Source organism: Pantoea sp. Taur (assembly GCF_009830025.1).
In the GTDB taxonomy this organism is placed as follows: Bacteria; Pseudomonadota; Gammaproteobacteria; order Enterobacterales; family Enterobacteriaceae; genus Pantoea; species Pantoea communis.
Window position 1 is genome coordinate 1 of record NZ_SZZZ01000027.1, and the last position, 44924, is coordinate 44924.

The 44924-nt window shown below is 52.3% G+C and carries 24 protein-coding genes and 6 pseudogenes; 16 read left to right on the forward strand and 14 right to left on the reverse strand.

All coding sequences use genetic code 11. The annotated features are described in order from the left end of the window. Positions 1–1174: 1174 nt before the first annotated feature. Positions 1175–1804, reverse strand: coding sequence for a hypothetical protein (locus FD744_RS23200; protein ID WP_160869642.1), 630 nt, complete (start codon positions 1802–1804; stop codon positions 1175–1177). A 927-nt stretch (positions 1805–2731) separates the two neighbouring features. Here FD744_RS23200 and FD744_RS23205 point away from each other — a divergent pair. The 5 genes and pseudogenes from FD744_RS23205 to FD744_RS23225 form a co-directional block, all read left to right on the forward strand. Further along, positions 2732–3628, forward strand: a complete 897-nt coding sequence (locus FD744_RS23205) for an integrase domain-containing protein (protein WP_160869644.1) — start codon at positions 2732–2734, stop codon at positions 3626–3628. A 305-nt stretch (positions 3629–3933) separates the two neighbouring features. Continuing rightward, on the forward strand, positions 3934–4281 hold the full coding sequence (locus FD744_RS23210) for a hypothetical protein (RefSeq protein ID WP_160869646.1): 348 nt from the start codon (positions 3934–3936) through the stop codon (positions 4279–4281). A 98-nt stretch (positions 4282–4379) separates the two neighbouring features. Then, complete coding sequence (locus tag FD744_RS23215) at positions 4380–4721, forward strand: hypothetical protein (protein ID WP_160869648.1); 342 nt, start codon at positions 4380–4382, stop codon at positions 4719–4721. Between the two features lie 13 nt (positions 4722–4734). Further along, on the forward strand, positions 4735–5079 hold the full coding sequence (locus tag FD744_RS23220) for a hypothetical protein (protein WP_160869650.1): 345 nt from the start codon (positions 4735–4737) through the stop codon (positions 5077–5079). A gap of 458 nt (positions 5080–5537) precedes the next feature. Continuing rightward, positions 5538–6308: pseudogene (locus tag FD744_RS23225) on the forward strand (conjugal transfer protein TraG N-terminal domain-containing protein); the annotation flags it as partial. 27 nt (positions 6309–6335) lie between these two features. Here the strand turns inward: FD744_RS23225 and FD744_RS23230 are convergent. The 3 genes from FD744_RS23230 to FD744_RS23240 form a co-directional block, all read right to left on the reverse strand. Then, on the reverse strand, positions 6336–6743 hold the full coding sequence (locus FD744_RS23230) for a DUF3742 family protein (RefSeq protein ID WP_160869652.1): 408 nt from the start codon (positions 6741–6743) through the stop codon (positions 6336–6338). Positions 6744–7319: 576 nt separating this feature from the next. Further along, the gene (locus FD744_RS23235; protein ID WP_160869654.1) at positions 7320–8132 is read right to left on the reverse strand and encodes a nucleotidyl transferase AbiEii/AbiGii toxin family protein; all 813 of its coding nucleotides are present in this window, start codon (positions 8130–8132) and stop codon (positions 7320–7322) included. Next, positions 8086–9081, reverse strand: coding sequence for a type IV toxin-antitoxin system AbiEi family antitoxin (locus FD744_RS23240; RefSeq protein WP_160869656.1), 996 nt, complete (start codon positions 9079–9081; stop codon positions 8086–8088). The genes FD744_RS23235 and FD744_RS23240 overlap by 47 nt, the downstream gene beginning before the upstream one ends. Before the next feature lie 306 nt (positions 9082–9387). Here FD744_RS23240 and FD744_RS23245 point away from each other — a divergent pair, with 306 nt between their 5' ends. Further along, positions 9388–9978 carry a DUF2913 family protein gene (locus tag FD744_RS23245; RefSeq protein WP_160869658.1) on the forward strand — a complete coding sequence of 197 codons (591 nt, stop codon included), beginning with the start codon at positions 9388–9390 and terminating at the stop codon, positions 9976–9978. Between the two features lie 11 nt (positions 9979–9989). Here FD744_RS23245 and FD744_RS23250 read toward each other — a convergent pair whose 3' ends face one another. After that, positions 9990–11015, reverse strand: a complete 1026-nt coding sequence (locus FD744_RS23250) for a tyrosine-type recombinase/integrase (RefSeq protein WP_160869660.1) — start codon at positions 11013–11015, stop codon at positions 9990–9992. A gap of 580 nt (positions 11016–11595) precedes the next feature. On the opposite strand from FD744_RS23250, the gene FD744_RS23255 reads away from it, so the two are divergent. The 9 genes from FD744_RS23255 (at position 11596) to FD744_RS23295 (ending at position 35056) form a co-directional block, all read left to right on the forward strand. After that, entirely contained in the window at positions 11596–13125 is a 1530-nt protein-coding gene (locus FD744_RS23255; protein WP_373424450.1) for a recombinase family protein, read from the forward strand. Positions 13126–13915: 790 nt separating this feature from the next. Next, a complete protein-coding gene (locus FD744_RS23260; RefSeq protein ID WP_160869664.1) occupies positions 13916–15580 on the forward strand; it encodes a ShlB/FhaC/HecB family hemolysin secretion/activation protein in 1665 nt (554 codons plus the stop codon). Between the two features lie 12 nt (positions 15581–15592). Next, the gene (locus FD744_RS23265) at positions 15593–28375 is read left to right on the forward strand and encodes a hemagglutinin repeat-containing protein (RefSeq protein ID WP_160869666.1); all 12783 of its coding nucleotides are present in this window, start codon (positions 15593–15595) and stop codon (positions 28373–28375) included. Continuing rightward, positions 28359–28961, forward strand: coding sequence for a hypothetical protein (locus FD744_RS23270; RefSeq protein WP_160869668.1), 603 nt, complete (start codon positions 28359–28361; stop codon positions 28959–28961). Before FD744_RS23265 ends, FD744_RS23270 begins: the two co-directional genes overlap by 17 nt. A gap of 85 nt (positions 28962–29046) precedes the next feature. Continuing rightward, positions 29047–29514, forward strand: coding sequence for a hypothetical protein (locus tag FD744_RS23275; protein WP_160869680.1), 468 nt, complete (start codon positions 29047–29049; stop codon positions 29512–29514). 373 nt (positions 29515–29887) lie between these two features. Then, positions 29888–31234, forward strand: coding sequence for an ISNCY family transposase (locus FD744_RS23280; protein WP_160869682.1), 1347 nt, complete (start codon positions 29888–29890; stop codon positions 31232–31234). Positions 31235–31303: 69 nt separating this feature from the next. Then, a complete protein-coding gene (locus tag FD744_RS23285; protein ID WP_160869670.1) occupies positions 31304–31675 on the forward strand; it encodes a helix-turn-helix domain-containing protein in 372 nt (123 codons plus the stop codon). A gap of 158 nt (positions 31676–31833) precedes the next feature. Next, complete coding sequence (locus FD744_RS23290) at positions 31834–33240, forward strand: ISNCY family transposase (protein ID WP_160869672.1); 1407 nt, start codon at positions 31834–31836, stop codon at positions 33238–33240. Between the two features lie 475 nt (positions 33241–33715). After that, positions 33716–35056 carry an ISNCY family transposase gene (locus FD744_RS23295; protein ID WP_160869684.1) on the forward strand — a complete coding sequence of 447 codons (1341 nt, stop codon included), beginning with the start codon at positions 33716–33718 and terminating at the stop codon, positions 35054–35056. 321 nt (positions 35057–35377) lie between these two features. On the opposite strand, the pseudogene FD744_RS23300 reads toward FD744_RS23295, so the two are convergent. Next, positions 35378–36706, reverse strand: a pseudogene (locus tag FD744_RS23300) (autotransporter outer membrane beta-barrel domain-containing protein); the annotation flags it as partial. Positions 36707–36829: 123 nt separating this feature from the next. Between FD744_RS23300 and FD744_RS23305 the strand changes: the two are divergent. Continuing rightward, the gene (locus FD744_RS23305) at positions 36830–38356 is read left to right on the forward strand and encodes an IS3 family transposase (RefSeq protein WP_160869676.1); all 1527 of its coding nucleotides are present in this window, start codon (positions 36830–36832) and stop codon (positions 38354–38356) included. Between the two features lie 63 nt (positions 38357–38419). On the opposite strand, the pseudogene istB reads toward FD744_RS23305, so the two are convergent. The 8 genes and pseudogenes from istB to FD744_RS25710 all read right to left on the reverse strand — a co-directional run. After that, positions 38420–39212: pseudogene (gene istB / locus FD744_RS23310) on the reverse strand (IS21-like element helper ATPase IstB). Beyond that, a pseudogene (gene istA, locus FD744_RS23315) lies at positions 39212–40354 on the reverse strand (IS21 family transposase). Before istA ends, istB begins: the two co-directional pseudogenes overlap by 1 nt. Positions 40355–41682: 1328 nt before the next feature. Then, entirely contained in the window at positions 41683–41883 is a 201-nt protein-coding gene (locus FD744_RS23320; RefSeq protein WP_034830605.1) for a hypothetical protein, read from the reverse strand. Between the two features lie 530 nt (positions 41884–42413). Beyond that, positions 42414–42631, reverse strand: a pseudogene (locus tag FD744_RS26005) (DUF4113 domain-containing protein); the annotation flags it as partial. A 536-nt stretch (positions 42632–43167) separates the two neighbouring features. Further along, the gene (locus FD744_RS25870; protein ID WP_255463839.1) at positions 43168–43299 is read right to left on the reverse strand and encodes a hypothetical protein; all 132 of its coding nucleotides are present in this window, start codon (positions 43297–43299) and stop codon (positions 43168–43170) included. A 358-nt stretch (positions 43300–43657) separates the two neighbouring features. Next, complete coding sequence (locus FD744_RS23335; protein ID WP_160869678.1) at positions 43658–44122, reverse strand: tail fiber assembly protein; 465 nt, start codon at positions 44120–44122, stop codon at positions 43658–43660. 130 nt (positions 44123–44252) lie between these two features. Continuing rightward, positions 44253–44519: a class II holin family protein gene (locus FD744_RS23340; protein WP_080748214.1), complete on the reverse strand. Its 267-nt coding sequence runs from the start codon at positions 44517–44519 to the stop codon at positions 44253–44255. 134 nt (positions 44520–44653) lie between these two features. Next, a pseudogene (locus FD744_RS25710) lies at positions 44654–44924 on the reverse strand (IS4 family transposase); the annotation flags it as partial.

A 44924-nucleotide genomic window follows, 5' to 3' on the forward strand; every position in this document is an offset into this window, starting at 1 on the left:
CGGCGGCCGGAATGGTGGACCTCGCGGCGCTGATGTCCGAGCTGGAGGAGGCCGAACAGGACGTGGAGCGATATGAAAAACAGTAAGCATCACAGAGGACCGGGCTAAAGTTTTTCAGCGGATAGCCAATAGCATGAAGGTGGTTAATCCGATGGCCACACTCCACGACACGAGTAAGTCCGTTTATCTCATTGATGTTTTCAGGGGCTGACCGCCCCCGTTTTTTTAACGTCTGAATTCCCACGTTCGGGTGCACAAAGCATTTACGCGCCGCTAAATCAGGGGTATCGCACCCAGCTTTCCTGCGAGCACTCACATATGTAGGGCTAGTTCCCATATTCAGGCATGCAGCTGTCCCGCGCATTACCTCCTCTCCGAAAATAGGGGTGATTCCCACTCCAAACCGTCTAGTACGGTCATGTAGGACGGAGTATAAGTAGGGCCAATTCCCATATTTCGTACTCAACTACATCCTGTGCTGGTTCTTCTGCGAAAGTAGGGCTAATTCCCACTCCGTGCGCGATCGTGCACGACTGCTTAAAAGTAGGGCAAGTTTCCACATCTCTGTTTGCAGATTACCCCCTGTGTTGCTCTCTCTGAGAAAGTAGGGGTGATTTCCACTCCACACGCGGTCGTGCACGATTGCATATATGTAGGGCTCATTCCCACATTACGTTATGAAGATGCACCCTTGTGTTGGCTTCTCTGAGGAAGTAGGGCTGATTCCCACTCTGCTCCGTTCTGAACACGCTCGGGCATGTCGGCTTAAAACTAGGGCTGATTCCCACTTTTCGCCGTTCCGCACACGGTCGGGCACGATGGCTTATAACAAGGGCTGAGTCCCGTATTTCGGTGAGTAGATGACACCCAGTGTTACTTCCTCAGAGAAAGTAGGGCTGATTCCCATATTCAGATGAACAGCTTACTTCCAGGCCGTTTACTTCTAAAATGGTATATTTCAACTTCCCACTTTTAGCGCGAGCATGGAAAGATCTTCTCACCTAAATTAATTTAATTAGATTTTTTTATTTCTAAGCTCATAGGTGATATTAAAGCGTGAGTGTTGTTATTAATTTAAATTTTAGTTTCGAGAGTGAGGTGCTATTTTTACCCCAACTCTTTTGAGTGGGGTATTCTTTTTGAAAATCCTGAGATTGTTTTTTTAAATTGCCTTCTAATTAGTAGGGGTCTTGAATTCTTTTAACTGTGAAATAAATTTTTCATGCGAACTGTATCCCCATAGTGCGGGATAAGAACGTATTGTAATGAACATTGTTATTGATAATGCTAATGACATTATTAATTGAATGGTACCCCAGAAATATTCTTCTCTAACGAGCGAAGAATTCCCAGCTATGTAGAATGCTATGAATCCAAGAAAAAACGCAATAATAAATGCTACTCCTTCTCGCGCCCTTTTCTTATAAAGATGTTTTTCTAAATAAAATTCTGAAACTCTATAGTTATCTTGAATTGAGGTTTCCATTTCACTGATGCAGTGAACTAATTTCTTTAACCTTTTTCTCTTGAGTTCTTCAAGTTCTGAGTTGCAGCTGAGGATTTTAATTAGCCTTCTTGCAAGCGTAATCTCATATAGGCCAGTAGTCTCACGTAGAATTAATTTTTTTAACTCATCATCAATTGCTTTTATCTCGTAATCCTCCATTTTAAGTTCTGAAGATAAATTTTTCATATCTTTGTAAACTGATATCCTCTCATTGTTAAATCCTTTAAGTCTAGCATTGATACTAAAAACCAATGCGATTGAGGGGATGATTAAGCTTAATATTTTTAACCAGTCCATGATTTCATTTACTCCTTATTAAGAGGTTTCGGGTATTTATCGTTGACAGTTCTACAGTCTGATTGTTATCTTTTCAACTGTAACAAGTCGTCAGATGACGGCCACCAATGGTCCGGTAGCTTGAGAGGATCGCCTTCGGGTAGCTGCAAAAACTCTCCTGTAGCCTGAAAGGGAGAGCACATCAGTGTGGTACATCTGCTCGCTCCTGGAAGCAGATATCGTCAAAACAAGCGCACCTACGACGCGACGATCGGGGTACATTAATCACACCAAAGCTTGGCTTTAACATACGCCTACGCCCTCAGACAAGGCATCCTCAATGATGCTTTTCTTCACTTACGTTATGAGATTTGTCAGGGATACGCCCTGAGCTACATACGACTTTTGCTATGACGCATAAGCCCATTTGGAACATTTGGGCGCTTGCGGAAGACGCATCAGGAGCATGAAGCTGCGAGGCGTCACTTTGGTTCAAGTGAAACGAGAACAAAGTGACGCGCGCAGCGCATAACGACTAAACCCACGTACTGTGCGGTTTTCAGCATGCCGGTACAATCTGACGTGTACGTATTACGTGTTTTCAGATACTCAACTGGCTAATTATCAACCATGACGCGACGTTAACGAACAACCCGTTAAGGGCGTTTTATTAGAAGGAGAATGATCGACTCGGTATCGATGGCGACATCAGGAAACTGGTGTACGGAGGCAGACTGACTAATGTCAGCACGGCGCAAGCCGCAAACAGGTCAGAGACCTGGGGAGCCTCGTAAGAACTCAACATTTCGCCGCCCCGATGCACAGATACCAGTCGAGACGCAGGAAGCGCAAAAGCAACCGTGTCATCGGGGAAGAGATGAACAGATTCAGAGTCATACAGCTGTGGGTTTATGGGCTTACAGCTGTAGGTTCTGAAGGAGATAAAAATTGTCTGGTAAATTAGGTAAGCAGCTCGTCACGCTCGCACGTCAGGGTGGAGGAAGTTTTAAAACGGTTTCTGATCGTTCAAAGATTGCCAGTCGCTTTTCGGAGCGACTGGCAACCCTTAATATTCAGATTCGGGACGTTAGCCATATTAAAACCAAGCATCTCGAAAATTATATTCGTAGTCGTCAGGATGAAAATATCTCCTCACGCACCCTGCAAAATGAAATGGCCGCTTTACGTTCAATCCTGTCACAGGGCGGGCGTAACGTTCTGGCTAATCCTGCACATGAGAAATTAAGTAATAAGGCGCTGAATATTTCCGGGGCCAGCCGAGAAGGCACTAAAGTTGCTATTTCTGACGAACATCTTAAAGAAATTGTCCTGACGGTTTCAGAGAAAGACAGGGGGATTGCGTTAGGTGTTCAGCTCGCCAGATATATCGGGCTGCGTGCAGAGGAAACGGTTCAGTCGGCAAAGTCATTTAAGACCTGGCGAAAAAACTTAGAAGCCGGAAATAATAATGTGCGTGTTGTGTTTGGCTCTAAAGGAGGGCGTCCACGTGACGCCACCGTTTTTAATAAAGAGAAGGTTATTAACCTTTTAAATGAAGCTATTCGTTACATAGAGCAAAATAACGGTAAGTTAATCGATAAGCCAACGCTTCATCAGGCGCTTGATCGTTATCATAACGTATTACGTGAAAGTGGAATGACCGGGATTCATGCGCCTCACAGTCTCAGGTATGCTTATTCAAAGGATGCCGTAAATCATCATTTAGAAAATGGAATGAGTCGCAAAGAGTCTGAGGCTTTAGTTTCTATGGATCTTGGGCACGGTGATGGACGTGGTGCTTACGTTGCCCGGGTTTATAACCGGACAGATGAGTCAGATGAATAAAAGCCTCTTGTAATTTGCCTTAAGCAAACGCTATTATTAAAACGCTTCTTACGTTGTCTTCGGACAACCACCAATGGTCTGTAGCTTGAGATGACCGCCTTCGGGTAGCTGCAAACAACACTCCTGTAGCCTGAAAGGGAGAACACATCAGTGTGGTACATCTGCCCGCCTTTGGAAGCAGATATCGTCAATCACGGCTCCTACTGCCTGGCGATGAAGGTACATTCAACCATCCGTCTCCGGCCTTCGTCCTTCGGGGAAACATTCCCGGCAGGGCAAATGTTTCTCTGTTTTCTGGAGAAACTATGTCCATAACCCGCACGTTTCTGAATGAGTTGCGTACGCCATTCGATCTGGTCCTTTCCGTTGCAACCCGCGTTGCATCTGAATGTCCTGACCTTAAGGCTGCACTCAGGGGAACATCGTGGCTTGCTTCACCTTCTGGTCATTATGAATTTCGTTCCCGCGTCTGGTTTGACGTTCAACGTTATCACGCCATCGTTATGGCAAGAACGTTGATTGCAGGCCAGCCAGGCGATGAATTCATTTTCAGCCGGCACGGTGAGCATTTTACACACAAAGCTGCAGCGAAAGCCGCTCAGCATGCCGCGTCTGATGCTGCGACTTTGAGGGTGTTCACCGCTCAGAAATAACAGCGCAGTCGTCTGAACCATACATTCGCTATGCGAATGCCTCCCGGGAAACATCTTCCCGACAGGGCAGGTGTTTCCCGCTCAACAGGAGAAACACCATGCATACCCTTTTATTACCAACCTCCTTTTCCATTAAAGGCATCTTTTCAGCAGCCTCTGTTGCAGCGTCATCCCTGTGGGATCGCGCCGCTGCTGGTAAAAGAAAAGAAGAGTGGATAACGAACCGGGCTGGCTCACTCAGCTTTAAGGTTCAGGTTCATCAGTTACCTTCAGGAAAATGGACGGCCGGCATACTTACCCGTTCCGGCACGTTTTACGGTAATCACCGGTTTGGTTTTCTGAAAAAGCCGGATGAGGTATTCCGCTCTTACCGTCAGGCTCGCCGTTTTGCACTGAAGCTGGCTAATCAGATGGCAAACCTGCGTTATGCATATCAGTAAGGGAAAATGGAATATGACTATTTCAGCAAACCTGGCAGATATGCTGCAGTTAGCTAAATACGAGGGCGACATGCTTACGGCATTAGCTTATCAGCGATTTGGTCTGGACGATCTTGACGAGCAGGTGCACCTCTACGGTGAACTGCCCGTCACTATGTCCGTTCAGATCAACGTTATTTACAATCTTGAGTTCGGTATTGTTCAGGACCGCTTTCTCAGTCCTGGCTGTGCTGACCTGGTTGACTCCATCCGTGCAATGAGCATCAGGCTCGACCGCACTTTGCATGAACAGATTTCTTCAGATGGTCATAATGATGGTCTGGGAGATCTGGAAATTGCCAGATTAGAATCTCTCTAATCTGACGTAACCCTGTGGGGATTTATTCCCCATCAGGGGGATAAATCCCCTTTTTTTGAGGATTTATCATGACACCTATCTCCGTACCGCCCCAACACGTCACTTATGACGTTAAGCAGACCGGATGGATCTCTCCGAGCGACTGGCACAGTTTTACCCTGGCAGTCACAGAAGCATTCTGGCTGTTACCGGTACATCTCCGTCCGTGCTCGCCAACTGACGGTACACGTCTGGAACGCGCGTCCATGATGTTTACTCACCCCGGGGCTTTTGAATTCGGTGGAAAAGACGAAGGGAATTACATATCCAGAAGCGTGATGTTTACCCTGGATATAAGCCCTGATTTGCGTATTGAAACGGAAGGTCAGCCCATCGACTTCTTCACGCGGATTACGCTGCTAATGCTGTATCACCATTGCTCAGGCTGCTTTGAGATAACGTCATCAGCCGGCGGCGTCACCGGCCGGGGTGGCTACCCAACCTGCAGCGAGTGGTGGAATAAAGCTGATAGCGGACTACAGGCTCGTGTTGTTGATCAGGCTGACCCTGGGTTGTGGACCCGTCTGTCGGCCGCCATGACCATGATCGGTGGTAATGCCGCTGACTATAAGGAGGCCATTATCCGCCGCTTGGTCAGCCCTGAAAGTCTGACCGTATCGCAGGGGGGACACGTCTATGCCGGCTATGGAGGAAACGCCGATTTTACACTCGATAACTCTGTTTCGCGCGTAGCTGCGATCGGCGGCACCGCGTTAGGCAGTTTGGCAGCGTTCCCGGCATTCGATGCCATGCGCCAGGCGCTACCGATGGTGCAGGCTGTGTTACTCATGGCAGTAGTGGTGATTCTGCCGCTTATCCTGGCGTTCTCAGCCTATGAAATTAAGACCGTCATTACACTCACGTTTGTGCTTTTTGCACTGAACTTCCTGACATTCTGGTGGGAGCTGGCACGATGGCTCGACAGCTGGCTGCTAACAGCGCTGTACAGTTCTGACACACACAGCAGCTTTAACATGGCCGGATTTCAGAACAGTTCGGATGACCTGATCATGAATTTTGTTGTGGCCACGATGTTTTTGGTGCTGCCTGCAGTTTGGATGGGGGCTCTGTCATGGGCGGGCATTAGAATAGGTAGCACTTTAGACGGTGCATTCAAAAGTGGAACCTCTCAGGTTCAAAAGAGTGGGGGAGAAGCCGTTGAGAAGGCAAAAGGGGCAGTGAAAATCTAATCAAACCGACGATTAGTTTAGCATCGGCTAATCGTCGTCTTCTCTGTCTAACCTCGAAGCAGTTACCGTAATGTCGTCAGGACCGCTGTAGAATCCATCTCCGTCATTCCCGCTTCTGAATTGCCCACCTGCATCACCGGAACTGTCAGATGACGTAGTATACAAATCATTTAATGCACTTAGCTGAATGTGGCGAACCATATAAACGAAAGCAGCAACAATGATGATTACGGTGCCGAGTGCAAATCCCGCAACTATAACCAGAGTCAGGAGTATAAGAACGGAAAAGGGCACAACAGATTTTGCTATCGATTCAGGTATCTTTTCCCTGTCTGCCCAAGCGGCAAAGCGATTATCCGCATCATAGTAGACTCGAGATAAGCGCTTCCAGACAGACGCAGCTTTTGTTCCGCGAGCATATGCGGTTGAACTCATACGCACCTCAGTTGAATTTGCATTAACCTGACGATACCTAAAGTTCACCAGAATTGCACATTGAGTTAAAACACCAGTCTTGTAGTTACAACACACATTAATTCAACTGTTAACACCAACACCAAGCCGAACCTGAAACCCCGCGCCCCTCTCAATTCAGACCCGCGCCGTACCTGAACCCCGGTTGCCCCCGCTGACCAGCCGCCGCCGTCCGGCCCGGAGGGCCGGGTCAGTGGAGGCTGATAAATGGATGCTGTAACTACTGGGTTCTTCTTTGCTGTGAGTGTTGCCGCGAGGTTCTTTCTTTCGTCTACGACCGTCTGACTTCAGTGCGTCTGAAAGGCCGCTGCTTAAACAGCGGTCGGGCAGGTCATGGTTTGATTGGCGAAAATATCTTTCCCAGGGGGGAGCTAACAGGTTTGATAAGCTTTAAATATGAAAAATGATGTTTGCACCGTCTGAAATCTAGACGCAGCAGAGTGAAGCACAGGCGTTGTTAAGGGCTTTCAACTCTTCTGCCAGTGCAACCTGTGCAACCAATTCTTTTATTTCATAAAATTGACTCATTGAAGTAAGCTATTCAGAATGCTGAATAGCTGCCCAGAAATCTTTGAGCACTCTTTCGATATCCTCCGGGCTCTCGCTCCGGCTTTGTCTGACCACTGCATCCGTTAACTTCTCAATGTCCAGAGTAAGCAGTTCTTTCATGGAAACAGCACTTGCGATCACCGCTATATCGCTGCCTAACAGATATGCCCCCATTCTCAGAGTATTCCACGCCAGTTCCTCACCATTGACCGGCGACTCATAGATACGGTCATCTTCAATCACGCCATATTCAACGATTATTTTGTATAAATCTGCGGCATCCTTATTGTTTCCGGCTCCGCGGTCTCTCCATGCAAAGAGCTTCAGCAGTGCTAGCCCCGGCAGTGAGCAGAACGGGACCGGCTGATCTGGAACGACGTTAACTAGCACAGTGTGTCTGAATGCTTCTTCAAATCCATCAACAGCCATGACCACATCTCGATCCGGTGGCCAGGCGACTTTATTGGCTTCTGCAACACCACCAAATGGAATGATATCAAGCTCGACTCCGTCCAGAATCAGACGGTGCGCGTTCCCTTTACTCGCCATGGCTCCTGCTTTGATGAACCCCTGTTTGAGCGCATCAAAAAATGCCCATTCTTTGACGAAGACGGCGAAATCAATGTCTCGGGTTCGTCTGCCAACAGGACGGCCATAAACATGGTGAATGAGAATTTCCCGCGACGTCGCACCAGCAATAAAGTAGGGGATTTCGTGAGCGCTGCATATTGTATCTATCTTGCAAAGTAGCTCCTCAGTAGGAGAATAGAGCTGCTTCGCTAAGTTCAAGGTAATTGTCATTAATGATCCTGGCAACTTCGAGTGTTCTGTCATCATGTACGTCAAGCATGTCGGCAAGGCAAAGCATTGCCTTTGCTTTCTCGTTAAGAATGAAGCTGCCCCAGAAGCATCTAATCAACTGGAGTCCGGCCTCAGGCACCGGTTTCAGATTCAGCTCTTTACGTCGCTGTAACAGTGAATGGGGTGTATAGATAATCCCCGAACCCGGTATCAAGTAATTATCAGTCAACGCGGCGGCGGCGAGCTCTCCTCCTTTATATTCTCCCTCAGCCAGCGTCAGATACGCCCATGATTCAGGAGCGGCTACAACCAGTTGATCAAGACGCGGTTTAAGAGCGCGCGCATACTCTTTTATCCAGAGAGTGCAAAGTGCTTCCGGTTCGATAAGACGCCGGCCGCTCTGTGCTTTTCGATAATGCCGGCGCTGTTCCAGCAGTTCAAACGCCTTACTGACCATGCCCAGAGAAATACCTGACAGTTCCGCCAGCTGGCGATAGGGCTTATTGATTAAGTCAGAATCTGAAAGCAGCACGAAGAGCAGTTTCATAACACCCTCAGGCAGGCTTCCGGCAGCAGTGATGGCTTTTTCTGCCTGTTTTCCTGCGACGTGCATATACAAGCCGGGAACACTTATCTGCACATTTCCAGCAATATCAATGTAGTTGATGCCGTTTTGTGAGCAGTATTCTGACATCCCCTCAGAGAGCTGATTGCAGATAAGCAGTAAAGGATATTTAGCAGCTTCATCGGACATTCTTCTTATAGCGCCCAGCGTGGGTATACGAAAAATCTGCTTAATCTCTGTAGCAAAGCTTAATTTCTCCCCCTGGGGGGTTACGATCGTGAGGAGCCCATCAGAATCACCTGTTAGTTCCTGACTTTTATATTCAGCGCTTAAACCATACGGCAGGTTCTCGATCGCTTTTGATAGCAGCAGCTCTGCCTTCATTTGTTCACACCTCCGCGTTGTTCATGATTCATGAACATCGTAATTTTAAGAACAAAATGAAAGTTATGCAACTCTGAGAAATTAAATCAAAACAGCGTTGTTCATGCATATAAAGGAAGTCCAGCCACCTGCATGGGCCGGGGGATGGAATGGCGATAGATGCACAGTGAATCTGTGGTCTGATTTTCCTCTGCCTAAACTTCTGCAGATGTAATGAAATTCAGGAGCAGGCAGGTTAGGATCTGGCTTAATTAGCACTCTGCTTCAGGTCGACGTACTCCGGAGCATTTACTCAAGACTGAATGAATGGACAATTCTAACCTTTACGTAGACCATCTCGCATGGTGCGCCCTCGTTGCACTCAATATGGCCCGTAAGGCCGGCACGGTAAATTCACCTGCACAGGAAAACCTTTTCCTGTGCAGGTGGCTGGCTACGGCTGAAAAAAGGCGTCTCTTCAGGCGAGAACTGGCAAGCGATATCCGCTGGCTTCTGAAGGAAGGAAGGGAGAAGGGTTTACGTGCGGATTTGCCGGGAAAGCTTGAATATCTCTGGCGAGCCAGCAATGGAGACCTGTTGGAACAAAACGATCTCTTCAGGCTACAGCATATCATGCATGCCATTACGCTGACCGGGATCAGATACGGCGTCCTCACTGAGACAGAATGGGAAGGGCGTCTTGCCACTAAGCTGAATCCAAATATACCCGGGCTGTATATTCGAAAAGCAGACCTCGCGGCCGGATTTAATGAGGACGGTTATCAGACTAAGCCACTGGAAGTGCGCATTACGGCAGAACTGGGGGCCGTTGATGCGCTACTTTCCCGCGCGGGCTGGCAGAGAACTTCTGAAGAAACAGAACCCTTTCTTCATAAACTTAACACTGCAGTTGTATAAGCACCGGGCAGTCAGACTTTATGCTGCCCCATTAAATCAACCATTGCACCAGCGTGCGCGTCCACGTGCCGGATATAACGCATGACCGTTTCCGCTTTCTTCCATGTCCCTTCCTGCATAATCTGCGCGGTGCTGTATTTCTTTGTGGCCATGTCAATCGCGGCGCCGACACGGGTGCTGTGACCCGACCAGCCGCGGTAGCGGTTTTTATTGGGCTTCATGTCCTGGCCAGCACCGGCTTCCTGCCAGGCGCGGGCAAAAATGTCCTCAAGCGCACGGGTGGAAAGCGGCCTCTTCGCCTCGACACGCGCGCGGTTTGTTCTGTGCACGGGACTGAAGATAAAGGCGTCCGGCTCGGCAATCAGCCCGGAGACCGTCAGCCACTCCGTCAGCCGCTGCGAAGACAGGTCGCCCAGCCCCTTAATCAGTCCGCCGGTCATCACAATGGTTTTGGTCCAGGCCACGTCAAGCACAATCCGACCGTCTGGCGCGCGCGAAATGTCGCGAACGCGCAGCCGTCCCAGTTCGCTGATGCGCAGCAGGGTGGCGTAGGCTACGTGCAGAAACGTCAGGTCACGCAGCTCCTGCAGTCGTTCGGAGTCTGACCACCGGGCATCCAGGCTGAGCAGGTCACCGATCCGGAACGGGACGGCCTGGCCCGCGCGTTCGCCGGCGATCACCGCGGTACGGTTGATCTTCTTCACCGCACGAAAAACCTGTGGAGAGCGGTTCGGCGGAACCAGTCCGGCGTTACGGTGTAACATCGAGATAAGTGCTGCGTGCGTGCTGATAGTTGAGGAAGCCCGTCCCGATGCCTGCAGCCACAGCAGATAGTCGCGAAGGTCGGCGGGCGACATTGGCAGGAAGCTTCGACCGTGCTCATCTGCCCAGCGACTGCCGATCCGCATCACGCTCAGCAGCTGGTTCCAGGTGTTGTCGGAGAACGCCTCGCGATCCTGCACGAACTCGCGCAGTCGCTCGGCAATATCGCAATCATCAGCGGGCACGAGCCCCGCAGCAGGTGATAGTTCAGCCATTATGCTCTCTTTTCAGACCAGAATGACGTCAGGCGAAGCTACGTGAATTCTGATGAAAGTGCAGAGGGATATCCCGTCAGAAATCGCACAGCAGCGCCGTAATTTTACACGGCCGCATCAGGGTGCATCGAAGATCTCATCATACCCGGATCCTCTGAAGGATCCTAGCTTCATATAAAGACAATTATATGAAGTTAGAAGCTTACTTTTATCTCCCTGCTAATAGGATGGTTTGAGTAGAGTAAAACAGTACGAGTATATTTAGTTCTGAAGTCCTATTTATGACTTATCAAATAAATATAATTCTAAATTAATGTAGCAACCCTTTATACCAGTCTTAAGTAAAAAATTGATCGCATTACTTTTAGAAAAAAATTTCTATGAATGCCTTATTTCACATTTGATATATATACCCATCAGTTATGCAGTTAACATGTTGAGGATTTTTAACAACCGATTAATCGCTTTAACAGAAACTCAAAGTATGAAAATTTCAAATATTTAAAAAATATTTGATAAATATCATATATAACTCCTTGAAAAAATGTCATTTTTTGTTTTTTTGTTCGGGATAATATTTGTGAAAAAAGCAATTGCATACATTAGATTCTCAACGTTAGCTCAAAAGTCAGGAGATTCACTAAGACGCCAGAACTTCCTTGTAGATGAATGGTTAAAAAACAACCCTGACTATTACCTTGAAGACCTAAAGTATGAAGACCTTGGTTACAGTGCTTTTGATGGTAGTCATGCATCCAAGGGTGCACTTTATGACTTCATGGATGCAGTAAATAGAGGTCATATTACTTCAGGAACAACTTTACTTATTGAGAGTCTAGATCGATTATCAAGAGAGAAAATAAATGATGCAACGGAGAGGCTTAAAAACATTCTGAAAGCAGGAATAAATGTTATTACTTTAAGTGATAACGTCCGTTATACATATGACTCATTAGATGATCCATACATTCTCATTAGAGCGATATTAATAGCTCAAAGAGCAAATGAAGAAAGCGAGATAAAATCACGAAGAATGAAAGCGGCTTGGGTAAATAAAAGAGAGGAAGCACGAAAAACAGGTAAAATCCTAACCAAAACATGTCCAAAATGGTTGAAAGTAAGTAATGATGGTCAGACATTCGATATCATAGAAGAACATAAGGTCACTTTGAACAAAATATTTAAAATGCGGTTAAAGGGATTATCAATAAGTGAAGTTACAAAAACACTCAATAAAAATAAAATAAAAACTTTAAAAAATACACCTGGCGGGTGGTGCGTATCAACCGTGCAAAGTTTATTGAGAAATGAATCTCTTATAGGAAAGTATACTCCATCCTATATGACAAAGGCCAAAGGGGTTAAAGAAATTGAAAATTACTTCCCTGCAGTAATAAGCAATAAACTTTTTTACGACGTGCAAGAAATAAGAGTTTTACCTTTTGGCCACGAAATTATAACCAACAACCCTCTTAATATAAATATTTTCAGGTCATTGCTCAAATGTTCTGAATGTGGCCACTCTTTGATAGTTAACTGTGTATATAAAAACTTCATGGGGTATTATAAGTGTTCGATGAAGAGATATCACCGATGCTCTACACCTCCTCTGCGCCGAGATTTCATTGACGACGTATTTATAAGAGTTCTATTGGAAAGCATTTCCTGTTTTGGAGATGATATGCATGATGAAAATACAGTATTGAACTTACAAAAAAAGATCGAAGAAACTAAATCTAAACTTAAAAACATCCTTGATGCCTTACAAGTAGCATCGGAAGTTGAGGCTTTAGCTTTAAAAATGAAAGAAGTTAACAAAGAATTAAAAATTGCTGAATCCAAACTCCACTCATTTCTAGAGAGAAACAATTATAATGAGAGAGTTTGCTTATCAGATGTAGATTTATTCTCTAAAGAAAACAGAGAATACATTCGCCATTACGCATCAAAAAATATAAAGAAAATCACAGTCGATTTGAGAAATAGGAAATGCGAAGTGGAATTATTGAGCGGGCTTAAGATTTATAATTTTCCGTTAGATAAAAAAATAGATCTTAACTTATTCAAACATTCGTTTATGTACATTCAGGGAGGGGCACTTGTTCTTTAAATAATAATAAGGTGCAGACAACTACAGTAATCTTTAAGTCTGCACTTTTTAATTGAGAAACCTTTTTTTTCTTAATGCGGAGTTCATAAAGTAGCTAATTTTTCGTACTAATGTGCTGGGTATCTACAGGACTTGCACGTTACTAGGGGAGGATTTGAGGCGATGCAGTTAAAGTGTGACAGCACCTTATTAATTTAACATAATTATGATGTTCTGAACTTCGTGTCCTAGCGAAGCTGAACAGCCCGCCATTTTGGATGCCTTCCTGCCGTGACTGATCAATATAAGCGACACGCATTTTAATAAGATCATGATGGAGTTTTGAGCACAGGCTAGCGTGCTAATGCATGCACCGGCACTCGCGCGATCCCCGACAATTCATCACTTTGATACAGCGATAACCGCTAAAAATCCCATCTCAGGCGAAACCCAAAAGCCTGCCGGCCTGAAGAACGGATACCTTCCGACGTGCATGAGAGGGACTCAATTTGCTGTTATCAGAGATGCTTACGCTACGCTTTTACTAATCAATCAGGGACGCTGAGCGCTTAATTTCAGTGCACACGCTAATAGGAGCGAGGAAAATAATACAAAGAAATATTTTCTTTTTTCTGCAACCTAAAACCATCTACTTTATATTTGAGTTAATCAGACAAATAATCCTTCCCTAAGTTAAATAATAACGCCATTCTCGTTTTATAACGCCATCAGGAACTTTCTGATTGTTTAGGTGATATTCTGCGCAAACAAGCTTACAAAACATTTACAATCAATTTCACTTAAGTCTTTTATGATGGCACATACAGGGAAGTTACTGGCGCTGAGCGTCGGCTTATTAACTGCTTCAGCAGTCGCGGCACCGTTAAATCCGGGCGACCGCGATTATATTCAGAATCAGCAGCAACAGCGTCTGCAGCAGGACCAGAACCAGCGCGACGCGCTGTGGAACGCTGTCGCCCCGCAGGCCGCACCGGATGGCGGTTTAAGTGCATCCGGCCCGTGCTTCCCCGTCCATCATATCGTTATCCGCAATGCGTCTTTACTCTCACAGAGCCAACAGCAAAATATCACAGCACCCTATATTGACCGCTGCCTGAACTTAACGGAAATTAATTCGCTGGTCCACGCCATTTCAGACTGGTATATGCAGCGCGGCTATATTACCAGCCGGGCGTTTTTAACCGAACAGGATTTATCTTCCGGCGAGCTGGTTATTCCGGTGCTGGAAGGGAAACTCGACGAAATACGCCTCGACGGTCAGCACCCGCGCGCGCTGTTAATGGCGTTTCCCGGCCTGGAAGGGAAGATACTTAACCTGCGCGATATTGAGCAGGGCATGGAGCAGATCAACCGCGTGCGCTCGACGCCGGTGCAGATTGAAATTCAGCCGTCGCCTAAAGCCGGTTATTCCGTCGTGAACCTTAAGGCAAAACCGGAGTTTCCGCTCAGCGCCTCGCTGGGCTTTGATAACAGCGGACAGAAGAGTACCGGCACCGGCCAGCTGAACGCCTCGCTCACCGGCAACAACCTGCTGGGCCTCGCCGACCGCTGGTTTATCAGCGGCGCGCGCAGCAGTGCCTTCAGCCAGTGGCGTGACGCGCAGAGCCTGCAGGCGGGCGTCAGCGTACCGTACGGCTACGGCCTGCTCGACTACAGCTACAGCTGGAGCAGCTATCACAGCAGCTTCATCAACAATGATTTCACCTGGCTCAGCAACGGCGACAACGTCGCGCACCGCCTGAACGGATCCTGGGTACTGTTCCGCAATGGGGACATCAAAACCGGCGTGCAGCTCGGCCTGAACCACTACTCCAGCCACAACTTCCTCAATAACACGCTGCTCACCAGCAGCAGCCGCAAAATCACCAGCCTGCAGCTCGGGCTTAACCACACGCAGAAAATCTTCGGCGGCGTGGCCACGCTCAACCCGGCCTTCAGCCGCGGCATGCCGTGGTTTGATGCCGAAAGCGATGCGGGCAAAACAGGCGACCTGCCGAAAGCGCAGTTCCGCAAGTGGAGCCTCAGCGGCAGCTTCCAGCGTCCGCTGACGAACAGCCTGTGGTGGCTCAGCAGCGTGTACGCCCAGTGGTCGCCGGACCGGCTGTACGGCAGCGAGCGCCTGACGCTCGGAGGCGAAAGCTCGGTGCGCGGCTTTAAGGAGCAGTACCTCTCCGGCGACGCCGGGGGCTATCTGCGCAACGAGCTGGACTACAGCCTGTTCACGCTGCCGGTCATTGGCGAGGTCAGCGCGCTGGCTGCCGTTGACGGCGGCTGGCTGAAGAGCGACGCGCAGAACCGCGAGTCCACCGGCACGCTGTGGGGCAGCGCGGTAGGTATCAGCACCCGCAGCCGTTATTTCTATACCCAGTACACCGTCGGCATTCCGCTCAGCTATCCCGGCCATCTGCAGCCGGATCACGTCAGCATTTACGCCCGCGTCGGGCTGGTTTTCTAAGAGGCAAAGATTATGGACGATCGTAAACCCGTTTCCCTCGCCCGTCGCGCGCTGAGCTATCTCATCTGTTATCTGGTGGCGGTGCAGCCGATGCTGCCCGCTATGGCAGCCCAAATCACCCCGGTAACGCCCGGCACGAAGATGGATGCCGCCGGCAACGGCGTGCCGGTGGTCAACATCGCCACGCCTAACTCAGCCGGCGTCTCGCACAACCAGTACCAGCAGTACAACGTCGGCCAGGAAGGGCTGATCCTCAACAATGCCACCGGCCAGCTCAATCAGACGAAGCTTGGCGGCCTGATCCAGAATAACCCCAACCTGAAATCCGGGCACGAAGCGCAGGCGATCATCAATGAAGTGACGGGCGCGAACCGCTCGCAGCTGCAGGGCTATACCGAAGTGGCGGGCAAAGCGGCTAACGTTATCGTCGCGAACCCCTACGGCATCACCTGTAACGGCTGCGGCTTTATCAACACGCCGAACGTCACGCTGACCACCGGGAAGCCGCAGCTGGATGCAAACGGCAACCTCTCTTCGCTGGAAGTCACGAAGGGCTCTGTCACCGTTGAAGGTAAGGGGCTGGACGGCAGCGGTGCCGACGCGGTGTCTATCGTCGCGCGCGCCACCGAGATCAACGCCGGGATCCACGCGAAAGATCTGTCCGTCACCGTGGGGGCCAACCGCGTGGGCGCGGACGGTTCTGTCACGCCGATAGCGGGAGAGGGAGCGGCGCCGTCGGTAGCAGTCGATACTGGCGCGCTGGGCGGCATGTACGCCAACCGTATTCATCTGGTCTCGAGCGATAAGGGCGTAGGGGTCAACCTCGGCAACCTCGCCGCGAAGCAGGGTGACATTCAGCTGGATGCGAACGGTAGACTGACGCTGGGTAACAGCCTGAGCAGCGGCGCATTGACGGCGAATGGCGCGTCGGTTGCGCTGAACGGTGATAACAAAGCCACCGGGCAAATCACCGTCAGCGCACAGCAGGATGCCTCGCTGGGGCAGGGAACCCTGGTCAGCGATGCCGGGATCGCCGTGACAGCGAAGGGCAATCTGACCACCGGCGGGACCAGCCTGACGGCGGGTCGTGACATCCGGCTGAGCGGGGCGACTCTGACCGCGGATCAATCCACCCGCGCCAACGCCGGCAGCAGCATTCAGCTTCAGGCTCAGAACCACATCAGCAACGGCGGTCAGTTCACTGCGGCTGACCGCCTTTCCGTTGATGCCCGGCAGCTGAACAACAGCGGCGCGCTGGCCGCGAGCGTCATCAGCGTCAAAGCGGGTGCGTTACAGAACAGTAAGGGCGCGAGCGTCGCCGCGACCCGCAGCCTGACGACGGTGAGCGACAGCCTCCTCAATCAGGGTGTCTTCTCTGCACCGGCGCTGGATATCAGCAGCGCGCAGACCGATAACAGCGGCATGCTGCAGGGCACCAGTGCGTTCAGCTTCAGCGGCAGCAGCCTGAACAATCTCAGCGGCGGCACCCTCAGTTCCAATAATACCTTCGCGCTCAACCTGCCGGATCTCAGCAACAGCGGCCTCATCAGCAGCGGCACCACGCTGACGCTAAGAGGCGACAGGCTGAGCAACGCGGGCGAAATTAACGCGGCAGATCTCAGCGTGTTTAACGCGGTGGTGCTGAACCAGTCGGGCGGCTCGCTGCTCGCCGGGCAGGCGTTGCAGCTGAACAACCAGCAGCTCACCAACGAGGGGAAAATGTCCGCCGTCGGGCTGACCCTCAACAGCGACACCATCAGTAACAGCGGCACGCTGCAGGCAAAACAGACGCTGCAGACGCAGAGCCGGCAGCTGACTAACACCGGGACCGTACTCAGTGAAGACCAGCTGACGCTGGATACCGCCGGGCTTAATAACGCGGGTTCACTTCAGGGCCGGCTGATGAATGTCAGTGCAGACAACTGGCTAAACAGCGGGAAGGTGCTGAGCCTGGCGGAAGGGACGTTTACGACAGGCAGCCTGAACAATACCGGCAGCCTATTCAGCCAGCAGGCGCTGCAGCTCAGCAGCGGTGAAACCGACAACAGCGGCCTGATTCAGGGGACGACGGCGCTCCGCTTCAGCGGTCAGCGCCTCACGAACCTGGCAGACGGCACCGTCAGCTCTGATAACAGTTTCGGGCTCGATCTGCCGGAACTGAACAACGCCGGGCTGATTTCCAGCGGTGCGGCCCTGAACCTGAGCGGCGGCACGCTGACCAACGCCGGAGAAATCAGCGCCACTGATATCACCGCAGACAACGACACTCTCAGCAATCAGCAGGGTGGCCTGCTGCTGGCGGATAACGCCGTGTGGCTGAAAAACGGCAGTCTTTCCAATGCCGGGCAGATAGCCGCCGGCCAGCTTGCTATCATCACCACTACCTTGGAGAACAGCGGCACGCTGCAGGGTAAACAGTCGCTGCAGGCAACCGGGCAGCAGCTGACCAACAGCGGAGCCGTGCTGAGCGGCGGTCAGCTGACGCTGAAGCAGGAAAAGCTGAATAACCGCGGTCAGATGCAGGGTCAGCAGCTTGACTTGACGGCAGGCAACTGGCAGAACAGCGGCAATGCGCTGAGTGAAGGGGATGCAACCATTGCTGCCGGCACGTTAACTAACAGCGGCAAGATACTGGGCCAGCAGCACATCGGGATAACGGGGAGCACCGACAACAGCGGCTGGCTGCTCGCGCAGGCGCTGACGCTGCAGGGGGATCTGGTCAACAGCGGGCTGATGCAGGGTAGTGATGCCCTGACGTTGCAGGGCGATACGCTCGTCAATAAAGGCAACGGGCAATTACTGACGGCCGGCAAGGCAGACGTACAGGGCTCATCGCTGAGTAACCAGGGCAGCATCCAGGCCGATCAGCTCGACCTGAAACTGGAAAGCTGGCAGAACGCCGGCAGCGCGCGCGCGGGTTCCGGGCTCAGCGCGAATGTCAGTGGTGCGCTGGATAACAGCGGTAAGCTGATAAGCGAACAGAGGATGAACCTGCTCAGCAACCAGCTCAGTAACAGCGGTACGCTGGCAGCAGACCGCCTGACCCTCACGTCCCCCCGGCTGACGAACTCAGGCCTGCTTCAGGGCAACAGCGCGCTAACACTCAGCAGCGCTGACATTACGAATACCGCCACCGGCGAGCTGATCACCGGTGATTCGCTCTCCCTTGCACCTGTCACGCTCACCAACGCCGGCCTGCTGCAGGTGGCAGGCGACCTGAGCCTGACCGGAAACAGTGTCAGCAACAGCGGTCGTATCACGGCAACCAATCTGAACGTGGGTCTCGATGGCTCACTGGACAACAGTGCGGATGGGTTGCTGCTGGCACAGCAGCAGGCCGATCTTCAGATCAGCACCCTGAATAACGCAGGAACCGTTGCCGCGCAGCAGGTCAAAACCTCTGGCGTGAAGCTGCAGAACCAGGGCCTGCTGCAAGGTGACGCGCTGCTGAGCGCAGAGTTTGGCCAGTTCGATAACCTGCTTCACGGGCAGCTTGTCAGCGGTGGCGAACTTTCCCTGAAGGGAGGGACGGCCAGTAACGCAGGCGTGTGGCAGGGCAAAAACCTTGGCTATCACTTCACCTCACTGTCCAACAGCGGCACCATCAACGGCACCGGTTCCCTGAGCGGCACTTCGGATACGCTGCTGGACAACAGCGGCAGCCTGCTGTCCGCTGGAGATGTCGATGTAACAACCGGCAGCCTGACGAACAGTGGAAAGATAATGGCGGACAGCCTCACGCTTCGCAGCGATTCGCTGAGTAATCAGGGGCTGTGGCAGGGCACGACGGCACTGGATGCGCAGGCGTCTGACCGTCTGACACAGTCAGCGGGTGGTCAGACTCTGACCGGGGGAACGCTGCGGCTGAATGCCGGCACGCTGGAGACCGCCGGTACGCTGCAGGGTGAGGGCGTAAATGTCAGTGCGGGAAGCTGGCAGCATCAGGGATCGCTGCTGAGCGGCGCTGACCTCACGGCATCGGTCAGCGGGGAGCTGAATAATCAGGGTGGGCTGCTGTCTCAGGGTGCCGCGCAGATTGACGCGCAGAATCTGAATAACAGCGGCAAACTGCTGGCAGAAAAAGACGTCACGCTCAGCGGCAGTTCGCTTAACAACAGCGGTACGGTACAGGGTGATGCGCTCGCCATCCGCCCCGCCAGCGTCACCAATCAGGGCAGCCTGATTGGCCTTAAGTCACTGACCCTCGGCCCGGCACCCGTTCAGGGGTTCCGCCTGCTTGCCGTTCAGGCTCAGGCCGCGCGCGTGCTGGTTAACAATGCCGGCGGTCAGCTGCTGACGCAGGGCACGCTGCACATCAGCGGTGACGCCGTGACGAATAACGGCACCTGGCAGGGACAGCAGATCCTGCTGGATGCCAGCAGCCTCGCCAATGGCGGCGCCATTCAGAGCGCCGGCGACCTGCAGCTGAACCTGAGCGACACGCTCACCTCCGGCGCGGGCAGCAAAATCTCCGCCAATGGCACCGCCGCGCTTAAAGCCCTGAGTTTCACCAGTCAGGGGCAGTGGATTGCCCGCAACCTGACGTTGCAGGGTACGACGCTGAACAACAGCGGTGAGATTTCAGGGGTTGAAGGCCTGACCACCACCCTGTCGGGCGCGCTGACGCAGCAGCAAAACGCGGCGCTGCTGAGCGGTGGCACACTGGATGTGCATGCAGCCACCGTGGATAACGCGGGCCGCATGCAGGGTAAGGACCTGTTACTCAGCAGCGGCGGCGTCACCAACAGCGGGCGCATGCAGGGCGACAACAGCCTGCAGCTCAACGCCGGCGGACGCCTCACCAATAACGCCAGCGGCACGCTGCTCAGTCAGAACGGCCTGACGCTGACCGCGCCCGAACTCTATAACTACGGCGTGATTCAGGGCGCCACCAGCCGTATTACCACCAGCGTCCTGGCCAGCAACAGCGGCAAGGTACTCTCTTCGGCGGATCTCACGCTCAACGCGCCACAGCTGGTCAACAGCGGCTGGCTGCAGGCTTCGCAGCTGGTCCTCAATGCGGCCAGCGCCAGCAACAGCGGCACGCTGATGGCAGACCAGCAGGCGACACTCACCGGCAACAGCCTGCAGAACCAGGGCATCGCGCAGGGCGGGAACCTGGTGGTGAACTATGCGCAACTCACCAACAGCGGCACGCTGCTCGGCGCCAGTCAGCTGAATGTCAAAGCGACAAATGTGACGCAACAGGCCGCGGGTAAGCTGTTCAGCGGCGGCAATCTGCTGCTGGAAAGCACAGGGTTTGATCAGCTCGGACAGGTGGTGGCGCTGGGCGACGCCACGCTGAAACTGATTAACGGCTTCACCGCGCGCAACATCATGGCCGCTGTCAACCGTCTCAGCATCAGCAGCAATGGCGCTATCGACAACCAGGGCACGTTACAGGGGCAGGCGCTGACGCTAAGTGCAGGCGGTGACCTGACGAACAACGGCCAGATCACCACCGGCACCGGCGACAGCAGCCTCAGCGGCAATCGCATCACGATGAACGGCGCAGGCACGCTGCAGGGGGGAGGCAATGTCGCGCTGACCAGCCGCAGCGACGTGGCGCTCAACGGCTTCATCGGTACGAGCGGCAGCCTCACCATCACCTCACCAGGCAGCATTGTGAACACTGCGCTGCTGTATGCCGGGCAGAATCTCTACCTGTACGCTAACAGTATTCAAAACCAGCGCGGCGATGTGCTGGCAGGCAACAGCCTCTGGATGCAGCGCGACGCGGCAGGGAATGCCAATGGTGAGGTTATCAATACGTCGGGGACCATAGAGTCACAGAATGGTGATATTACGATTAAAACAGGGCACCTGCTGAACACGAGGGATGCGCTAAGCACCAGTGAGCAGGTCACTCAACTCGCGGTGCCAGCATGGGCGTCGGGGACTAACGTTAATATCCCACTCTCATGGTTTTCTCCGGATGAATACGGACTCTATGCCAGCAAAAGCGAGCACCATCACGGGCATGGTGATGACTGGGATACCTACACCGGCAGCTACGCCCCTTATCCCGAAGCTGATGTACAAAAGATTGCCTACCAGACGATTTCCGTCACTGCACAGGCTAATGGCAGTGCAGGGCGAATCGCTGCGGGCAGTAACCTGAACATACAAGCCACTCAGCTCGATAATTTTGCCTCAAATATGCTTGCCAGAAATAATATTTCGCTAACGGGCAGCACCTTAAATAACAAAAGCTGGACGGACGGTACCACTACCGTCTATCAGATCTACCGTTATGGTCTGGGTCTCGCGAACCCAGCCAGACCGTCAAAGGTCCAGTATTCATACAGTTCAATTACTTCAAGTTCTATTGCCTACACGCTTGATGGAAACCCGGTGTATGAAACCACCGGAACCGGCAACGTATACCGCAGCGTCATTCAGGCAGGTAACAATATTGATGCAGCCTTTAGCCAGAACGTCAGTAATACCTCCAGTGATCCGCACGTTAGCGGAACCATCAACACGTTAGCGACACCCGGATTAACACACCTCAGCCAGCAATCCATCAGCGGTAGTGTTCATAAACAATCACTCAGCTCAGCCGATAAAGTGGCTGTTAACTCGCCCGCATGGAAGGATCAGCTTCAAAATGCACTTCAGGAAATAACTGGCGGGAGTCAACTGGACTCAACCAGTGATAACGGTGTTTCCCTGACCCAAAAAACGGTTGCTCAGCAGAGCCATGCCAGCCTCGGCACGTCTGGCGCACTTAAAGATGCCGGCGGGTCACTTGCACCGTCATCACTCAAGTCATATCAGGCAACAAACGTTGACAGCAGTGCGTACCCGGTACCTGCCAGCGACAACGGCTATTTTGTGGTTTCAACCAACCCCTCCAGCCCTTACCTCATTACTGTCAATCCAAAACTGAATGGGCTTGGTCAGCTGGATAGCAGCTTATTTGGCGATCTCAATACGTTACTGGGTAAGCAGCCTACCAGCGCAGTGCAGGAAACCCGCCAGCAATACACCGATGCGAATACGTTCCTGGGATCTTCATACCTGCTCGACAGGCTTAATCTCAAACCGGACAGTGACTATCGCTTCCTGGGCGATGCCGCGTTTGATACCCGGTATGTCAGCAATGTGGTGCTTAACCAGACCGGAAGCCAGTATCTGAACGGTACGGGCTCAGACCTGGCACAAATGCAGTATCTGATGGATAACGCGGCATCGGCTAAGCAGTCATTAAACCTGCAGTTTGGTGTTTCGTTAACGGCGGATCAGGTTGCGTCCCTCGATCACAGCATACTGTGGTGGGAGTCAGCCACCATCAACGGCGAGACGGTGATGGTGCCAAAACTCTACCTTTCGCCTAAAGACGTAGCGGTTAATAACGGCAGCGTGATTGCAGCCAGAAACGTCAACGTAGCTGGCGGATCAATCACCAATAGCGGCAGTACGCTGCTCGCAACAGATTCGGTTTCTCTGGATAGCCAGAACAGCATCAGTAACCTGAATGATGGACTTGTCAAAGCGGGGAATGGACTGAACCTGAGTGCGATTGGCGACATCAACAACATTAGCAGCACCTTCCAGGGCAAAGCCGTCGCGCTGGAAACGCTGGATGGCAGCATCAATAACATCACATTGGCTAACCCACTTGGCGCTGGCAGCAATGGCCTGAAAAACGTTCAGACAGGAAGCATTGCTGCAATCACGGCAGGACAATCCTTAACACTTAACTCGGGTAATAACATCTCGCTTCAGGGTGCCTCACTTTCAGCAGGTGGGGATCTGTTGATGAGCGCCTGGGGTGACATTGCTGTCAGTGCTAATCAGATTGCCAGCACCTCCGGAAGTAACGGGCGCATGGGTAACACACCGGCACAGACAGATATCTTAAGCAATCAGAACAGTGAAGTGAGTGCAGGTGGCAGTTTGGTTATAGATGCCGGACGCAATCTTGCTATTACCGCCAGTTCTCTCACTGCCGCTGGGAATGCAACGCTCAGCGCGGAAAATGACCTTCAGCTCAATGCTGGCCAGCTCAGTAAAAATACGCAGAAGGGCAACAATGAGTCGCATAGTTCCTCTGCCGACCGTACCTCAGTGACATCCGGGGGCAACCTTTCACTTTCAGCAGGCCATGACCTCACCAGTCAGGCAGCGGTTCTTAAATCAGGCAAAGATGCATCTCTTCAGGCAGGTCGTGACATCAATCTAAACGCGGAAGACTCAGTATCTGGCAACAGCGAACGCAGCAGCAAAAAAATCATCATCAACGAAGCCGTGCGGCAGCAGGGTACTGAAATTACCAGCGCAGGCAGCACTTCCCTTACAGCTGGTCGCGACATTACCAACCAGGCCAGCAACATCACAGCCGACCAGGACCTGTCTCTGAAAGCCGGCCGTAACGTGGATCTCACCACCGCGACCGAAAGCGACTATGCATACCGCGAAGAGATAAACACCAAGAAAGGCTTCCTGAAGAAAACCACCACGCACACCATTCAGGAAGACAGCGTCACCCGTGAAAAGGGGTCACAGCTGAGCGGTAATACGGTCTCTGTGATTGCAGGAAACGACCTGACCGTACAAGGTTCTTCCATTGCCGGTGACAAAGGTGTCGCACTCAGTGCAGGCAATGATCTAAACATTGTTACCGCCACTAACACCGAATCGACCTACAGCCTCAAAGAGGTGAAGAAGAGCGGCCTGATGGGCGGCGGACTCGGTCTCAGCTACGGCAAACAGTCGGCGAAGAGTGAACGCAACGGCGATCAAGTCACGCAGAGCGATGCGCGCAGCCTGGTGGGAGCAGGCAACGGTGCCGTCACCCTGACGGCAGGTAACAACGCGCTGATCAAGGGCAGCGACGTGGTGGCGGGCGGCGAGAAAGGTGACATCAGCATCACGGCGAAGAATATCGCCATCGTGGCCGGGCAGGATCAGGTGCGCGAGACCGCGAAACAGGAGTCGAAAAGCAGTGGCTTTGGCCTGAGCCTTAACCTCACGCCGCTGGACACGGTACGCAACCTGCGCGACATCATGAACAATACCAGTTCGGTGTACGACCAGGTTAAGCAGATAGGTAACGAGTTTGGCGCCAGCGCGGTGGATTCTCCCGGACCGGGTCTGACCTATGGCCGGTCAGGCAGCAAAGCCAGCCAGAACAGCGAGAGCGTTTATCAGAGCGGCAGCACGCTCAATGCCTCCGGCAATCTGGTGCTGAAAGCCAGCGGCGATGCGGATGCCGCGACCGGCAACATTCTGGTGCAGGGCAGCAACCTGAACGCCGGTGGCAAAGCCACGCTGGACGCCACGCGTGATATCGAGATCACCACCGCCGCCGACAGCCAGAAGGCGGCAACCAGCAGCAGCAGCAAGAGCTGGTCAGCTACCACGTCCGCCTCACTGGGTGCACTGACGCGCAGCGCCGGCGGTTCACCGAACAACGGATCGGCGGGCACCAACTACGGCTCCCAAAACAGCCAGATGAACGGCGACAGTAGCATTCTCACGCAGCACACGTCATCCATTACCGCTGGCAGCGTTGACGTGACCAGCCACAAAGGTGACATCGCGATAACCGGCTCAACGCTAACCGGCACCACCGGCGTCTCACTGAACGCTGAACAGGGCAACGTCAGCGTCGCCGCGGGGGAAGACCGTCAGCAGACGTCGGCCAGCGGATCGGACCATGCCATTGGCGATCTGGGCGGCGACGGCTACAGCGGAACCGTGGGGGTAGGCCACAACAGCTGGAAAAACGCCAGCATGGGCACACAGCAGAACACCGTGCGCAGCGGCATCGTCAGTACGCTGGGCAACGTGACGGTGAATGCAGCTAAAGACGTTAACCTGCAGGGCGCAGACGTCTACGCCGGCAATGTGCTGAACGTTAACGGCGAAAACGTCCACCTCGACCCGGCGAAAGACACGCACGACGCCAGCAGCAGCAGTAAATCCTCGCAGTATGGCATCACCGCGCAGGTCTCCGGCTACGGCGTGAGCATGGCGCAGGCGGCAGACAAGCTCGCTCAGTCGCACAAACAGAGTGACGATCCGCGCCTGCAGGCCATTTATGCCGCGCAGGCGGCCATGACCGCGCTGTCGGCGTATACCCAGAACACCGCAGCCGTCAAAGTCACCGTCAGCGCCACCGCAGGCAGCAGCCATCAGTCCGTGGAGCAGAGCAGTACGCAGCAGAGCGGCAGCGTGCTGAAAGCGGGCGGCGACGTAGCGGTGACGGCGAAGCAGGACATCACCAGTGAAGGCGTCAAAATCAGCGGCGACAACGTCTCCCTGAGTGCGGGCCGCGATATCGCCCTGAGCAGCGCCACGGACAGCAGCAGCCAGAAATCGAGCAGCGGGGGCAGCAAGTATGGCGTCGGCGTGGGCTTTGGCCTCGGCGGCAGCCAGAACGGCTTCTCCATTGAACTGGCCGCCAGCCAGAACAGCGCAAACGGCAACGGCAGCAGCATTACTCACCACAACAGCGAAGTGACCGCCGCAGGCGACCTGAAGGTGAAAGCCGGTCAGGACGTGACGCTGAAAGGCGCGAACCTCAACGGTCATCACGTCGACCTCGACGCGGGACGTAATCTGGAGATTGCCAGCCAGCAGGACCGTGCGAGCTACGACAGCCATCAGAGCTCATCCGGCTTCAGCGCCAGCATCTGCGTGCCGCCAATCTGTGCGGGCGTACCGGTGCAGGGCAGCGCCAGCATGAGCGGCAGCAAAATTTATAACGATTTTGATTCTGTACAGCAGCAGAGCAGCATCAGCGCGGGTGACGGTGGCTACAACATTTACGTCGGCAACCATACGCAGCTGGATGGCGCGGTCATCGCCTCCTCCGCAACGCCGGACAAAAACCACCTCAGCACCGGTACGCTCGGCTGGACCGATATTGAAAACCACGCCAATTCCGGCGGCAATGGCTTCAGCGTGGCCGTCAGCGGCAGCATGGGTAAAACCACCACGCCAGCGTCTGACAGCTTCATCAACAACATTCCGAAATCCGGGGAGCCACAGCCGTCGGGTGGCAACTCGCTGCCGATGGGCACGCTGCAGCAGACGAAGGACCGGGCAAGTTCTACCACCTACAGTGCCATCTCGCCGGGAACGATTGAGATCCGCAACCCGGATGCCCAGAAGCAGGACGTATCGCAAATCAGCCGCGACACTGCCGCAGCGGAGAATGCGCTGAGGGATAAGTTTGATGCGCAGAAGGCGGAAGACAGCCTGGCTGTTCAGCGAGAGATGGCGGTACTGGGGCAGCAGGCTATCCAGCAGACCTTCGACGCGCTCAAGAAGCAGGAGAAAGAGCAGGAGAGAGAGAAGCTTAAAACTGATGCCGCGTTCAATGGACTCTCAGACGCGGATAAGAAAAAAACGCTCGATGATTTTGATCACAAAGTTGAAGAGAAGTACGGCGTCGGTTCTGACCTGCAGATTGCGGCACAGGCCATCAGCGGGCTGTTTGCCGGGCTGGCGGGCGGCAACGTCAGCGGTGCGGTAGCGGCAGGTGCCGCGCCACTGCTGGCGCAGATGGTCAAGCAGGTGTCGCAGGGTAACGAGCCAATGCGCGTCCTGCTGCATACGCTGGCATCGGGTCTGATTGCAAAAGCGCAGGGCGGTAGCACCATTGGCGGTGCGGCGGGCGGACTGACGGCCGGATTGCTCAGTTCTGGTGATGCACTCAGCGAAATGTTGTTCAGCAAAAAAGCTTATCAACTCTCAGCCGATGAAAAGATGCTGGTAGCGAATGTTGTAACACTGGCAGGCGCAGCAGCCGGCGGTGCGGTTGATGGTAGTGCCGGAGTGGGAAGTGGGGGATCTGCAGGCAGGACAGAGGTTGAGAATAATTATCTAAGCGCTAACGAAGCCCAAATTAAGTCTAACCTGGAACGCAAGGAGAAAGCGGGGAGCATTTCAGAAGATGAAGCAAAAGAACTGGCAGATCTCCGCGAGACGGATAAAGCCAGAGACCAGGCAATTCACGATATCTGTACTCAGGGTAATAAAGGAGGAGATGCCTGCGGAGCACTGGTTGCTGAGGCGCAAAAGGCTCTTGATAGCTATGGTGAAAGTGCAGCTGGATATCGCTTAATTTTCAGTGATTTATATCCTGAAGATGCTAAAAACGCTCAAGATATTTTAAAGGGACTGGATGAAGGGAGCATATCTCGCGACAGAGCTATCACCGCCATTACTCAAGCGAATAAACAGGATTGGACGCAGGACGACTGGAGCAAAACTGCTGAAAAATATGATAGAGCAATGCAAACGCAGGCGATTATTGCAGTAATTGCTGGTTTAAAGGGCATCTCCGCTGGAACTTCGGCTTCCAAGGAAGGAAAAGGTGGCACTTCAAGCACAAGTCAAGATTCAATCAAAAATACTACTGAAACCTATTTCAGGGTAGAAGGAGGCGGAAGTGGTACCCAAACAAGTCAAAACAGGATAAGCGTAAACTCAGATGGAACAGTTTCAGTTAATAGTGGGTGTAGCGGGCAATTATGTGTTAGCACCAATGGACCTAATCACGCAGTCTACTATCTAACTAATAAAAGACAGGACGGCACTGTCGTTGTGTTTGAGATTGACTCAACGTTGAACAAGCAAATAATGGAAGCAGCGGTGCCACAACGCCCCATACCAGGTGTGCCTAAGGATCCTACTGCCCCCAAAATTGTTGACCCTACCAAAGGTCAACCTAGTGTATCATTAGAACTTCCCAAGGTTTGGGATAGATTAATTGAGCAGAGTTCTTCAAAAGCTCGAGTTCTGACTAAAGAGGAGTTTCTTAATGAATTTGGCGACTGAAGTTCAAGAGATCCATGACTCTTTATTCAATGGTGATGTCGATATTGCTATATTCGTATTGAATGGATCACATTATTATATTATTGATAGTAAAGAGAATTATTGCATTGATGTCAGACCAGAATATGATGCTTACATCCAGAATGGCTGGCTAAAACCTGAACAACTTGATGAAGCATTAAACTCATTCAGAGGTGGGATTCCCTTACTTGATAGAAGTAATTTCTTTGAATACATGAAAATAGCCAATGTAAAATGTTTCACAAAATCATGGATGCATAATTTTTTCATACACAACAAAACCAAAGAGGATTTATGTTCGTTTTACTCATACATAGAAAATTTCCTTTCAACATCTAATGAAGCGGTTAGACCTGATTGGGATGAGTGGAGATTGCGGCTACCTAAATTTTACATAAATTTTGATAAAAAAATATTTCAGCACACTGATTGGGAAAGAGATCACGAAAACCTAGCCCCACCGAATTGGAGTTCTCAAAAAAACAATATGTTTGGACTGCTCGTTCCCGATAGTGAACAATATTGGATAATTGACGGAATGAACTTCTGGAAATTAAAAATGTAAATAAGTGATCCCAAAGCTCGCGCCACTCCATAGCCCCGTTAATCGGTGACTCCTCCAGTAATTTAAACAGGATTAAGGTTTGAAAATGTTCGGTATTTTTTCCGAAGGCGAACCGATTAAAGAGAATGGGGAGTTAGTTATTTCTTCTTCAATAATCATAGGTGACTTCACTGAGCGATTACACATCCCAATTTCTTATTGGTCCCTTGGGGATTATAAGAGGAATTGGATCTCTTCTCTTAATCAAGGTATTGATAATAAAAAACACTCTGCCTTAGCGGTATCGATGTATGATCCGGAGTTTACGAATTTTATATTTGTTTGGGTAGCGTATTATCATGGTGATGAGGCCTACTTTCAACATAAAATTATTTTTTTGAATGAATGCCAAAATTTCACTCCTGAAAACATTAATAACTTTATTGGTGAACGTGAAACTCATAATAATGATGGTATGAGGATTTCCGAGTGGGCTACTGATTTGAATAGTGTTATTACGTTTCTGGCAAGTCTTCGACAACATAAATTCGGTGATGGGGTTAAAATAACTTGATGACTGGCATGGAAGTGTTCGGCACAGGTTTCCAGATGAATATCCAACCCCAAGGATCATTGGTAAATAGTACGAATCTTACTGATGAAACAGAAAAAACTGAAATTGGCAACACACTGAAAAGCTGAAGCTGTTTAGATCAGAACAAGGCAATAACCATTTCCTGGCACGCCATTAATTATCAGTAGTTAATAGCCTGGTAAAGGCTGGAGTGCGCCTACAGATGCCTTATTTAACATAATAAGTATTTTGCGAACTTATATTGTTACTCCAAAACGCTAATGTCGTATGGAACAATTCACAGATGTCGTCCCTGAGCTAACCTTAGATCTCCTCAGGCTTAGCTAAGGATGCAGACTTTATGTTGGTGACCATGACAGATAAAGATCTATATCGGCTCGGCATCATTCAGCGCGTTCACGACCACACTCTGCTGCAGCGTGAAGCTGCGCGCCTTCTCGAACTCACCGTCCGTCAGGTTCAGCGCGTTCTGCGGCGTTATCGTGAACATGGCGCGGCGTCGGTTGTATCAGAACGTCGCGGGCGTCCCGGCAACAACCGCATTCCTGAAGATTTACGCTGCGTCGCTCTGCATCTGATCCGGCAACACTACGCGGACTTTGGTCCAACGCTGGTCACCGAGAAGCTTCTCGAACGACACGGCATTCCGGTTTCCGTTGAGACTGTCCGCAACTGGATGATTTCAGACGGGCTCTGGCGGCCTCACTCACGAAGACAGGTGCACATCTATCAGCCGAGACACCGGCGCGACTGCCTCGGCGAACTGGTGCAGCTGGACTGCTCTCACCATGCCTGGTTTGAGGACCGCGCGCCGAAGTGCTGCCTTCTCGTGTACGTTGACGATGCGACCGGCCGCCTTATGCACCTGCGCTTCTGTGATTCAGAGTCTGCGTTCGATTATATGACGGCAACGCGTGAGTACATTGATGTTCATGGAAAACCCGTCGCATTTTACAGTGACAAGCACGCCGTTTTCCGCGTTAACGGAACGGAGGCTCGCCGCAGTGGCACCACGCAGTTTGGCCGGGCGCTGCGCGATCTGAGCATTGAGCTGATCTGCGCCAACAGCAGCCAGGCTAAGGGCCGCGTTGAGCGTGCGAACCAGACGCTGCAGGACCGGCTGGTCAAGGAGATGCGGCTGCACAATATCAGCTCCATCAGCGAAGCGAACCGCTGGGTAACCGGCTTTATCGATGACTTTAACCGCCGATTTTCGCGACCGCCAAAGTATCCGAAGGATCTGCATCGTCCTTCAGGCCTGTCACCGGATGAACTGGACGATATCTTTGCCTGGCAGGACCAGCGGAAGTTATCAAAATCGCTGACTTTTCAATACGATAAAATGCTCTATCTTATCGAGCCCTCAGATGCGAACACCCGCATCGCAGGTGAAAAAGTCACCGTGTTTGAATATCCTGACGGCAGGATCTGCTTCCGCTATGCTCAGCGGGAGCTGAGTTATCAGGTTTTCGACAAGCTGGCCTGTGTGGATCAGGGTGAGATCGTCGATAACAAACGCCTTGGTGCCGTACTGCGCCTGGCGCAGGAAAAACAGGATGAGCAGGAAGCGGCCGGGAAACGTTCACGCAGTAAAAAGATGCCGCGCCGGCTGGCTCAGGAGCGTGCACTTGAAGCGCTGAGGGCAATTAATCCGGTGCTGGTGAATCCGGTGAGCTTTGTCTCAGACCTCAAACGCTGACACCCGCACCCTGCCCGCTTCCGCGGACACGGCGCCTAAGGGAGGAAAAATGACTCAGGAAAAAAAGTAATGACCCTGCGGGAGCAGCTGCGGGCCGACCTCATTGAAATGTATCTGGCGGGCGACATCACAGCGGCAGATGCCGCGCAGTCAATGGAGATATCTTCCCGCCAGTGCCGTCGCCTGGTAAGCCGTTACCGCGAATCCGGTCGAACCGGCGTGGTGAATCTGCGCCGGGGTAAACCCAGCAACTATCAGCTGAAAGAAGAGCTTAAGACTCAGGTGGTGAAACTTCTTCGCACTCGCTGCCGTGGCATGAGTCCGACCGGAGCATGGCGCTTACTCAACGCAGGCTTCGGGCTGAGCATATCAAAGGAAACCGTCAGGAAGCTGATGATTGCCGAGAAGACCTGGGTAGCCCATCCGAAAGACAGACTCTGACCATCCAGACTCTATCCATGTCAAAGATGACACTTTAACTTAGCCACGAAGACGACATCTTAATAATGGATAGACATATATTATTGAAGCAAAGCTAACCTGGCCGTTCTGAGCTAAGCTTACCTGGCCGCTTCGGGCTACCTGCTGAGGATCCTGATATGACGGCTTCTGGTGCGGAGTTTTTCACGATGAACGAAGTTAACCGGCTTAAAGTTATCCAGGACGTCGTCGACCGGCGGCTGACAACCCATCTCGCAGCTGAGCGTCTCGGTATTTCCGACCGGCACTGTCGCCGCCTGCTTCAGCGCTATCGTACAGACGGTCCGCTGGGTATGGCTGATCGCCGGCGCGGAAAGCCCAGTAACTATCAGCTGCCAGCAGGCCTTGCTGAACGTGCGGTTCAGATCATCCGAGAGCGCTACTCAGACTTTGGTCCGACGCTCGCCTGCGAGAAGCTGGCCGAGCTGCACGGCGTGACGCTGTCTAAAGAGACCGTACGGAAGCTGATGATGCAGTCAGGCCTCTGGATCCCGCGCAGGCATCGTGCGCCAAAAATCCAGCAACCTCGCTACCGCCGTGCGTGCGTCGGCGAGCTGATACAGATCGACGGCTGCGATCACCGCTGGTTCGAGGAACGTGGTCCGGCCTGCACGCTGCTGGTTTATGTGGATGACGCGACCAGCCGCCTGATGCAGCTTCATTTCGTCCGCTCCGAGTCCACGTTCACCTACTTTGAAGCCACGCGCGGCTATCTGGAGCAGCACGGCAAGCCGCTGGCGTTTTACAGCAACAAGGCCAGCGTGTTCCGCATCAACAATAAAAATGCGGCTGGCGGCGACGGTCAGACGCAGTTCGGTCGCGCGATGAACGAGCTGAACATCACCGGCATCTGCGCCAGCACCAGCTCTGCCAAGGGCCGCGTGGAGCGTGCACACCTCACGTTGCAGGATCGGCTGGTCAATGAACTCAGACTGCGTGACATCAGCACGCCTGACGCGGCTAACGCCTTTGCCGCTGAGTTTATGGCGGACTACAACCGGCGTTTCGCGAAGGCACCGAGGCATGATTTTGACGTTCACCGTCCGCTCGATGCAGACGACAACCTGAACCAGATATTTACCTGGCGCGAACCGCGCAAGGTTTCGAAAGCGCTGAAGGTCCGCTACGATAAAATGCTGTTGCTGCTTGAGGATAACGATGACAGCCGCCGCGCGATGGGTAAATATCTGGATGCCTGGCAGTACCCGGATGGTCGCGTTGAACTCAGGAGTCACGGCACGGTGCTTCCCTACTCTGCCTACGACCGGCTGTCTGAAGTTGACCAGGGTGCGATCGTTGACAACAAGCGGCTTGGACACGCGCTGGCCGTGGCCAAGCTGATGCAGGACAAGCGTGATAATACGCGGTCTCAGGGCCTCCCGGCCGGAACCGGGACGAGTCGGAGAAGTGCGAAGAAAGATCCAGCTAAAAAGCGGCAGCGTGCGGTGAATGAGGATGATTTACTGGAAGCGTTATTTGACTTACAGAGCCGCAGCGAGGAAATTTTTGAGCGGAAAGATACTTAAATCAGGCTTGTTCAGTAACTTTACTCCCAACCCAGTTCGGAATAAGTTTTACAATCCTGTTCAGGAAAAGACGTTATATATTGGCCCCAGTCCATATATTTATAATAAAGGGTCATTGCTTCATAATGGCTGGCCGCATCCACTTCCCATATAAGTTTTGCACCAGGATCCAATAATGATCTTGCTGCATTTCCCTGGACACCTTTCAGACAAAAAGTCTGGCATCCATCAGGCTCGACCCAGAGTTCATGCCTCAAAGTTGGCTTCCCTGATAATCAAATTTATCTGCCAATAATTCCACATCATACTGTGATTTGAAAGGCTGCAATTCATCTCATCCGGACATCTCAGATTTGCCTGAACCCGGTCATCTCTGCTTAGCTTCAACATATATTGAGAGTCCAATTTGATAATGTCACCCAGATGCGGCGCGTTTGCCACCTTTTCTGGGAGATCTCTGCTGATGCTGGTGACCATGTCGAACAAAGAACTTCACCGTATTCCCGTCATTCAGGCTGTTATTGAAAAACGTCTGCGTCGCCGTGATGCGGCCTCTCAGCTGGATCTTACCGAGCGTCAGGTTCAGCGGCTGATGAACCGCTACCGCGAGTCTGGTGCAGCCGGTCTTACCGATGCACGGCGTGGAAAGCCCGGCACACATCGCATCGATGACAGTCTGCGCCACCGCATACTGACGCTGCTACGTGAAAATTACGTGGGTTTCGGCCCCACACTTGCCGCAGAAAAACTTCAGGAGCGCCACGGAATTACGATTTCTGTCGAGACGCTGCGATGCTGGATGACTGCGGATGGACTTTGGATCCCACACGCTCGTCGTCAGCCCCGCATTTATCAGCCGCGCCTGCGGCGGGATTGCCTGGGCGAGCTTATCCAGATCGACGGCTCACACCATGACTGGTTCGAAGGCCGCGCGCAAAAATGCTGCCTTCTGGTTTATATTGAAGATGCGACCGGCCGTCTGATGCACCTGCGCTTCTGTCAGAGTGAGTCAGCCTTTGATTACATGGTGGCCACCCGCGACTACATCGAAAAACACGGCAAGCCGGTGGCTTTTTACAGTGACAAACATGCGGTGTTTCGCGTCAGTCAGGCCGAAACACGACGTACCGGCATAACGCAGTTCGGACGCGCACTGCATGACCTGAACATCGATCTTATCTGTGCCAACAGCTCTCAGGCCAAGGGCCGCGTTGAGCGCGCCAATCTGACGCTGCAGGATCGGCTGGTTAAGGAGATGCGACTGGAGGATATCACCGGCATTGATGCCGCCAACGCCTGGATCGAAACGTTCATCAGCGACTTCAACCTCCGATTTGCCAGACCGGCAAAATACCCGAAAAACCTGCACCGCACCGTCTCAGAAAGCAGCCCGGAGCTGGATGACATATTCGCGTGGCAGACGCTGCGTACGCTTTCAAAATCACTGACTTTTCAGTACGATAAAATTTTTTATCTCGTTGAACCCACTGAAGAAAACTCACGCATAGCCGGAGAAAAAATCCTCGCTTTTGATTATCCGGACGGCACGCTCGCATTCCGCCATGGAAACAGAACGCTGAAATATCAGATGTTCGATAAGCTGGACTGCATCAGTCAGGGACGTATCGTTGATAACAAAAGGCTGGGCGCGGTGCTGAAGCTGGCGCAGGAAAAGCAGGATGAGCTTGAAGCCGCAGGGAAAAGAAAGCGCAGCCAGAGCATGCCTAAAAGACGGGCGCAGATTCAGGCTCAGCTCAGGACCATCAATCCGGTTCTAGCCGAACCCTCTCTTTTTAAATCCAGCCTGAAAAAATGAGCTCACTGCCCTTTTCTCTTCATCAGAAATCAGCAAAAGGTGACATTTAAAACCGGGAAATCAGGGGGACATTTTCAATAAGGAAAGACATATATAATTAGTTGATAATTATACATAAAGAGCATTACCCGTACTTTTATTGAGAGTCCAATTTGATAATGTCACTTTTGGAGGTACGGATAGTAAATATGGGCGGGTTTACCGTCAGTGACGTCAGGAGCCTGGCATGACTGTGCTGTTAACTGTATCAGTTCTCTATCATGGCCATTCAAAGACGCCACTGAGTCCGTGGCCTATTCTGTATTGTCTAAAAAAATCCCGTCAGAATACGATTTTAACGCCGGTGCTGGCACTGACTGGCGACTCGCTGCGCTCGCCGCGCGCCCAGCCCGCGTCCAGCCACAGCGTCGCGGCAGGCGTGACTGATACGCTGACGCCCGCGCCCGCCCGCGCGCCACTGCCGGCGAAGTCGTCGGCAAAGTCATAGCGGTCGTTGATGCGCACGGTGCCGCCCTTTGCCAGCTCCTGCGTCAGCGCGGCCCGCAGGTAAGGCGTGACCGGCACGCCGCCCGCGCTCAGCGTGGCCGCCGCCCGGGCGCCGGCTTCGGCGCGCACCGAGCGCCCGGTGCACGTGCTGGCGGTCATCCCGTTGCTCAGCTCCACGCGCCCGGACTGGTTCTGATAGCCGGTGAGGCTCACGTAGGGGGTCAGGCTCAGGCCGCCGCTGTACTGCAGCTGGCGACCCGCCTCCAGCGAACCCCCGTAGCCCCAGGAGTTCCAGCTTCCGCTGACGTCAGCGCCGTCCCCCATGCGTGCAGACAGGCTGTTCTCAAAGCGGTTCAGTTTCAGCACCGCGTCGGCGTACCAGCCCGTGCCGGACTGCTGGGTAGCGTACAGACCGCCACCCCAGGCGTCGATACGACTTTTTCCACCGCGGGCGTGCTTCACGCGACCGGACGAGGAGCTGACGAAGGCGCCGGTCACCAGCGAGCCGTGAGCGTTGTCGCGCGCGACGTCCGCGCCGAGCATCAGGCCGTCCTGCTGCAGCCGGTAAGCGGACTGCAAGGCACCCTGAACGCGGTCGCCGTTATGCAGGTAGGTGCCCCAGACGCCGCTCTGATGGCCACCGCGGACGGACTGCGCGCGGGCGCTCAGGCTGCTGAGCTCGCCGTAAAACATGAACCTGGGGGCGGAGGCCATGCTCAGCACGGCGTCGGTGGACGCAGAGGTGGACGGGCCGGGCTCAGGCTCCGGACCCGGTTCAGGGTCTGGCTCCGGTTCGGGATCAGGAGCAGGTCCGGTACCGGCCTGAACCAGATCCCATTCGTTGCCATTCCGGACCAGCGTGTACTGCCAGGCGCCGATGTCGACCCGCCCGCCGTTCAGGGTAAAACCGGCGTCGCCGCCGCCGGTGCGTACCAGGCGCAGCGCGTCTTCGGTCTGCGCGGGCTCGGCGCCGGTATTGGCGACGTGCAGGAGATAGCTGCCGCTGGCGCTGCCGGCAACGTCGATAAAGTCGCCCTGCATGCCTGCGGCGTCGGTGTTCATGTAGAAGCTGCCGCCGCCATCGATAGTGCCGAGAGACAGGGTGCGAAAGCCGTCGCCGGAAGACGGTGCAAATCGCACGGTTCCGCCATTCAAGGCCAGATTAGCTACGTCAGAGTCGGCGGTTACATTCCAGGCGGAGGAGTCATCAAGCGCAACGTGTCAACGCCAAGATTATTGACCGTTTTGGGGGTGCGGACGATTTGCTGGACTCTCAGGAGATAAATTATGTATTCCGAAGCGGATCGTAATCGCGCTATCGAGCTCTACTTCAAATACGGCAGGAAGGTTGCCTCTGTCGTCCGCGAACTCGGCTACCCTACAGAACGCAACCTCAGGCGCTGGGTGCGCGAATGGGAAGACAATGCCGGTAATCTGAACCGCTTTCCGCGCAAACGTCGCTACACTGAAGACAAAAAGCGGGCCGCTGTAGAACATTATCTCACGCATGGCTGCTGCCTGGCTTTTACACGCAGAGCGCTGGGCTACCCCTGCAGCGCGCTTCTGGTTCGCTGGATCGATGAGCTTTATCCGGGCAGGAGACGCATTTTTACCAGCATACAGAATCCCTGTGCTCCCTTTAGCCCGCAGGTGAAACAGCAGGCCGTTAAAGACCTGTGCACAAGAGACACCCCCGCCGTGCAGGTTGCCCAAAACGTTGGCGTCAGCCGTACGCTGTTGTACAAATGGAAGGATGAAATCATCGGTGATGAGGCATACAGAACCATGCGTAAACGCAGCCAGACTTCTGCAGATGAAGAGCTCGACGCACTGCGCAGTGAGCGGGACAGACTCCGCCAGGAAATCCAGCAGATGCAGATGGAGCACGATATCCTGAAAAAGGTGGATGAAATCATAAAAAAAGGCCCGGGCATCAGCGCTCTGACAAACAGAGAAAAGACGAAGGTCGCTGATGCCCTGAGAGAGAAACACCCGCTGCCGGCGCTGCTGATTAACCTGGGTCTGGCCCGCAGCAGCTATTTTTATCACCGCGCAACGCTTCGCACCGGCGATAAACATGCCGGCGTCCGGGCCACGCTGACGGAGTTGTTCGACGCCAATTACCGCTGTTACGGCTATCGCCGCCTGCACGCGATGCTGCGCCACGAAGGCGTCCGGCTCTCTGAAAAGGTGGTGCGCCGGCTGATGTCAGAGGAAAAGCTGGTTATGTACGGTACCCGCCGACGCCGGTACAGCTCGTACTGCGGCGAGATCGGCCCGGCCCCTGACAATCTGCTTGCCCGGGATTTTACCGCTGCGCAACCCAATCAGAAATGGCTGACGGATATCACGGAGTTCCAGCTGCCTGCGGGGAAAGTGTGGCTGTCACCGGTGGTGGACTGCTTCGACGGTAAGGTGGTGAGCTGGTCAGTGGGCACCCGGCCGGACGCGATGCTTGCCAACAGTATGCTGGAAGGCGCGATCGACACGCTAAAACCGCACGAACGGCCGATCATACACAGTGACAGAGGTGGGCATTACCGGTGGCCGGGTTGGTTACAGCGAATATCCTCCTCCGGGCTCACGCGCTCAATGTCGCGCAAAGCGTGCTCGCCGGATAATGCTGCGTGCGAAGGGTTCTTCGGACGTCTGAAAAACGAGATGTACTATGGCCGCAACTGGTCAGACGTAACGCTTGATAGCTTCATGCAACAGGTGGACAGGTACATACGCTGGTATAATGGTCATCGCATTAAGCTGTCGCTGGGGTGCGTCAGCCCGGAAACGTACCGGCAAATGCTGGGCTTTAAATAATCAATCAGTCCAGGAAATCGTCCGCACCCCCTTTTCGCCATTTTCATTGTCCGCTGTTGGTCATTAACGCTGTCCGCTTTCCACCATTTCATCATCACTGATTGGCGTTGCGCTTTTTGCCAGCACCCCGGCCTTGCGTTTCTCTCAACCGGTAGCTTTCTCCTTTTATGTTCAGCGTCGTTGAGTGGTGCAGCAGACGGTCCAGGATCGCCGTCGCCAGCACGTTATCTCCGAACATCTCGCCCCAGTCAGCGAACCCTTTGTTTGACGTCAGAACGATGCTCGCTTTTTCATACCTACGGTTCAGCAACCTGAAGAACAGACTGGCCTCCTCACGGTTCATTGGCAGATAACCTATCTCATCCAGGATAAGCACCCGCGCATAACTCAGCTGCTGCAGCTGTCGTTCCAGTCGGTTTTCCTGCTTCGCCTTTATCAGCGTGGCAACCAGCCTGTCCAGCGGTATGAACAGCACCCGGTGGCCCGCATCTGCGGCTTTTACTCCCAGCGCGACCGCCAGATGCGTTTTCCCCACGCCCGGCGGGCCCAGCAGGATCACGTTTTCACTGCGCTCCACGAACGCCAGACCTGCAAGCTCACGGACGACCTTTCGGTCTATGCCCGGCTGGAAGCTGAAGTCGAACTGCTCCAGCGTTTTCACCCACGGCAAGCGCGCCTGCTTCAGCCGGGATTCCATTCCCCGCTGGTGCCGTCCGTTCCATTCCTGCTGCAGCGCCATACACAGGAACTCCCGGTAGTTCAGTTCCTGCTTCGCTGCCTGCTCAAGCAAATTTTCAACGTGGTAACTCAGGTGTTCCATTTTCAGCCGGTTCAGCAGTGTTTCCAGTTCGTACATCACAGCAGCTCCTCATACGCGCTCAGGGGCCGGTGCTCTACCTGACTGACCTGTTGCCACAGCGGAGCATGGTGCTCCGGCACCGTCTGCCAGCCCGATGAAGCCCCGCTGAGCCGGTGGGTCGCGGCCAGATTTTAGTTGCTGTAGATCCGCAGCTCGTCATCCAGCGAGATCCGGATCGAGACCGGATGGCCACACAGCGACTCGGGCACACTGTAGCGGTTGCCGCCAACCTCGATGTAGCCATCCCACATGCCGGATATCGAAGTAGCTGGTATCGAAGTCGGTTGCCGGCAGCGGCTGCAGATGCGTTTGTTCGACAACGAAGCGCTGCGCAGGCGTCTCCCGGAACTGGCGAAGATCGCGCATGTCAGCGACATCTGCCATCCACTGTTCCAGGAGCTGATTGACGTGGGTAAAGCTGTCGAACCTCCGGTAGCGGACAAAGAAGTTTTCCTTGAGGTATTTCACCATCCACTCAACCTTACCTTTGGTACGGGCCCGGCGAGGGCGGCACGCCCGCGGCAGGAAGCCATAGTGGTCGGCAAGCAGCAGGAAGCCTGCGTTGAACACCACGTTGCCGTTACTGTTTTTCAGCACGGCAGCTTTCTGGTTATCGACAAGCACGGTTTTCACGCTGCCGCCAAAATAACTGAAGGCGCGCACCAGCGACTCGTACGTGTGCTCAGCGTCCTGTTTTGGCGCGGCAAGACGTGGAAGCGGCGGGAGAACCCCAGCGTATTGACGGCGAAGTTCACCTTGCATCGCTGCCCGGCCACGTCGACTTCCACTTCTCCCCAGTCGTGCTGCAGCTGGTAACCGGGCTGAGTTTCGAAGCGCACGGTTTTCTTTAAGGGCCGCATTTTACGTTTGGGCTGGATGTAATAGCGCAGCATAGAGCGCCCGCCGGTGTACCCCATCGTCCTAATTTCGGCGAGAATGACCTCGCTGTTCCAGACGTTTTCCGCCAGCCGCATGTCGATGTAATCCATGAACGGCTTGAGTTTTGCCATTTTATGGCGTGTTTTACGGGCCGGGGGCTCAGGGTATTTGAGATATCGCCTGACGGTTCTTTCGGAACATCCGATCTGTGTTGCGATATCGACAATGTAAGCACCCTGTTGGCGCATTTGCTTTATCATGAAAAAGTCCTATCTGCTCAGCATGCTGGAATCCTTTTCGGTGTGGGAACCTTAAGGAAACCGCATGACGGGTAGAGCGGACAACCCGAATTGTGAATTAAAGTCTTATATCACTGGCGCTGACAAACACGACTGACACCGAACTACCTGTACTACCGACAAACTCCGATTGATCATGATTCGCACCCATTGTGCAGCCCGGACGCCATCAGTGCCGGGCTTTTTTATGATGTGTGACTATCACTTCAGAAACGGAACGCAATTCCTTACTCCCATCAGTAAATTCTTATCATGGAACTTTTCGGAACGTTCAAGAAACTATTGCTATAATAGCGACGTATTCATATACACGCAGCAAGCGTTATGCGTACGAAAAGAGAATTTCTCATTGAACGAATTTTCACCCGCCTCTGCGCGGGTTTTTTTGTGTTTTATAACTGGATTATCCAAGGACGACCTTCAACATAAGGGCGTACCAGTTCTCCTCGGGATTACCATCACTCCATTGATAAGTCAGGCGTTTAAATATTGCCGGCCGAACTCCATTGCTCCGACTTTTTTGTGCCAAAAACGGTTACAACTTTGTTTGGGCTCACAGGGAAGAATTAACTTAACACTTCCTAATATTTCTTATTAAATTCCAGAATTAACACTTTACTTACAAAGGTTAATTTTTGTTCCTAATTTTCAGACTATTACACTGTAATCAGCTAATTTAACGAACCTAATTTTGTTGTAAGAGTGTTACATTTTCCCTTCAACATTAGTGATGTGATGTTGTACGTTACAAACTCCAATTTAACGCCCGCTCCATTTTTGGAAGCGGGTTTTTTCGTCCAAGCGGCTCAGATCACATTAATTAACGTAGGAAAGAGCATGATGAATACAAACCAGAAGGTTCGATAGTTTCCCCCAAAGATTGCCCGCGCTTCATCTCACTCGGAGCACAGGCTTTTTTGCGTAAATAGACTAGATTTGAAGTGGTACTGTCGAAAACGTGGAGGCGAGAATGCGATATTTTTTGCTGCCAGGTATCACTACGGTTTTGTTAGTAGTTGTTGTGTTTCTGATGCAAGCACACTGGAGTCCCATGCTGTGATGACTCGACCCATTACAGCAGGCCATGAAAAAAACTATAAAAGATTACGCTGAACTCTCCGCACAGGCTGAACTAAAGGGGCATCCTGTGCTTTTTTTTGCACACTCTGGCAATTTTGTCCTCAAGCTATTTTCAATTCGTTCCGGTTCCCATCGGGACTCAATCAATTCGAGGCAAAATATTTGCTCCCGGGATAACTTTGCCTCGGTCAATTTTGCACAGAAGTCATTCAACTATTGTGCTGACGGAGCAAGTCTAGGACGACATCTACAGCCAAGTGATAGTCATCCCCAGCAAAATTTTGTTTAACAACCTCAATCAGAGAATCTTTGGTAAGCTCTTTTTGCTCTTCAAGAATGCACATAAGAGACCCGCCTAACACACCAATTACACGTGAGTGGAGATTTTCAAAATACTTTTCATCCTTCATGGCGCACTCCGGAAATGAGAATTGTCTTAATCATTCTAGATCACTTCAGGAAGAGTGAATTTTTGATTGGTCTTAAAGCAAAAAGTAAAAGGCATACTATTCTTCTTAAGTCCTGACTGCTTCCCCGTAGTTGAGGTCATGCTCTTACTCTTAATGGAAATGTTTGGCATAAATTGTTGCCGCCCGGGTGACTGGTGTTTCCCGGGTTTTTTATTTTGAGCATTAAATTGGTGACCCATCCTGTTCGTGTATTGCAGTAACCTCGTGCGTTACCACTCCAACCACGGACACATCCTCCATCAGGTCATCATCCAGGGTCAGGCCGTCATCGGTGATGATGCGGCTGGGATGCAGATAGGCATGCCCCCATTCGTAATTTCCTAACAGATCCAACAGAACAGCGTCACCATTCTGCGGTCGACGCTTCTCGTCTACGATGCAACTTCGCCCGTTCCACTCAACCAGGTAACAGGTACTGCTGGTTGTCATCAATTTCTGAACCGGGAGAGTCACCTCGCAGCCAGCAGATCCTAATATCGAGTGGTGTACGCCGGGGACAACATTTCTCGCTTCATTGCCCACGCTTTCTGAGTATCCTGTCCTGCGAACCATATTTTTCCCCTTCCCGCTCTGGTTAAGGCCGTCTAATAAACACCTCAATGCTGGCCTTTGGTTTGTGGTCGTCAAAGAGATTGAGCTGTGAAATGCCCTGGCTAAAAAAGTCGATGAGGATCGCACCTGCTTTCATTTAGCGCCGGGCGAATGTTGCGCTGAAGACATAACACATGTTCACATCAACCAGCGCGAACATCACATTCCACCATTGGGATTGAAAACCTGAAACACGCGCTCCTCACCGTTTGTAGGTGAAATGTCCCGGAACGTTGTAGTGTGGGTTTCAATCCACTTATTCGCTTCACTCAGGGAATACTCCCACTTATAACGTTTAAGCACTGCAACAAAGTCCACTGTACTGATTGTGAATCGGCCCTTTGCATCACGCTTTAGCGCCTGTCTGAAGGCCATCTTAATTTCGTAGTCACGGGGCATTGTCATTCCCACCCAACAATACTGTATGTACGTACAGTATTGTTTGTAAAAAGAAGCTTATCAAGATCGTTAACGTGAGGTTTTTGTAAAGCCCTTGGCGCATAACGAAATTTACTTTTTTAATTGCTATGATTTTGACAAATGATTTTGAAAACCTAAGCTTTATTAGCAACATACCGTTGCTTTCATGGACTGGGGAAATTATGAAGAAGTTTTTAAGCGGATTAATCATTATTACAGGCCTTGTGACGCTGGCAGGATGCCATCATGAAAGCCCTGCAGTAGGCCATGATGGTCGACCGCATGCACCAAGCGGCGAATCAGCACCTGGCGGCCCGCTGGGCAAAGGCCCGGTTGGTCAGCCACAGAGTTAGTCAGTGCCCGGCCACCGTGCCGGGTTTTTTATGCTCTAGCACAGAACAATCCTAACCTCACAACCTGTAAGAGCATTCCCACATCACTGTACTTTACACAGTCTTAGCCTAAGAGAGCTACACGCATACAGGATGTTGCGCGTTAGCGTACGAGTTTGCAGGTTAATCCTGCCATGAAACACTTTGCCCGCCACTGAGTGTGCTTTTTTACGCATGTTGCATGGGGGGGAGGCACGGTAAAACGAATTTAGGTGGAGGGGATCAGTGTGAGCGACTAACCTTTAATCACCCACCCCGTAGTCTGCTTCAAGACGGGCGCGGTACATATCTGCCCCGTCGCCAGGGCTTTTTTAAGGAGTTGGCTTTGTCGGCCACTGTATATCAGGTGCAACACTGATGTCGGTATCGTTCAGAGCGTCAATGTAATCCATCCAGGCATTTAGTGATTCAGTTTCATCATCGCTCAGTTTGCGTCCCATCAAAAGCTTGGTCTGCCCTACAGTGATTGCCTGTGTAGCTTCATCGAGCAGTGCTTTTCTTTTCGATTCTGCAATCTCTTGATAATCCGGATTGGGAATATCAATTATAACTGGCCTAGCATCAACCCATGCTCCGTATTTACCTTCTGGAGGGCTAAACCAGGCGTTATAATCTTCCCTACTAATTTCAATCAGGTCGTTCATCGTGAAACCATTTACTATTGCTGTGGCAATTACATCGCTTGAGTAAAATCCTTGACCAGCATAGTAATACTTTATATTTCCCGCATCACCACCACTTACCTCATGCTGATTTTCAATTATTTCTTCTGACATAAAAACCTCTTAAATATTTACAACGCCTGTAGCAATATAATTTATGCGGACAGCTCCAGTCTGTGCTCCACCGTAGTTATAAACCCGACAGTCAAAGCCGGAAGTTCTAAGTGCGTTTAGTACGTTCATATTAAGATTGCCAACTACTCCATCCCCGTTCGATACCACTACGCTGGTAATTCCCGAAAATGCAATTGGAAACGTTAGGGGCCAGAGTGGCCTTGCGTTTGTAATACCAGTTGATTCCAATAGTGATGACCGCGACCACGATGCCAGCAAGAACACCAACCGCGCTCCACTCATCAGGACTTAACCGGGTTAGCAATCCAACAGCAATTGTGCCCGAGGAAGCGCCGTAAGCAGCGCCCGTGGCAATTTTGCTCATATCGATACTCATACACACCTCCCATTGGGTCGGTGCTGTCTATAGTCAGGAGAAGGGACGCCCGCTAAAACTCAGGAAAACTCGGTGAGTTTTCACTGACTGGAAGAGGCAAAAAAAAGGCCCGCCAGAGCGATAATGCTTGTCAGTTAAGATCTTAATGGAGGCCGCAACGGATAACGTTGTGGCCTCTTTTTTACCGCCCTTGGGTAATGCCGCACTCTTCTTTCCGGCAGCACCAGCCCTGGAGCCATCGCCATTATCTCTTCCATTATCCGCGGTATTTTTCCCGGTGAGATGCCCGGTAGCAGGCTCAGATGACTTCTCAGATACAGTGCGGACTGCTTAAAACTCATCTGATAAGGTTCCACGCCTTTCAGGCTGTACGCCATCTGCGCCATCATGAACCTCAGAAGGTTC

Bases quoted from the DNA above. Each gene is read 5' to 3' on its own strand.
- FD744_RS23305 (WP_160869676.1), top strand. From the start codon at position 36,830: ATGTATTCCGAAGCGGATCGTAATCGCGCTATCGAGCTCTACTTCAAA.
- FD744_RS23240 (WP_160869656.1), bottom strand. From the start codon at position 9,081: ATGAAGGCAGAGCTGCTGCTATCAAAAGCGATCGAGAACCTGCCGTAT.
- FD744_RS23245 (WP_160869658.1), top strand. From the start codon at position 9,388: ATGGACAATTCTAACCTTTACGTAGACCATCTCGCATGGTGCGCCCTC.
- FD744_RS23220 (WP_160869650.1), top strand. From the start codon at position 4,735: ATGACTATTTCAGCAAACCTGGCAGATATGCTGCAGTTAGCTAAATAC.
- FD744_RS23285 (WP_160869670.1), top strand. From the start codon at position 31,304: ATGACCCTGCGGGAGCAGCTGCGGGCCGACCTCATTGAAATGTATCTG.
- FD744_RS23280 (WP_160869682.1), top strand. From the start codon at position 29,888: ATGACAGATAAAGATCTATATCGGCTCGGCATCATTCAGCGCGTTCAC.
- FD744_RS23265 (WP_160869666.1), top strand. From the start codon at position 15,593: ATGGACGATCGTAAACCCGTTTCCCTCGCCCGTCGCGCGCTGAGCTAT.
- FD744_RS23250 (WP_160869660.1), bottom strand. From the start codon at position 11,015: ATGGCTGAACTATCACCTGCTGCGGGGCTCGTGCCCGCTGATGATTGC.
- FD744_RS23290 (WP_160869672.1), top strand. From the start codon at position 31,834: ATGACGGCTTCTGGTGCGGAGTTTTTCACGATGAACGAAGTTAACCGG.
- FD744_RS23295 (WP_160869684.1), top strand. From the start codon at position 33,716: ATGTCGAACAAAGAACTTCACCGTATTCCCGTCATTCAGGCTGTTATT.
- FD744_RS23210 (WP_160869646.1), top strand. From the start codon at position 3,934: ATGTCCATAACCCGCACGTTTCTGAATGAGTTGCGTACGCCATTCGAT.
- FD744_RS23260 (WP_160869664.1), top strand. From the start codon at position 13,916: ATGATGGCACATACAGGGAAGTTACTGGCGCTGAGCGTCGGCTTATTA.
- FD744_RS23270 (WP_160869668.1), top strand. From the start codon at position 28,359: ATGAATTTGGCGACTGAAGTTCAAGAGATCCATGACTCTTTATTCAAT.
- FD744_RS23335 (WP_160869678.1), bottom strand. From the start codon at position 44,122: ATGTCAGAAGAAATAATTGAAAATCAGCATGAGGTAAGTGGTGGTGAT.
- FD744_RS23235 (WP_160869654.1), bottom strand. From the start codon at position 8,132: ATGACAATTACCTTGAACTTAGCGAAGCAGCTCTATTCTCCTACTGAG.
- FD744_RS23340 (WP_080748214.1), bottom strand. From the start codon at position 44,519: ATGAGTATCGATATGAGCAAAATTGCCACGGGCGCTGCTTACGGCGCT.
- FD744_RS23200 (WP_160869642.1), bottom strand. From the start codon at position 1,804: ATGGACTGGTTAAAAATATTAAGCTTAATCATCCCCTCAATCGCATTG.
- FD744_RS23230 (WP_160869652.1), bottom strand. From the start codon at position 6,743: ATGAGTTCAACCGCATATGCTCGCGGAACAAAAGCTGCGTCTGTCTGG.
- FD744_RS23215 (WP_160869648.1), top strand. From the start codon at position 4,380: ATGCATACCCTTTTATTACCAACCTCCTTTTCCATTAAAGGCATCTTT.
- FD744_RS23320 (WP_034830605.1), bottom strand. From the start codon at position 41,883: ATGAAGGATGAAAAGTATTTTGAAAATCTCCACTCACGTGTAATTGGT.
- FD744_RS23275 (WP_160869680.1), top strand. From the start codon at position 29,047: ATGTTCGGTATTTTTTCCGAAGGCGAACCGATTAAAGAGAATGGGGAG.